The organism is Mesorhizobium sp. M1E.F.Ca.ET.045.02.1.1 (genome assembly GCF_003952485.1).
GTDB lineage: Bacteria > Pseudomonadota > Alphaproteobacteria > Rhizobiales > Rhizobiaceae > Mesorhizobium.
This window is the reverse complement of sequence record NZ_CP034447.1, coordinates 3426078-3481913: the sequence shown is the minus strand read 5'-3', so window position 1 is coordinate 3481913 and position 55836 is coordinate 3426078. Positions and strand designations below refer to the sequence as shown.

Annotated in this window: 55 protein-coding genes (2 of these 55 running past the window's edge); 26 read left to right on the top strand and 29 right to left on the bottom strand. The window is 64.1% G+C overall.

The features are described from left to right. From EJ070_RS16830 to EJ070_RS16810, 5 genes are all read right to left on the bottom strand, one after another. On the bottom strand, positions 1 to 417 hold the 5' end (the start) of the coding sequence (locus EJ070_RS16830) for an ABC transporter substrate-binding protein (RefSeq protein ID WP_126092374.1). Its footprint begins 582 nt before the window's first position; 417 of the gene's 999 nt are visible here — the first part of the coding sequence; it begins with the start codon at positions 415 to 417; its stop codon lies beyond the left edge, outside the window. 48 nt (positions 418 to 465) lie between these two features. Further along, entirely contained in the window at positions 466 to 1314 is an 849-nt protein-coding gene (locus tag EJ070_RS16825; protein ID WP_126092373.1) for an ABC transporter permease, read from the bottom strand. 25 nt (positions 1315 to 1339) lie between these two features. Next, entirely contained in the window at positions 1340 to 2704 is a 1365-nt protein-coding gene (locus tag EJ070_RS16820) for an LLM class flavin-dependent oxidoreductase (protein ID WP_126092372.1), read from the bottom strand. 34 nt (positions 2705 to 2738) lie between these two features. Beyond that, positions 2739 to 3296, bottom strand: coding sequence for an FMN reductase (gene msuE / locus EJ070_RS16815; RefSeq protein WP_126092371.1), 558 nt, complete (start codon positions 3294 to 3296; stop codon positions 2739 to 2741). Positions 3297 to 3436: 140 nt separating this feature from the next. Next, positions 3437 to 4081 carry a glutathione S-transferase family protein gene (locus EJ070_RS16810; RefSeq protein ID WP_126092370.1) on the bottom strand — a complete coding sequence of 215 codons (645 nt, stop codon included), beginning with the start codon at positions 4079 to 4081 and terminating at the stop codon, positions 3437 to 3439. Between the two features lie 388 nt (positions 4082 to 4469). On the opposite strand from EJ070_RS16810, the gene EJ070_RS16805 reads away from it, so the two are divergent. The 6 genes from EJ070_RS16805 to EJ070_RS16780 all read left to right on the top strand — a co-directional run bounded on the left by EJ070_RS16805 (position 4470) and on the right by EJ070_RS16780 (position 9271). Further along, positions 4470 to 5114, top strand: a complete 645-nt coding sequence (locus EJ070_RS16805; protein ID WP_126092369.1) for a 50S ribosomal protein L25/general stress protein Ctc — start codon at positions 4470 to 4472, stop codon at positions 5112 to 5114. A 24-nt stretch (positions 5115 to 5138) separates the two neighbouring features. Continuing rightward, the gene (gene pth, locus EJ070_RS16800; protein WP_126092368.1) at positions 5139 to 5861 is read left to right on the top strand and encodes an aminoacyl-tRNA hydrolase; all 723 of its coding nucleotides are present in this window, start codon (positions 5139 to 5141) and stop codon (positions 5859 to 5861) included. 93 nt (positions 5862 to 5954) lie between these two features. Continuing rightward, entirely contained in the window at positions 5955 to 7058 is a 1104-nt protein-coding gene (gene ychF, locus EJ070_RS16795; RefSeq protein ID WP_126092367.1) for a redox-regulated ATPase YchF, read from the top strand. 178 nt (positions 7059 to 7236) lie between these two features. After that, a complete protein-coding gene (corA, locus tag EJ070_RS16790; RefSeq protein ID WP_126092366.1) occupies positions 7237 to 8211 on the top strand; it encodes a magnesium/cobalt transporter CorA in 975 nt (324 codons plus the stop codon). Between the two features lie 122 nt (positions 8212 to 8333). Then, positions 8334 to 8804 (top strand): MaoC family dehydratase, encoded by a 471-nt coding sequence (locus tag EJ070_RS16785; protein WP_126092365.1) that lies wholly within the window; start codon positions 8334 to 8336, stop codon positions 8802 to 8804. Continuing rightward, entirely contained in the window at positions 8801 to 9271 is a 471-nt protein-coding gene (locus tag EJ070_RS16780) for a MaoC family dehydratase (protein ID WP_126092364.1), read from the top strand. The genes EJ070_RS16785 and EJ070_RS16780 overlap by 4 nt, the downstream gene beginning before the upstream one ends. Before the next feature lie 93 nt (positions 9272 to 9364). Here EJ070_RS16780 and EJ070_RS16775 read toward each other — a convergent pair whose 3' ends face one another. The 4 genes from EJ070_RS16775 to petA all read right to left on the bottom strand — a co-directional run bounded on the left by EJ070_RS16775 (position 9365) and on the right by petA (position 12769). Next, the gene (locus EJ070_RS16775) at positions 9365 to 9910 is read right to left on the bottom strand and encodes an adenine phosphoribosyltransferase (protein WP_126092363.1); all 546 of its coding nucleotides are present in this window, start codon (positions 9908 to 9910) and stop codon (positions 9365 to 9367) included. A gap of 99 nt (positions 9911 to 10009) precedes the next feature. After that, positions 10010 to 10867: a cytochrome c1 gene (locus tag EJ070_RS16770; RefSeq protein WP_126092362.1), complete on the bottom strand. Its 858-nt coding sequence runs from the start codon at positions 10865 to 10867 to the stop codon at positions 10010 to 10012. A 19-nt stretch (positions 10868 to 10886) separates the two neighbouring features. Continuing rightward, complete coding sequence (locus tag EJ070_RS16765; RefSeq protein ID WP_126092361.1) at positions 10887 to 12191, bottom strand: cytochrome b N-terminal domain-containing protein; 1305 nt, start codon at positions 12189 to 12191, stop codon at positions 10887 to 10889. 17 nt (positions 12192 to 12208) lie between these two features. Next, the gene (gene petA / locus EJ070_RS16760; protein WP_126092360.1) at positions 12209 to 12769 is read right to left on the bottom strand and encodes a ubiquinol-cytochrome c reductase iron-sulfur subunit; all 561 of its coding nucleotides are present in this window, start codon (positions 12767 to 12769) and stop codon (positions 12209 to 12211) included. Positions 12770 to 13082: 313 nt separating this feature from the next. Between petA and EJ070_RS16755 the strand changes: the two genes are divergently transcribed. Next, positions 13083 to 13427 (top strand): cupin domain-containing protein, encoded by a 345-nt coding sequence (locus EJ070_RS16755; RefSeq protein WP_126092359.1) that lies wholly within the window; start codon positions 13083 to 13085, stop codon positions 13425 to 13427. Between the two features lie 108 nt (positions 13428 to 13535). Here EJ070_RS16755 and EJ070_RS16745 read toward each other — a convergent pair whose 3' ends face one another. From EJ070_RS16745 to EJ070_RS16730, 4 genes are read right to left on the bottom strand one after another with little or no spacing between them, the layout of a single operon-like run. Beyond that, a complete protein-coding gene (locus tag EJ070_RS16745; protein WP_126092358.1) occupies positions 13536 to 13847 on the bottom strand; it encodes a DUF6665 family protein in 312 nt (103 codons plus the stop codon). 9 nt (positions 13848 to 13856) lie between these two features. Continuing rightward, entirely contained in the window at positions 13857 to 15740 is a 1884-nt protein-coding gene (locus EJ070_RS16740) for an ABC transporter ATP-binding protein (RefSeq protein WP_126092357.1), read from the bottom strand. Continuing rightward, positions 15737 to 17632 carry an ABC transporter ATP-binding protein gene (locus EJ070_RS16735; protein WP_126092356.1) on the bottom strand — a complete coding sequence of 632 codons (1896 nt, stop codon included), beginning with the start codon at positions 17630 to 17632 and terminating at the stop codon, positions 15737 to 15739. The genes EJ070_RS16740 and EJ070_RS16735 overlap by 4 nt, the downstream gene beginning before the upstream one ends. 26 nt (positions 17633 to 17658) lie before the next feature. After that, entirely contained in the window at positions 17659 to 18075 is a 417-nt protein-coding gene (locus EJ070_RS16730; RefSeq protein ID WP_245464903.1) for a hypothetical protein, read from the bottom strand. 484 nt (positions 18076 to 18559) lie between these two features. Here EJ070_RS16730 and EJ070_RS16725 point away from each other — a divergent pair, with 484 nt between their 5' ends. Both EJ070_RS16725 and soxR read left to right on the top strand, forming a co-directional pair. Continuing rightward, positions 18560 to 19018 (top strand): tRNA (cytidine(34)-2'-O)-methyltransferase, encoded by a 459-nt coding sequence (locus EJ070_RS16725; protein WP_126092355.1) that lies wholly within the window; start codon positions 18560 to 18562, stop codon positions 19016 to 19018. Between the two features lie 247 nt (positions 19019 to 19265). Next, positions 19266 to 19709, top strand: coding sequence for a redox-sensitive transcriptional activator SoxR (gene soxR, locus EJ070_RS16720; protein WP_126092354.1), 444 nt, complete (start codon positions 19266 to 19268; stop codon positions 19707 to 19709). Between the two features lie 5 nt (positions 19710 to 19714). Here soxR and EJ070_RS16715 read toward each other — a convergent pair whose 3' ends face one another. Further along, positions 19715 to 19972 carry a hypothetical protein gene (locus EJ070_RS16715; protein WP_126092353.1) on the bottom strand — a complete coding sequence of 86 codons (258 nt, stop codon included), beginning with the start codon at positions 19970 to 19972 and terminating at the stop codon, positions 19715 to 19717. A 121-nt stretch (positions 19973 to 20093) separates the two neighbouring features. Here EJ070_RS16715 and hemF point away from each other — a divergent pair, with 121 nt between their 5' ends. From hemF to EJ070_RS16690, 5 genes are all read left to right on the top strand, one after another. Continuing rightward, positions 20094 to 21008 carry an oxygen-dependent coproporphyrinogen oxidase gene (gene hemF, locus EJ070_RS16710; RefSeq protein WP_126092352.1) on the top strand — a complete coding sequence of 305 codons (915 nt, stop codon included), beginning with the start codon at positions 20094 to 20096 and terminating at the stop codon, positions 21006 to 21008. Positions 21009 to 21273: 265 nt separating this feature from the next. Continuing rightward, positions 21274 to 21534: a DUF1344 domain-containing protein gene (locus tag EJ070_RS16705; protein ID WP_126092351.1), complete on the top strand. Its 261-nt coding sequence runs from the start codon at positions 21274 to 21276 to the stop codon at positions 21532 to 21534. 308 nt (positions 21535 to 21842) lie between these two features. Further along, entirely contained in the window at positions 21843 to 22028 is a 186-nt protein-coding gene (locus EJ070_RS16700; RefSeq protein ID WP_040970995.1) for a DUF1059 domain-containing protein, read from the top strand. 292 nt (positions 22029 to 22320) lie between these two features. Beyond that, positions 22321 to 22899 carry a hypothetical protein gene (locus EJ070_RS16695; protein ID WP_126092350.1) on the top strand — a complete coding sequence of 193 codons (579 nt, stop codon included), beginning with the start codon at positions 22321 to 22323 and terminating at the stop codon, positions 22897 to 22899. A gap of 87 nt (positions 22900 to 22986) precedes the next feature. Beyond that, positions 22987 to 23970, top strand: a complete 984-nt coding sequence (locus tag EJ070_RS16690; RefSeq protein WP_126092349.1) for a S8/S53 family peptidase — start codon at positions 22987 to 22989, stop codon at positions 23968 to 23970. Positions 23971 to 23997: 27 nt separating this feature from the next. Here the strand turns inward: EJ070_RS16690 and EJ070_RS16685 are convergent, their stop codons facing one another. From EJ070_RS16685 to EJ070_RS16675, 3 genes are read right to left on the bottom strand one after another with little or no spacing between them, the layout of a single operon-like run. Continuing rightward, positions 23998 to 25266 carry a CCA tRNA nucleotidyltransferase gene (locus EJ070_RS16685; RefSeq protein WP_126092348.1) on the bottom strand — a complete coding sequence of 423 codons (1269 nt, stop codon included), beginning with the start codon at positions 25264 to 25266 and terminating at the stop codon, positions 23998 to 24000. After that, positions 25263 to 25895 (bottom strand): CoA pyrophosphatase, encoded by a 633-nt coding sequence (locus EJ070_RS16680; protein WP_126092347.1) that lies wholly within the window; start codon positions 25893 to 25895, stop codon positions 25263 to 25265. The genes EJ070_RS16685 and EJ070_RS16680 overlap by 4 nt, the downstream gene beginning before the upstream one ends. After that, on the bottom strand, positions 25895 to 26524 hold the full coding sequence (locus EJ070_RS16675) for a DUF1285 domain-containing protein (RefSeq protein WP_126095793.1): 630 nt from the start codon (positions 26522 to 26524) through the stop codon (positions 25895 to 25897). Before EJ070_RS16675 ends, EJ070_RS16680 begins: the two co-directional genes overlap by 1 nt. A 154-nt stretch (positions 26525 to 26678) precedes the next feature. Between EJ070_RS16675 and EJ070_RS16670 the strand changes: the two genes are divergently transcribed. The 5 genes from EJ070_RS16670 to EJ070_RS16650 all read left to right on the top strand — a co-directional run bounded on the left by EJ070_RS16670 (position 26679) and on the right by EJ070_RS16650 (position 34830). Continuing rightward, positions 26679 to 27683 (top strand): MoxR family ATPase, encoded by a 1005-nt coding sequence (locus tag EJ070_RS16670; RefSeq protein WP_126092346.1) that lies wholly within the window; start codon positions 26679 to 26681, stop codon positions 27681 to 27683. Beyond that, a complete protein-coding gene (locus EJ070_RS16665) occupies positions 27683 to 28693 on the top strand; it encodes a DUF58 domain-containing protein (protein ID WP_126092345.1) in 1011 nt (336 codons plus the stop codon). Before EJ070_RS16670 ends, EJ070_RS16665 begins: the two co-directional genes overlap by 1 nt. After that, positions 28690 to 31506 carry a DUF4159 domain-containing protein gene (locus EJ070_RS16660; protein WP_126092344.1) on the top strand — a complete coding sequence of 939 codons (2817 nt, stop codon included), beginning with the start codon at positions 28690 to 28692 and terminating at the stop codon, positions 31504 to 31506. Before EJ070_RS16665 ends, EJ070_RS16660 begins: the two co-directional genes overlap by 4 nt. Positions 31507 to 31509: 3 nt before the next feature. After that, complete coding sequence (locus EJ070_RS16655; protein ID WP_126092343.1) at positions 31510 to 33597, top strand: hypothetical protein; 2088 nt, start codon at positions 31510 to 31512, stop codon at positions 33595 to 33597. 102 nt (positions 33598 to 33699) lie between these two features. Next, positions 33700 to 34830 carry an IS481 family transposase gene (locus tag EJ070_RS16650; protein ID WP_126091168.1) on the top strand — a complete coding sequence of 377 codons (1131 nt, stop codon included), beginning with the start codon at positions 33700 to 33702 and terminating at the stop codon, positions 34828 to 34830. Between the two features lie 214 nt (positions 34831 to 35044). Here the strand turns inward: EJ070_RS16650 and clpS are convergent, their stop codons facing one another. From clpS to EJ070_RS16630, 4 genes are all read right to left on the bottom strand, one after another. Continuing rightward, entirely contained in the window at positions 35045 to 35350 is a 306-nt protein-coding gene (clpS, locus tag EJ070_RS16645) for an ATP-dependent Clp protease adapter ClpS (protein WP_126092342.1), read from the bottom strand. 187 nt (positions 35351 to 35537) lie between these two features. After that, positions 35538 to 35879 carry a hypothetical protein gene (locus EJ070_RS16640; protein ID WP_189350550.1) on the bottom strand — a complete coding sequence of 114 codons (342 nt, stop codon included), beginning with the start codon at positions 35877 to 35879 and terminating at the stop codon, positions 35538 to 35540. Positions 35880 to 36030: 151 nt separating this feature from the next. Beyond that, on the bottom strand, positions 36031 to 36270 hold the full coding sequence (locus EJ070_RS16635) for a hypothetical protein (RefSeq protein ID WP_126092341.1): 240 nt from the start codon (positions 36268 to 36270) through the stop codon (positions 36031 to 36033). Positions 36271 to 36310: 40 nt separating this feature from the next. After that, positions 36311 to 36613, bottom strand: coding sequence for a hypothetical protein (locus tag EJ070_RS16630; protein ID WP_126092340.1), 303 nt, complete (start codon positions 36611 to 36613; stop codon positions 36311 to 36313). Positions 36614 to 36850: 237 nt separating this feature from the next. Here EJ070_RS16630 and EJ070_RS16625 point away from each other — a divergent pair, with 237 nt between their 5' ends. The 3 genes from EJ070_RS16625 to EJ070_RS16615 all read left to right on the top strand — a co-directional run bounded on the left by EJ070_RS16625 (position 36851) and on the right by EJ070_RS16615 (position 39549). Next, positions 36851 to 37567, top strand: coding sequence for a response regulator transcription factor (locus EJ070_RS16625; protein WP_126092339.1), 717 nt, complete (start codon positions 36851 to 36853; stop codon positions 37565 to 37567). Next, positions 37564 to 38973 carry an ATP-binding protein gene (locus tag EJ070_RS16620; RefSeq protein ID WP_126092338.1) on the top strand — a complete coding sequence of 470 codons (1410 nt, stop codon included), beginning with the start codon at positions 37564 to 37566 and terminating at the stop codon, positions 38971 to 38973. The genes EJ070_RS16625 and EJ070_RS16620 overlap by 4 nt, the downstream gene beginning before the upstream one ends. A gap of 207 nt (positions 38974 to 39180) precedes the next feature. Beyond that, a complete protein-coding gene (locus EJ070_RS16615) occupies positions 39181 to 39549 on the top strand; it encodes a YciI family protein (RefSeq protein WP_126092337.1) in 369 nt (122 codons plus the stop codon). 19 nt (positions 39550 to 39568) lie between these two features. Here EJ070_RS16615 and EJ070_RS16610 read toward each other — a convergent pair whose 3' ends face one another. Continuing rightward, on the bottom strand, positions 39569 to 39793 hold the full coding sequence (locus EJ070_RS16610; RefSeq protein WP_126092336.1) for a hypothetical protein: 225 nt from the start codon (positions 39791 to 39793) through the stop codon (positions 39569 to 39571). Between the two features lie 137 nt (positions 39794 to 39930). On the opposite strand from EJ070_RS16610, the gene EJ070_RS16605 reads away from it, so the two are divergent. Beyond that, complete coding sequence (locus tag EJ070_RS16605; protein WP_245464902.1) at positions 39931 to 41958, top strand: BTAD domain-containing putative transcriptional regulator; 2028 nt, start codon at positions 39931 to 39933, stop codon at positions 41956 to 41958. Between the two features lie 21 nt (positions 41959 to 41979). On the opposite strand, the gene EJ070_RS16600 is transcribed toward EJ070_RS16605, so the two are convergent. Next, the gene (locus EJ070_RS16600) at positions 41980 to 43461 is read right to left on the bottom strand and encodes a pyridoxal-dependent decarboxylase (RefSeq protein ID WP_126092335.1); all 1482 of its coding nucleotides are present in this window, start codon (positions 43459 to 43461) and stop codon (positions 41980 to 41982) included. An 89-nt stretch (positions 43462 to 43550) separates the two neighbouring features. After that, positions 43551 to 44636, bottom strand: coding sequence for a pyridoxal-phosphate dependent enzyme (locus EJ070_RS16595; protein WP_126092334.1), 1086 nt, complete (start codon positions 44634 to 44636; stop codon positions 43551 to 43553). Between the two features lie 171 nt (positions 44637 to 44807). On the opposite strand from EJ070_RS16595, the gene EJ070_RS16590 reads away from it, so the two are divergent. Then, positions 44808 to 46877 carry a BTAD domain-containing putative transcriptional regulator gene (locus EJ070_RS16590; protein ID WP_126092333.1) on the top strand — a complete coding sequence of 690 codons (2070 nt, stop codon included), beginning with the start codon at positions 44808 to 44810 and terminating at the stop codon, positions 46875 to 46877. Between the two features lie 12 nt (positions 46878 to 46889). On the opposite strand, the gene EJ070_RS16585 is transcribed toward EJ070_RS16590, so the two are convergent. The 5 genes from EJ070_RS16585 to EJ070_RS16565 all read right to left on the bottom strand — a co-directional run bounded on the left by EJ070_RS16585 (position 46890) and on the right by EJ070_RS16565 (position 53346). Next, positions 46890 to 47927, bottom strand: coding sequence for an MBL fold metallo-hydrolase (locus tag EJ070_RS16585; RefSeq protein ID WP_126092332.1), 1038 nt, complete (start codon positions 47925 to 47927; stop codon positions 46890 to 46892). Between the two features lie 191 nt (positions 47928 to 48118). Then, positions 48119 to 50110 (bottom strand): autotransporter outer membrane beta-barrel domain-containing protein, encoded by a 1992-nt coding sequence (locus EJ070_RS16580; RefSeq protein WP_126092331.1) that lies wholly within the window; start codon positions 50108 to 50110, stop codon positions 48119 to 48121. A gap of 150 nt (positions 50111 to 50260) precedes the next feature. Beyond that, positions 50261 to 51442, bottom strand: a complete 1182-nt coding sequence (gene choV / locus EJ070_RS16575; RefSeq protein ID WP_126092330.1) for a choline ABC transporter ATP-binding protein — start codon at positions 51440 to 51442, stop codon at positions 50261 to 50263. Then, on the bottom strand, positions 51439 to 52293 hold the full coding sequence (gene choW, locus EJ070_RS16570; protein WP_126092329.1) for a choline ABC transporter permease subunit: 855 nt from the start codon (positions 52291 to 52293) through the stop codon (positions 51439 to 51441). The genes choV and choW overlap by 4 nt, the downstream gene beginning before the upstream one ends. A 117-nt stretch (positions 52294 to 52410) precedes the next feature. Then, positions 52411 to 53346 (bottom strand): choline ABC transporter substrate-binding protein, encoded by a 936-nt coding sequence (locus tag EJ070_RS16565; protein WP_126092328.1) that lies wholly within the window; start codon positions 53344 to 53346, stop codon positions 52411 to 52413. A 500-nt stretch (positions 53347 to 53846) separates the two neighbouring features. Between EJ070_RS16565 and EJ070_RS16560 the strand changes: the two genes are divergently transcribed. Together EJ070_RS16560 and EJ070_RS16555 are read left to right on the top strand one after the other, a co-directional pair. Further along, positions 53847 to 54935: a hypothetical protein gene (locus EJ070_RS16560; protein ID WP_126092327.1), complete on the top strand. Its 1089-nt coding sequence runs from the start codon at positions 53847 to 53849 to the stop codon at positions 54933 to 54935. Between the two features lie 34 nt (positions 54936 to 54969). Beyond that, positions 54970 to 55836, top strand: partial view of a hypothetical protein gene (locus tag EJ070_RS16555; RefSeq protein ID WP_126092326.1) — the 5' portion only. Its footprint extends 279 nt past the window's final position; 867 of the gene's 1146 nt are visible here — the first part of the coding sequence; the start codon lies at positions 54970 to 54972; the stop codon falls past the right edge of the window.

Genomic DNA, 55836 nt, shown 5'->3' with positions numbered 1-55836 from the left:
CTTGCCGGCGATGTCGGCGATCGACTTGATCGGGCTGTCCTCCAGCACATAGAAGACGCTCTTCACGTCCTTGTTGATGCCGTTGCTCGGATAGGCGGCGACGAAGTCGTTGCCGCCGGCGATCGAGTTGATCACGGCAGGCGTGGCGACCGAACCCAAATCGACGCTGCCGGAGGCGAGCGCGAACAGCGATTCCGGGCCGCCCGCGGCATAGCCGACATTCTCGAGCTCGATGCCGAGGCCTTTGAAATAGCCGAGTTCGCCGGCAAGCTCGTGCGGGGAGATGCCGCCGCGGCTGGCAAGGTAGCGTATCTTGACGGCGGCGGCCTGCGAGCGTGCGATCGAAGGCAGGCCGGCGGCGATGATGCCGGCGGCAAGCGGGGCACGCAGGAGAAGCGAACGGCGTGTGATGGTCATGGTCCGGCCTTTCATGGTTTCAGGAATGATTGGTGATGGATTGACGGCTCAGCCGACGGTGCTGCTCCAGCGGCAGAGCCGCCGTTGCAGGCTGACCAGCGCCTGGTTGGCGATCAGGCCAAGTGCGGCAAGGATGACGATCGCCGCGAACATCAGCGGGATCTGGAAGTTGTACTGCGCGTTCATCACCTGGAAGCCGATGCCCTTGTTGGCGCCGATCATTTCCGAGGCGATCAGCAGCAGCAGCGCGGTGGTGGCGCCGAGCCTCAGGCCCACGAAGATCGAGGGCACGGCGCCGGGCAGCACGACGCGGCGGAATATGGTGAGCCGCCGGCCGCCGTAGACGCGCGCCATCTCGAGCAGCTTCGGATCGACCTCCTTGACGCCGCTGATGGTGTTGAGGAGCAGCGGGAACAGCGTCGCCCAGAAGATGACGAACACCTTGGAGGCTTCGCCCAATCCCAAGAGCAGGATGAACACCGGATAGAGCGCCAGCGCCGAGGTCTGACGGAACAACTGCACGATCGGATCGAGCGCGGTTTCCACGGCTCGCACCTGGCCCATGACCAGTCCGAGTGGGATAGCGACGATGACGGCCGCCGCGAAGGCAAGGCCGGCGCGCTGCAGGCTGATGGCGATATCGCCGAGCAGGCTGCCGCCGGCGAGGCCCTTCCAGAGCGCCGCGACGATGGCGTCGATCGGCGGCAGCACGGCCGCGTTGACCCAGCCGCTGCTCGCCGCAATTTGCCAAAGCGAGAGGAAGCCGAGCAGCACGCCATAACGCGACAGGATCCGCGTCGATGTCCGGCCGGCCAGCCGCAAGGCCGCCGTCCCGAAGCCATTGCCGCCGTCATGGCCGCCGATGCCGACCGACCGTTCGATGTGCTGCAAAGTCATCGTCTTGCCTTTCCTTTTCAGAGGATCATTCGGCGGCGAGCACGGTCGAGCGGGCGACTGTCCATGGATTCTCCGGTCGCCTGAGGCCGAGATTCTCGCGCAGCGTCCTGCCTTCGTATGCGGTGCGGAAAAGGCCGCGCCGCTGCAATTCGGGGATGACCAGGTCGACGAAATCGTCGAGCGCGCCGGGCAGCCAGGGCGGCAGGATGTTGAAGCCGTCGGCGGCTTCGCTGGTGAACCATTCCTCCAGTTGATCGGCGACCTGCGTGGCGCTGCCGACCACCGTGTAATGACCACGTGCCGTCGCCACCCACTGATAAAGCTGGCGGATCGTGAAATTGTGCTCATCGGCGATCTGGCGGATCAGCGCCTGCCGGCTCTTCATGCCTTCGGTTTCCCGGCTAGGCGGCAACGGGCCATCGAGCGGATAGTCCCTGAGGTCGAGCGTCTGGCCGGCAAGTGCGTTGAGCAGCGCCACGCCGTCCTCGGGCAGGATCAGGTCGTTCAGTTGCTGGTATTTGGCGCGGGCTTCCTCTTCGCTGCGCCCGACGAAAGGCGCCACGCCCGGCATGATCAGCACTTGTGCCGGATCGCGGCCGGCCGCCGCCACGCGCGCCTTGATGTCGCGATAGAATTCCTGCGCCGACGCCAGGCTCTGATGCGCGGTGAAGATCACCTCGGCCGAGGCCGCCGCGAGTCCGCGCCCATCCTCGGACTGGCCCGCCTGCACCACCACCGGATGGCCCTGCACCGGACGCGGTACGTTGAGCGGCCCCTTGACGCTGAAATGTTCGCCCTTGTGGTTGATGTCGTGCAGCCTGTCCTTGTCGTAGAAGCGGCCGGTCTTCTTGTCGCGGATGAAAGCGTCGTCTTCCCAACTGTCCCACAGCGCCTTCACCGTCTCGACATGCTCATGCGCCCGTTCGTAGCGCTCGGCGTGGTTGGGCTGGACGTCGCGGTTGAAGTTACGCGCCGTGTCGTCGCCCGCCGACGTCACGACGTTCCAGCCGGCGCGACCGTTCGACAGAAGATCGAGCGAAGCGAATTTGCGGGCGAGCGTGTAAGGCTCCTCATAGGTGGTCGAAGCGGTGGCGATGAAGCCGAGATGGGTGGTCAGCGGCGCCAGCGCCGCAAACAGTGTCACCGGCTCGAAACCGGCAATCTTGGCATTGCCGCCCTCGCGGGCGCCGAGGCCGACCGTCAGATTGTCGGCAAGGAAATAGGCATCGAACAGGCCGCGCTCGGCGGTCAGCGCGAGCTTTCTGTGGAACTCGAAATTGGTCGCGCCATCGGCCGGCGAGTCCGGATGGCGCCAGGCCGCGACGTGTTGGCCGCCGCCGGGCAGGAAGGCGCCGAGCTTGATCTGTCTGGACTCGCTGGGGCTGGTCATGGCTGATCCTTCGGTTCGAACGATTGCTTCGAAGTCAGGCGGCGAGGCCGACGCTGCGGGTGGCGCCGACAACGTTGACGACCTCGACGACGGCCTGCCGGGCGCGGGCATGGATCGCTTCCGATACGAGCATGCCGTCGGCAAAATCCTTGTCGGAGGCATAGATTGCTGTCGGCATGGTCAGCGCTTCGAAGAAGCCGAACAGCGGCCGCAGCTGGTGCTCGACGATCAGCGAGTGACGCTCGCCACCGCCGGTCGCGGCGAGAATGACTGGTTTGCCGCGCAGCGAAGAAGGATCAAGCAGATCGAACAAATGCTTGAAAAGCCCAGTGTAACTGCCTTTGAAGGTCGGCGATCCCGCCACCAGAACATCGGCATTGACCAGCTGTTCGACAATACCGCGGGCGGTCGGGTCGAGATCGCCGAGGCGCCGGGCCCGAGGAAAGGATGAACCGAGGTCCTCAATGTCGAAGACCGCCTGCGTCGCAGCGATCCGGCCACCGACCTCGCCAGCAATATGGCTGATGAATGCCTTGGTTTTCGACGGGCGGGTCAGGTTGCCGGATATCCCCACCACCAGCTTCTTCGTCATTTTCAGGCTCTCCTCGCGGCACTTCTTCATTAAGACTACCGATTTTATAGAATTAAATGAGCGAGAAGATTTCAAAACGGGCTTGGCAGAGGGATTGAGTTTGCGTTCTTTCGCCGTTGATTGGTTCAGCGGATGCGGGCTCAGGCTTCAATCCTGACCGGCGGCAGTTGCGGCGCCTCCAGTCCCTGGAAGGGGTCGCGCCAGGCGTCGATCGCCTCCAGCCGGCCATACCAGCGGCGAATAGATGGGTAGTCGTCAAGCGGCAATCTGGCGACATCGTTGAAAGCGAGGAACGTCGCCATGCGAAAGTCGGCATAGGAAACCGATTTGCCCACCAGCCACTCCCGCGGGGAAAGCTCGGCTTCAAGGATAGCTGCGGCCATGTGGAACTGCCTCAGCCCCTCCTCGACCAGTGCCTTGTCGATTGGCCCCAGCCCCCAACGCTGCTTGCTGCCGCGCTCGAAATGCACCATGTCGCAGGCTCTGACGAAGTTCTCCTTGCCCCAGCTCAGCCAGCGGATCATCTCGGGCTCGTTGTCGCCGGTGTGCCAGAAATCGGAATGCATGTCGCGCGAGAGCCAGCAGGCGATGGCGTCGGCCTCCCAGAGGCTCCATCCCGGGCCGACCAATATGGGCAAGGTCAAATTGGGGTTCAGCGCGCGATATCGTTCGGCCTGCCCCCGCGCCGTCGGCGAGGCGAATTCGAATGCGATCTCCGCCTTGAGGTAGCGCGCCGCCGCGACTGCGAGGCGAGGATTGGGATTGCGGCTGAACAGAAGTTTCATGTCGATCTCCAAAGGTCCTTGCCTGCCAAGGACGATTGAAACCCGCCCGATGCTACATTACGGGCGCAGACAAGACTCGGCGCAACCCGCCAGATCTGATTTTGCGTCAGGCGGAAGCGTTGACTATGTTCTGCCGACCAGGCCGGCTCCGGCCAAGGCTTGCCGTTCAACGGCTTGCGCCGCTCCCCGCCTTCCGATATAGAGCCGCCACCCGCGTAGACACCCTTGGAGGCAACGCGGAGGAAGGCTGGCCAGGCCTGCATGATCCCCGGAAGCGTTTGGATAGCCAAAAGCGTTTGGATCGACCATGCGAGGCCGCGACGGCTTTCGACGTTTACGGATGGGATTGCCCGCCGCGAACGCTCCATAAAACGCGAAAGGAAATGCCATGAGCCACGATACTTACGAGCTCAAGGCCGAAGCGCGCGAACAGGTCGGTAAGGGGTCCGCCCGTACGGTTCGACGCAACGGTAAAGTGCCTGCAGTTATTTACGGCGACAAGCAGCCCCCCCTGGCGATTGCGCTCAACTACAAGGACATCTTCTACAAGATCCACGGTGGCGGGTTCCTGACCACGATCGCCACGATCGATGTCGACGGCAAGAAGATCCAAGTCCTGCCGAAGGACTTCCAGCTCGATCCGGTCAAGGACTTCCCGGTCCATGTCGACTTCCTGCGCATCGGCAAGGACACCGAGGTCAATGTCGACGTGCCCGTCCACTTCATCAACGAAGAGAAGTCGCCCGGCATCAAGCGTGGCGGCGTGCTCAACATCGTTCGCCACGAAGTCGAGTTCCACTGCCCGGCCAATGCGATCCCGGATTTCATCACCGTCGATCTCACCGGCGCCGAAATCGGCGATTCGATCCACATTTCGGCGGTGGCCCTGCCGGCCGGTGTGAAGCCAGTGATCTCCGATCGCGATTTCACCATCGCGACCATCGCCGGCTCCGCGGCGATGAAGCCGGAGACGGAAGAGACCACCGAGGCGGAGGCGCCGGAAGCGGCGGCCCCTGCCGCCGAAGAGAAGTAATCTCTTCCGCGTCCGGAGGCGACGATGCTTGTCTTTGCAGGCCTCGGCAATCCGGGCGCAAAATATCAGAACAACCGGCACAATGTCGGCTTCATGGCGGCGGACGCGATTGCCCGCCGCCATTCCTTTTCGCCCTGGTCGAAGAAGTTCCAGGGGCTGATCTCCGAAGGCACGCTCGGCGGCGAGAAGATCCTTTTGATCAAGCCGCAGACCTTCATGAACCTGTCCGGCCAGTCGGTCGGCGAAGCGCTGCGCTTCTACAAGCTCGAAGCCGCCGCCCTCACCGTCTTCTACGACGAGATCGACCTTGCCGCCGGCAAGGTCAGGGTCAAGGTGGGTGGCGGTTCCGGCGGCCATAACGGCATCCGTTCGCTCGACCGGCATGTCGGCAATGCCTATCGCCGCGTGCGCATCGGTGTCGGCCATCCCGGCGTCAAGGAGATGGTGCACGGCCATGTGCTCGGCGACTTCGCCAAGGCCGACCGTGAATGGCTCGACGTGTTGCTCGACGCGATCGCCGATGACGCAGGGCTGTTGGCCAAGGGCGACGACAATTCCTTCATGAACCGCATCACGCTGACGCTGCGCGACAAGCTCGTGCCGACCGGCGATGACGATCGGCCGCCACCCAAGGCGCCGAAACAGCAGAGCCACATCCGCCAGGCGCGCCCGCAGCAGCCGGCGGCAAAAGTCCCCGAAAGCGGCCCGATGGCCGCGATGCTGAAAAAGCTGTTCGGCAAGGATTGAACGCCGAAACGATTGCCCGCAGGGCTTGACGATCGTCGGCGCTTTCGCCCATAGCCCTCACCAAATTTCGAATTCCCGATAGGACCGGAAAAAATGGGTTTCAAATGTGGCATCGTTGGCTTGCCCAACGTCGGCAAGTCGACGCTGTTCAATGCGTTGACAAGGACGGCCGCCGCGCAGGCCGCCAACTATCCTTTCTGCACCATCGAGCCGAACACCGGCGAGGTGGCGGTGCCCGATCCGCGCCTGCAGAAGATTGCGACAATCGGCAAGTCGAAGGAGATCATCCCGACCCGCATCTCCTTTGTCGACATCGCCGGCCTGGTGCGCGGCGCCTCCAAGGGCGAAGGCCTGGGCAACCAGTTCCTCGCCAACATCCGCGAGGTCGACGCCATCGTTCACGTGCTGCGCTGCTTCGAGGATGACGACATCACGCATGTCGAAGGCCGCATCGATCCGGTCGCCGACGCCGAGACCGTCGAGACCGAACTGATGCTCGCCGATCTCGAAAGCCTGGAGCGCCGCATCGTCCAGTTCCGCAAGCGCGCCGCCGGCAAGGACAAGGAGGCAATGGCCGTGCTGCCGATGATGGAGGCGGCGCTCGAGCTGCTGCAGGCCGGCAAGCCGACACGCTTCCTGCTCAACGGCATCGCGCCGGAGGACCTGCGCATTCTTCAGGGGCTGAACCTGTTGACGTCGCATCCCGTTCTCTATGTCTGCAACGTCGCCGAGGCCGACGCTGCCACCGGCAACGAGCACACAAAAGCGGTTGAGAAAATGGCCGCCGCGCAGGGCGCCGGCACGGTGGTGATCTCGGCGGCGATCGAGGCGGAAGTCGCTCAGCTTTCCGACGAGGAGGAAATGGAATTCCTTGCCTCGATCGGCCTCGATGAGCCGGGCCTCAACAAGGTGATCCGCGCCGGCTACGAGCTCTTGCAGCTCATCACCTATTTCACCGTCGGGCCGAAAGAGACGCGCGCCTGGACGATCCACAAAGGCGATAAGGCGCCGCAGGCGGCCGGCGTCATCCACACCGATTTCGAACGCGGCTTCATCCGCGCCCAGACGATTTCCTACAACGATTTTATCACGCTGGGCGGCGAAGTGGCCGCCAAGGAAGCCGGCAAGGCGCGCGACGAAGGCAAGGAATATGTCGTCCAGGACGGCGACATCATGCTGTTCAAGTTCAACACGTAAGTCGTCGCGGCGGCTCGATTCCGCCAGTGGGCCTGCCCTCCGGCGGGGCGCCCCGCCGTCTGTCTTGACCTGGCAAGGTCGCGGGTCTAATCCGCTGGTGCCCACGGGCTGCCACAGCCCATGCGATCCTGACGGCGCTCGAACGAAATCTCTTTGGTCCAGCAAGGGAGACCCGGCGATGATCAAGGCCTTCGTCGTGGACAATGATCGCCTGCGCGTCACCGATGACCTCGTGCGAGACGGCGACAGGGTCGTCTGGGCCGACCTGTTCAACCCGAGCAAGGACGAAGAGGCCGTCATCGAGGGCTGGCTGGGCATCGCCATTCCGACGCGCGAGGAGATGGAGGAGATCGAGATTTCGAGCCGCCTCTACGTCGAGGATGGCGGCTACTTCATGACCGCCGTGCTGCCGGCCCAGACCGAGGGCGACGACCCCTTGATGTCGCCGGTGACCTTCGCGCTTGCTGGCAACAAGCTGATCACCATCCGCTACCACGAGCCCAAGGCCTTCAAGACCTTCCCGTTGCGCGCCGAGAAAGTCGCGACCGGCTGCACCACCGGTGACACCATCCTGATCGGTCTGCTGGAAGCGATCGTCGATCGGCTGGCCGACATCCTCGAGCGCGCCGGCCGCGATGTGGAAGCGATCTCGCGCGACATCTTCGAGGCGCGCTCGACCAAGGCCTCGAAGCGCAACCGCGATTTCCAGGAGCTCCTGAAAGGCATCGGCCGCAAGGAGGATCTCGCTTCCTCCATCCGCGACAGCCTGATCTCGCTGCAGCGCCTTGCCGGCTTCCTCACCCATGTCGCGGCCCAGACCAAGATGAGCAAGGATGTGCGGGCCCGCGTCAAGACACTGTCGCGCGACGTGCTATCGCTTGCCGACCACGCCACCTTCCTGTCGCAGAAGATCTCCTTCCTGCTCGACGCCACGCTCGGCATGATCTCGATCGAACAGAACGCCATCATCAAGATTTTCTCAGTCGCCGCCGTCATCTTCCTGCCGCCGACGCTGGTCGCCTCGATCTACGGCATGAACTTCGACCTGATTCCCGAGCTGAAATGGGAGTACGGCTACCCATTCGCCATTGCCTTGATGGTGATCTCGGCGATCCTGCCCTTCTGGTATTTCCGCCGGCGCGGCTGGCTCTGATTGCGTTATCGGCCGGCCGGCAATCGGCTGGCTTACCAGAAAGGACTTGACCAAATTGCCTTGGGCCTGCATCCGGGTTGCCCGACCTTAGGGATCACGCGTTCTTCAACCGGATTGCCGACATGACCGCAAAGACATGGGCCTTTGAGGATTTCGTCGAGGGCGCCTCGCTCAACCTCGGCAGCAAGGATGTGAGCGCTGCCGAGATCATCGAGTTCGCCAGCGAATTCGATGCCCAGCCGATGCATCTCGACGAGGACGCCGGCAAGGCAAGCATCCTGGGCGGCCTTTCGGCCTCGGGATGGCACACCTGCGCGATGTTCATGCGCATGCTGTGCGACGCCTTCCTGCTCGATTCGACCTCGCAGGGCTCGCCGGGCATTGACCTTGTGAAATGGAAGAAGCCGGTTCTGGCCGGCGACCGGCTGACCGGCAAGGTCACCGTGCTTTCCAAGCGCCCGTCCAAATCCCGGCCTCAGCTCGGCCTCGTCAGCATGCGCAGCGAGTTGTTCAACCAGCGCGGCGAATGCGTCTTCGAGCTCGAGAACACCGGCATGTTCCTCGCGCGTGATGCCGCACGGGGCCAATCATGATTTTGGACGAGTACTTCTTGATCGGCGAAACCGTCACGCTTGGCTCGCACAAATTCGAAGCGGACGAGATCAAGGCCTTCGCCCGCAAATACGATCCGCAGGTCTTCCATGTCGACGAAGAGGCGGCGAGGAAGAGCGTGCTTGGCGGGCTCTGCGCCTCCGGCTGGCACACCGCCTCCACCTGGATGAAATACAACCTCGAAAAGCGCATGGAGACCGAGGGTGTGCGCTGGACCGGCCCCGGTCCGCAGCCCGAATTCGGCCCCTCGCCAGGCTTCCGCAACCTGAAATGGCTGAAGCCGGTCTACGCCGGCGAGACGGTGACTTTCACCCGCACCGCGCTTGCCCACCGCCCCCTTGCCGGCCGCCCCGGCTGGAGCCTGCTCACGCTGCGTTCGGAAGGGTTCGATTCGACCGGCGACAAGGTCATCGAGTTCGACAGCGCCGTGCTGGTGAAGGTGGAGTAGTGAATGGTGAATGGTGAATGGTGAATGGCGATGGAGAGTAGTGAGTAGTGAGTAGTGAGTAGTGAGTAGTCACTATTCATTATTCACTACTCACTAATGTCCCTCGAACCCGATCAGCGTCCTCACCGGCACGCCGAGCGCCTCCAGCTTCCGGCGCCCGCCGAGATCCGGCAGGTCGATGACGAAGCATGCGGCGACGATATCGGCGCCGATCTGCCTGAGCAGCCTCACCGCCGCTTCAGCCGTGCCGCCGGTGGCGATCAGGTCGTCGACCAGGATCACCTTCTCGCCCTCTAAAACGCCGTCCTTGTGCATCTCCATCTCGTCCAGCCCGTATTCGAGGCTGTAGGCGACGCGCACCGTTTCGTAAGGCAGCTTGCCCTTCTTGCGGATCGGCACGAAGCCGGCCGAAAGCTGGTGCGCGACGGCGCCGCCCAGGATGAAGCCGCGCGCCTCGATGCCGGCGATCTTGTCGATCTTCAGCCCGGCATAGGGATGCACCAGCTCGTCGATGGAGCGGCGGAAGGCGCGAGCGTCACCCAGCAGCGTGGTGATGTCGCGGAACAGGATGCCGGGTTTGGGATAATCCGGAATGGTGCGGATGGCCGCGAGCAGCGTGTCTTCGAGGGAGGATTTCATGGGCGGTTGATCCGTTGCCGTACAGTTTTGCCGGCAAGCAGCCGAAAAGAAAAGGGCGCCCGTTCGGCGCCCTCGCATTTTTCTGAAATGCCAGACGGGTCAGTGCGCCACGTCGGCCCACACCTTGCGCTTGGTCATGTAGACCAAGGCGCCGAACAGCACCAGGAACACCAGCACGCGGAAGCCGGTCTTCTTGCGGTCCTCGAGATGCGGCTCCGCCGCCCACATCAGGAAGGCTGCGATGTCGCGCGAATACTGGTCGACCGTCTGCGGCGAGCCGTCGTCATAGGTCACCTGGCCGTCCGAGAGCGGCTTCGGCATCTTCAGTGACACGCCGGACAGGAAGTACGGATTGTAGTGCGTGCCTTCCGGGATCACCATGCCGGCCGGCGGCGTCTGGTCGTAGCCGGTCAACAGCGAGTGGATGTAATCCGGGCCGCCCTGGGCGTACTGGGTGAAGATGTCGAAGACGAAGCGCGGGAAGCCGCGCTCGACGCCGCGCGCCTTAGCAAGCAGCGACATGTCCGGCGGAGCGGCGCCGCCATTGGCTGCAGCGGCGGCCTGCTCGTTCGGGAATGGCGCCGGGAAGTGATCCGACGGCTTGCCCGGGCGGTCGAACATGTCGCCGGCATCGTTCGGGCCGTCATGGATGGTGTATTCGGCGGCGAGCGTCTTGATCTGGCCTTCAGAATAGCCAAGCCCTTCCAAGGTGCGGAACGCCACCAGGTTCATCGAGTGGCAGGCCGAGCAGACTTCCTTGTAGACCTTGAGGCCGCGCTGCAGCTGGCCCTTGTCATAGGTGCCAAACGGGCCGGCGAAGCTCCAGCTCATTTCCTTCGGCTCGTTGATCGGGAAATGCGTCGGCGCTGCCTCTTGATGCCCTTCCTGGGCAGCGGCGACCATTGTGCCCGCGGCCACCAGGCCAAGCAGCGCCAGCGAGGTGAGAATCTTCTTCATGCCAAATCCCCTCAGATTCTCAGCCTTTGGTTTCCGGCGCGCTCACCGCGCCTGCCGGATGCCCGCCGGCCCCCTTGTTCTTCTTTTCCAGCACCGCTTCGGTGATCGAGTTCGGCAGCCTGCGCGGCGTCTCGATCAGGCCGAGCACCGGCAAGACGACCAGGAAGAAGGCGAAGTAGAACAGCGTCGCCATCTGCGCCATGAACACGTAGCTGCCTTCCGCCGGCTGCGAGCCCAGCCATCCCAGCAGGACGGCGTCGGCCACGAACAGCCAGAAGAACAGCTTGTACCAGGGCCGGTAGACCGCCGAGCGCACCTTGGAGGTGTCGAGCCACGGCACCAGGAACAGCATGGCGATGGCGCCGAACATGCACAGCACGCCGCCGAGCTTGGAGTTGATCGGCCCGATATTGAAGGTGATGGCGCGCAGGATCGCGTAGAACGGCAGGAAATACCATTCCGGAACGATGTGGGCCGGCGTCTTCAGCGGGTTGGCGACCGTGTAGTTGTCCGGGTGGCCGAGATAGTTCGGCAGATAGAAGACGAAATAGGCGAAGAAGAACAGGAACACGATCATGCCGAACGCGTCCTTGATGGTGGCGTAGGGCGTGAAAGCGACCGTATCGGTCTTCGACTTGACTTCGATGCCGGTCGGGTTCGACTGGCCGACGACGTGCAGCGCCCAGATGTGCAGCACGACGACGCCGGCGATCATGAACGGCAGAAGGTAGTGGAGTGAAAAGAAGCGGTTCAGCGTCGGATTGTCGACGGCGAAGCCGCCGAGCAGCAGTTCCTGGATCCAGTTGCCGACCAGCGGAATGGCGCTGAAGAAGCCGGTGATGACGGTGGCGCCCCAGAAGCTCATCTGGCCCCAAGGCAGCACGTAGCCCATGAAGCCGGTAGCCATCATCAGCAGGTAGATGATGCAGCCGAGAATCCAGAGCAGCTCGCGCGGCGCCTTGTAGGAACCGTAGAAGAGACCGCGGAAGATGTGGATGTAGACGGCGACGAAGAAGAACGAGGCGCCGTTGGAATGGAGGTAGCGCAAGAGCCATCCCGAATTCACGTCGCGCATGATCTTCTCGACCGAATCGAAGGCGAGATTTGTGTCGGACGTGTAATGCATGGCCAGCACGATGCCGGTCAGGATCTGCGCCACCAGCATGATCGACAGGATGCCGCCGAACGTCCACATGTAGTTGAGGTTGCGCGGCACCGGATAGGCGATGAAGCTGTCATAGACCAGCCTGGGCAGCGGCATGCGCGCATCGACCCAGCGTCCGATGCCGGTCTTCGGCGTGTAGGTGGAGTGTCCCTCGCTCATCGAAATATCCCCCTGCCTCAGCCGATAAGAATCTTGGTATCGGAAATGAATTTGAATACCGGGATCGCCATGTTCTCGGGCGCCGGGCCTTTGCGGATGCGGCCGGCTGTGTCGTACTGCGAGCCGTGGCACGGGCAGAACCAGCCGCCGAAATCGCCTTCCTGGCCGAGCGGGATACAGCCGAGATGGGTGCAGACCTGCACCATCACCATCCAGGCTTCCTTGCCGGGGGTGGTGCGGTTGGCGTCGGTCGCCGGCGCGTCGGAGGGCAGGTTGGCGTTGCGCGCGATCGGATCCTTGAGGTCGTTGAGGCTGACAGCCTCGCCGTCCTTCATCTCCTTCTCGGTGCGGTTGCGCACCACGACCGGCTTGCCGCGCCACTTGACGATCAGCGAACTGCCGGGCTGGAGCGAAGAGACATCGACCTCGACCGAAGCCAGCGCCAGCGTCGAGGCATCCGGCTGCATCTGGTCGATGAACGGCCATGCGACGGCGCCTGCGCCGACCACGCCGGCCATGCCGGTGGCGATATAGAGAAAATCGCGACGGTTGGGATCGTGGATGTCGGTTGCGCTCACGGGTGCCTGATCCTTTCGCCTCTTTCCGTGCCGGCGGCCGAGCCTTGTCCCCGCTCAATCGCGCCGGCCCGACAGCGCATGGCGAACAGGCTAGCGAATTCCTCCGGCATTTGGAGGTTCGGTTTATGCGTGAAGCCCGTTTTTGTCCAGACGGGTGAAGGCACAAGGGCAGATTGTCGCGGGGATGTGCCGCAGCCTGGGTTGCCGCTCCGCCTGCGCAGCGTCAGACACCGTGAAACAGAGGGAAATCTTGGGCGAAATCGGGGCCTTGTCAACCTCGACAGGAACCGCTGGCCCGGTCTAATCTCCGGCCATGGCGCATGTCATCGACCGCGACAAATGGGCGAAAGCCCCGGACCGCTGGCAAGGCGAGCTGCAATGCGGCGCCTTCGGCTCCAGAAGCTGCCTGATCTTCAACTATATGCCGGGAATCGGCGGCGGCCCGCGCCTGCACAAGCATCCCTATGCGGAGATCTTCATCATCCGGCAAGGGAAGGCCCTCTTTACCGTCGGCGACCAGCGGATCGAGGCGTCCGCCGGCCAGATCCTGATCGTGCCACCCGACACGCCGCACAAATTCAGCAATCTCGGCCCCGGCCCGCTCGAGACCACCGACATCCACGAGAATGGCAGCTTCATTACCGAATGGCTTGAATAGGTTTCCTAAAGCGCGTCGCGCTGAAACGGATTCAGGCGACGCGCTTTAAGTCCTTGTCTTGATGCATGTCGTTGCCCCAGAACCGTGTACACTTCTGGGCGACATGCATTAGCTGGCGCCGAGCCTGACCAGCACCGCCCTCGGGATGTTGTATTCGCGGATCACGGCGTCGTGCCGGCGAAAGCCGCAGAGTTCGCGTTGGATGAAATAGCCGTGGACGGCGTCCGCCGCCTCCTTGAGCAGCCGGTTGCGATGCTCGCCATCGCCGTTCTCACGCAGCTTCGCCAGCGTCTCCTCGACGCGCTGGCCGGCGCGGCCAAGGGCCGCCGCCTTCTCGGCGAGGATCTCGTGACCGAGCAGGTCGAGCGCGCTTTCCTGCACGCCTGAGCGTCCGAAATTCGAAGGCATCCGTACCGACATGACCGTTTTCTACTCCGCCGGCCGCGTCTCTTCCAGCACGCTTTCCTCATTGAACAGGAAGCCGCCGGACTGCCGTTTCCACAGCCGCGCATAGAGCCCGTCGAGCGCCACCAGCTCGTCATGCGTACCCTGTTCGACGATTTGCCCGCCATCGAGCACCACCAGCCGGTCGAGCGCGGCGATGGTGGACAGCCGGTGCGCGATGGCGATCACGGTCTTGTCCTCCATCAGCCGTGCCAGATTCTCCTGGATCGCCGCCTCGATGTCGGAATCGAGCGCCGAGGTCGCCTCGTCGAGGATAAGGATAGGCGCATCCTTGAGGAAAAGGCGGGCGATCGCGACGCGCTGCCGCTGGCCGCCGGACAGCTTCACGCCGCGCTCGCCGACATAGGCCTCGTAGCCGACGCGCCCGCGATTGTCGCGCAGGCCCATGATGAAGTCATGCGCCTCGGCTTTCCGCGCCGCGGCGATCACTTGGCTGTCGGTCGCGCCCGGCATGCCGAGCTTGATGTTGTCGCGCAGCGAGCGATGAAAGAGCGCGGTGTCCTGGCTGACCACGCCGATATTGGCGCGCAGAGAATTCTGCGTCACCTCGGCGATATCCTGGCCGTCGATCAGGATCTTGCCGCCCTCGAGATCGTAGAGGCGCAGGATGAGATTGGCCAGCGTCGTCTTGCCGGCGCCCGACGGGCCGACCAGTCCGACCTTCTCGCCCGGCCGCACGACGAGGTCGATGCCGTCCAGCACCCCTGCCCCTTTGCCGTAGTGGAAGGTGACGTTCTTGAGGTCGATGCGGCCGCCGCCAACCACCAGCTCCTTCGCGCCCGGCGCATCGGTCAGGCCGAGCGGCTGCGTGATCAGCGCCTTGGAATTCTCGAGCACGCCGAGATTCCTCAGGATACTGTTGAGCTGCATCATCAGCCGACCCAGCAGCATGTTGAGTCTCAGCACCAGGGAAAGCGTGAAGGCGACGGCGCCGACCGTGATCGAACCTTCCACCCACAAGTAGATGGCGAAGGCGGCAATCGCAGTGATCATGGTGCCGGAAAGTGTCGTCAGCGCCATGCGCACGCCGGTCAGCCTGCGCGTGAACGGCCGCAGCGCATCGAGATAGATATCGAAGCCGCTGCGGATGTAGCGGTCGTCGCCGTCGGCGGCGAAGAGCTTCAGCGTCTGCACGTTCGAATAGGAATCGACGATGCGGCCGTTGATCATCGAGCCGGCCTCGGCGGTCGCCTCGGCATGTTTGCGGACCGCCGGCAGATGGAGCCTGGCCACACAGCCGAAGGCGACGATCCACACCACCACCAGCGCCGCCAGCCTGAGATCGAGGCCGGCAACCAGCGCCAGCGTCGTCACCGTGTAGACGACCATGAACCAGACGACCTCGATGAAGCTTTCCATCAGATCGCCGGTTGCCTGCCCCGCCTGCCAGACTTTCGTGGCGATGCGGCCGGCGAAATCGTTCTGGAAGAAGGCATAGGACTGTCGCGAAACATGCCGGTGCGCCTGCCAGCGCACCAGATTATAGAAGCCCGGCGTGATCGTCTGTTCGTCGACCAACGCGGCCAGTCCGACGACCGCCGTGCGAATGATAAGCACGACCGCGCCCATGAACAGAAGCTCGGGGCCGGCGGCGGCCCACAACGCATGCCAGCTGCGCTCGCCGGGAAGCTGATCGAGGATATCGACCAGCCGTCCGACGAAATAGAACAGCCCGGCTTCGACCAGCGGCGCGATGCCGCCAATGATCAGCATGGCGAAGAAAGCGAGCTTCGCCTGCCCGACATAGTGCCAGAGGAAGCCGCCGACGCTGGCGGGTGGCCGAAGATTCGCCGGCTCGCGGAACGGGTAGACCCAGTGCTCGAACCAGCGATAAACGGCTTTCATCATTCCGCGGCTTCACCCTTGGCATCAAAGTCGTGGGCAATCGCATCGTTGGCGGCCTCGGCCGGCACGTCGTCGAGCAGGAAGCCGCCCGACTGGCGCTGCCAGAGCTGGGCATAGAGCCCGCCTTTGGCGACGAGTTCCTCATGCGAGCCTTCCTCGATGACGCGGCCCTTGTCCAAGACGACGAGCCTGTCCATCGCTGCAATGGTCGACAGCCTGTGCGCGATGGCGATGACGGTCTTGCCCTGCATCAGCTTGTAGAGGTTCTCCTGGATCGCCGCCTCGGCTTCCGAATCGAGCGCCGAGGTCGCCTCGTCGAGGATGAGGATCGGCGCGTCTTTCAGCATGACGCGGGCAATGGCGATGCGCTGCCGCTGGCCGCCGGACAATTTGACGCCCCGATCGCCGACATGGGCATCGAACCCCTTGCGGCCGCCGTGGTCGGAAAGCGCACCGATGAAATCCAGCGCTTCGGCCCGGCCCGCCGCCTCCAGCAGCATCTCGTCGGTCGCGTCGGGGCGGCCATAGAGGATGTTCTCGCGTACGGATCGGTGCAGCAGCGAGGTGTCCTGGGTCACCATGCCGATCTGCGCGCGCAGCGAATCCTGCTTCACCGCCGCGATCTCCTGGCCGTCGATCAGGATCCGGCCGGCCTCGAGGTCGTAGAAGCGCAGCAGAAGATTGACCAGGGTCGACTTGCCGGCGCCGGACCGGCCGACGATGCCGACCTTCTCGCCGGGCCTCACGGTGAGCGACAGGTTCTCGATGACACCCTTCTGCTTGCCGTAGTGGAAGCGGATGTCCTCGAAGCGGATTTCGCCGCGGGTGACGGCAATATCCCTCGCATCCGGCCTGTCCTCGACCAGGCGCGGCAACGAAATCGAAGCGATGCCGTCCTGCACGGTGCCGATATTTTCGAACAGCGCCGACATCTCCCACATGATCCACTGCGACATGCCCCACATTCTGAGCACCAGGCCGATGACCACCGCTACCGCGCCGATCGTGACCGCTTGATCCAACCACAGCCACAGCGAGATGGCGGTGACCGAGAACAAGAGCAATGCATTCAGAATGTAGAGCGAGCCAAAAAGCACGGTCACCAGCCGCATCGACCGGTAGACCGTGTCGAGGAAGCCTGCCATGCCCTCCTTGGCGAAGGCCGCCTCGCGGCGTGCATGCGAAAACAGCTTGACCGTCTGGATGTTGGTGTAGCTGTCGACGACGCGGCCGGTCATGCTCGAACGCGCGTTGGCCTGTTCCTCGCCGACCTTGCCCAGGCGTGGGATGAAGAAGCGCAAAAGCCCGATATAGCCGACCAGCCAGACGGCGAGCGGCGCGGCAAGGCGCAAGTCTGCCGAGCCGACGATGAACAGCATGCCGAGGAAATAGACGATGACGTAGTTGAGGACGTCGAGCACCTTGATGACGCATTCGCGCACGGCGAGCGCCGTCTGCATCAGCTTGGTGGCGATACGGCCGGCGAATTCGTCCTGATAGAAGCTGATCGACTGCTTGAGCAGGTAACGATGCACCTGCCAGCGGATGCGCATCGGATAATTGCCCATTAGCGTCTGCTGATTGAGCAGCGAATGCAGCCAGACCGTTCCCGGCAGCGCGAACAGCACGATGAAGGCCATGCCGGCGAGCTTCCAGCTCTCGGTCTCGAGGAAGGTTTCGCGGTTCTGCCCCGACAGCCAGTCGACGATGCGGCCAAGGAAGCCGAACATCCACACTTCCGCGATGGCAATCGCCGCCACCAGCACCGCATCGCCAAGGATGTAGGGCCAGGCGCCGCGCGTGTAATGCAGGCAGAATGCTATCAGCGTCTTCGGCGGCTCGACCGGCTCCGCGGCGGGAAATGGATCGAGCCTGTTTTCAAACCAGCGGAACATTCCGGGGCACTCGACTGTCTATGCGCTCAGGCAGCGCGGGATTGATGGACAAGCTTTCTCGGCCGCGCTGCGCCGCGGGCCGGCGATACGGAATCAACTGCATCGCCGGCCCTGCTTCGCGCAATATAGGGTGTCGCGGGCTTTTCGCCGACAGGCTCGCCAGAGGATGCTGACGGCTCCGAACCTCCTGACGAAAGGCTGTCGCCAGCCCGTGCTTTTTCGCCCGGTCGGAACAGCCTCGCGACACGGCGCACCAGCGAAGGCCGGCTGTGGTCGGGCACGGCGCGCGAGAAGTCGACATCCGGCAGCATGCCGCGATGCGGACGCCGGCGCTCCTGCGCATGTACCGCCGACGAATAGGTCTCGCCGATCAGCAACGCCCAGGTCGCCATCTTGCGCTCGTGCAGGCTTCTCGAGCCGGGTATTCTGAATGGATCGAACATCGGTCCGTCCTCCATGTGCAAATGCGTTAAAAAGGGTGATGCGAGTTCGACCTCCGGCATTCGGCCGGAGGGTCGAATTGCATCGGTCAGGACATGACGACGAGCGTCAGTCCCGACATGACGACGAGCGTCGGTCCCGACACGTTCAGGTGGGGCGTGGCGCCCCTTTGGCAGTTTGAAAAACATCGCAAGATTCCTTCGAAAGCCGAAAACTGGGTTCGGCGGGAATCGGTGCGATAGGTCTTAAAGTGTCAGAAGAATCGTCGTACCGAAACCGCCGTTGGGCGTACTGGAGCCCCGGAGAGGAGCTGCCCGGAAAGGAACTGGTTGTGCATGGTCATCATGTGGTCCCCCTCCTTCGGTTCGGGTTGACGATGAGCGGCATATACTCGACTTCGCAGAAAATGGCCACCCGCCAGTCCAGAAATCGCCGAAAGCTGGAGACGCCTGTGGCCGATCTGCCACTTATTAGAAGGATGCGGAAATGAACGGCCGTCTCCGCATCGCGCTCTACCAGCCTGATATCGCCGGCAACACCGGGACAATCCTGCGCTTCGCCGCCTGCCTCGATCTCGGTGTCGACATCATCGAGCCGGCCGGCTTTCCGCTCTCCGACCGGGCCCTGAAACGGGCCGGCATGGATTACCTCGAAATGGCGGCGCTTTCCCGCCATGCCGACTGGCGCGCCTTCGAGGAGTGGCGCCGAACGAGCGCGCGCCGTTTGGTGTTGGTCACCACCAAGGGGACGACCGCGTACACCGACTTCGCTTTCGCCAATGGTGACATCCTTCTGTTCGGCCGCGAATCCGCCGGCGTGCCGGAAGAGGTTCACCAGGCGGCGGATGCGCGATTGACCATCCCGATGCGGCCGGGCGCGCGCAGCATCAACGTCGCCTTGTCCGTCGCGATGGTCGCGGGCGAAGCGCTCCGCCAGCTCGGATAGGATCCCTACCCTCTCCCTTGTGGGGAGGGTGGCAAGCGAAGCTTGCCGGGTGGGGGTCGAAGGCCACAAAGTACCCCCACCCCGTTCCGCGGCGTCGCTGCGCGATGCCGCTCCACGACCCTCCCCGCAAGGGGGAGGGTAATCAGCGATTCTCACCCAGGCGCACATCGCCTTCTCCTGCATTTGCCTCGTCAGGATTTCCTCGCTACAAGCTCAACCTAACTTGAGGTCAAGCGGAAACTGCGAAATGGTTGCGGTGAAGGAATTGACGGTCGGTCAGGTGGCGATGCGCAGCGGCGTTGCGGTATCGGCGCTCCATTTCTACGAGGCGCGCGGTCTGATCCGCAGCCATCGCACGGCGGGCAACCAGCGCCGCTATGGCCGCGATGTGCTGCGGCGGGTGGCGATCATCCGCGTCGCCCAGGAGGTCGGCATCTCGCTGGCTGAGATCGCAGCGGCATTCCACTCGCTGCCCGAGGGACGCACGCCGACGCGCGAAGACTGGAATCTGCTTTCAACGGCTTGGCGCGATGGGCTCGATCACAAGATCAGCCAGTTGAAGAAGCTGCGCGACGGGCTGAGCGACTGCATCGGCTGCGGCTGCATGTCGATCGACAAGTGTCCGCTCCGGAACAAGGACGATAGGCTGGCCAGGGAAGGAACGGGAGCGAGGCGTTTGCTGGCGCCTTGACCGGTCTAGTCGGCCGCCGGCAGCCGCCGCATGGTGAATTCGATGACGTCGCCCGGCCGTTCGAACCAGCTTTCGATCTCGGTCCAGTAGGCCTGCTTGGGGAAGCGCTCGAACCATTCCTTCGCCTTGAGGCGCGCGGCCGGGCGCGGCAGCACGAAGGTCTCGCGCAGGAATCCGTCGCGCGGCTGCTTCTCGCGTTCGGCCCGCGAGCGTTCCAGCCTCTTTTTCAAACCATCCAGCGGCGGTCTTGCCGGGGTGCGCACGAAGGAACTCCTTTGCGCCTTGGTCAGACAGGACTTGACCCTTGCCTTTAAGAGATTAGGGATCGCGCCCTGAAAAGACGAGTCATTTGTCGGGCAAGCAAGCCCGTAACTGGAGACGGAATTGGAAAGACCTGACCTTCCCGTGGGGCTGCCGGCCGACATCGAGCAGAAGAAGATGAAGGCCCGTCTCTGGTTCGAGGCGCTGCGCGAGCGCATCTGCACCACGTTCGAGCAGATCGAGCGGGAGCTTCAGGGACCTCTATCCTCATGGTCGCCCGGCCACTTCGAGAAGACCCCCTGGGAGCGCGACGAGGGCAAAGGCGGCGGCGGCACCATGTCGATGATGCGCGGCCGGGTCTTCGAAAAAGTCGGTGTGCACACGTCGACGGTCCACGGCGAATTCTCGCCTGAATTCAGAAAGCAGATCCCCGGCGCCGAGGAGGATCCACGCTTCTGGGCAAGCGGCATTTCGTTGATCGCCCATCCCTGGAATCCCAACGTTCCGGCCGTGCATATGAACACCCGCATGGTCGTGACCACGCGCCACTGGTTCGGCGGCGGCGCCGACCTGACGCCGGTGCTTGACCGGCGCCGCACCCAGGAGGATCCTGACACGCTGGCCTTCCACCGCGCCATGCAGTTCGCCTGCGAGAAGAACGCAGCCGTGGCCGACTACCCGAAATTCAAGGCCTGGTGCGACGAGTATTTCTTCCTGCCGCACCGCAACGAGCCGCGCGGTATCGGTGGCATCTTTTTCGATTGGCTGCATTCGGGCGAGGACAAGGGCGGCTGGGACGCCGACTTCAGTTTCGTCCAGGACGTCGGCCGTTCTTTCCTCGTCGTCTATTCCCATCTGGTCCGGGGCAATTTCAACCAGAACTGGACCGACGGCGACCGCGACGAACAGCTCATCCGGCGCGGCCGCTACGTCGAATTCAATTTGCTTCACGATCGCGGCACCATCTTTGGCCTGAAGACCGGCGGCAATGTCGCCTCGATCCTTTCCAGCATGCCGCCCGAGGTAAAGTGGCCGTAAAAATCCGGTGAACGCAAGGTTGGCCGCATTGATGTCCCATACGCCGAATCTTGGCGGCCAATGTGGCAGGCGCGATTTCTTTTTCGTCTAATATCCTTTTGAAAAAATTGAGTTATTTAAGGTTGCCGGGTCGGGAAGCGCCGGCCGTTCATCTCCCCATGGGCCGCGACCCGACGCGACCGGACGGCCCTGATCGAGAGGGGTGCCTTCCTGGAGCGAGATTTCATCTCGCTCTCACGGTGCCCGCATTCCAGGAGAGCATGCCATGCGCAAGCTTATTGTGACGGCAGCAGCCGCTGCCTTTCTCGCCTCCGGTGGCGCCGCGTTCGCCGCGGTCAAACACACCACGGGCACGGTCAAGAGCTTTGATGGAACGGCCATGAGCCTTGTTCTGGACAACGGATCGACCTTCACCCTGTCCAAGGCCTTCAAGGATCCGGGCATCAAGTCGGGCGAGAAAGTTCGCGTTTCCTGGGACATGAGCGGCAAGAACAAGATTGCCGAGGCGGTCAAGATCATGAAGTGACGGCCCGCCCGATGCACATCGCCCAAAAGTGCTCAGAGGTTTTGGGGAGACGGTATGCAATCTAAAGCGGGCATCAGGCAGCAAGGAAGGCGGGGCAAGGTTGCTCCGCCTTTTGTTTCCAATGAAGATCGTGACGAGCCAACAGCCTCCCGGCTTCGATGCAACCGAAACCGGAAGTGTGTGTTATGGTAGTCCAACTGAGCAATTCCAGGAACGTGCTCAGCGGTTTCCCATACGGAATTGCTTAGAAAACAAGCACATGGAACGGAAGTCCAAACCGAGCCGCGCCAAAGAGGAAAGGAACGACCATGAAGGAATTCCAATGCGGAACACTCGTCCCGGGCTGTGACTGGCACACGCGCGCAGAAGAAGAAGCGGAGGTCATGCGCCGCGCGGTCGAGCATCTGCGTGAAACGCATGGCGAAACCATCATCCGCGAGACGATGATCGAGGCGATCCGCTCGCGCATCCAGAAGGTCCGCGACGCGGCCTGAGGCGTTGGCCGGCTGCAATCGCCGATTCTGCGCGACACCACCGACAAGGACAGCGAGCGGGATGCAGCATCCGGGCGCATCCCGCTTTGCGCGCGGCGATCTGCCCCGATCGCCGACAACCGGCTTCAATCCCAAAGATTTCAAGCAAAAACTTATATTCGTGCCGGCTGGGATAACCCCGCGGTAACGGTCTCCATGCGAACGTCAGGTGCATGATCCGGCCACGGCGGCTGCCCGAGGAGCCGTTTGCCACAAGGCGCGTCCGGATCCGACGGGACGAGGTGCTGCGCGCATGCGCGAAAAGTCCGACAATCGAAGTGGTTTCGGTGCAGCGGCACTCCTGCTGTGCGCATTCCTCGGTGTCTCGCCGGCGATGGCGCAGGAAATGACCACGTCGCTCGTCGATATCCACCAGGGGTCTTGGCTCAGCGACCGCGCGAGGGGCCTCGGCAATGGCGGCTACGAGTTGCAGGACGGAAGCTGGGTCTCGTTCAATCGGTGGTACCACAGCAATTGGGTCGACATGCATGTCGATTTTCTCACGCAGCTCACCGAAAACAGCGGCGTCCTGTGGGGATTTGGGACCGGGGAACAAGCCGAGAAATACCGCATTGCGCCGAGCTTCAAGCTCGGTTTTCTCACCCAGACTCATCCGAGCCTGAACAGCACCCTATCCCTTTCGGTTACCTCGACCTTCGGCGGCAACCTGACCGAAAAGCCCTGCGTGGCCGACTACGGGGATCTGGGCACCTATAGCGTCAACTGCCGGCTCGCGGCCGGCGAGACGGCGCCTGAGGAAACGCTGAAATATCTGGTTAACGCTACACCCGAAAGGCTGCGCCTGTGGCTCAACTACCGTGTTACTTTCTGATCGCCGGGAGGTCGCGCATGAGAAGTCTTCTTGCTCCCGAAGTCTACGATCGTCCGTCCTCGTTCCTGTTTGACTGGGAGTAAGAGCATGTCTGGTAATTTCTGGAAGTTCGGCATTGCCGCGGCGCTCGTCCTTTTGCCGGCGTCCATCGCCTCGGCGCAGGAAGCCCTCGACGCGGACGAGGCGGCCGCGTTGTGCCACGGCGGTGGATCCATATGCGTGAGCGCGAGGATCCCGGTCGCAAAGGCAACGACCCAGGCAGTACAGAGCTGGATGAGCCCCGACGTCGGCGCCGCATGGGCAGCCGGCTACAAGGGCAAGGGCGTCACCATCACCATCGTCGACGACTTCAGCAGTTCATCGCGCTTCTCCGGCAATTTCGGGCTCGGCGTGCAGACCCAGCGGCATGGCGAATGGACGCGCGAGGAGGCAAGCATGATCGCTCCCGCGGCGACCATTCGCTCCAAGGATTTCTCGACGAGTTCGGCCGTTCCGCTGGCACGCGGCCGTAACGTGCTCAACCTCAGCTACGGCATGTACACCACCGCGGGCTACAGCGTGAGCCAGATCTGGTGGGCCCCGGAGGAGTCCTCGATCATTTCCTACGCCACCAAGGGATCGGCCATCGTCTCGAAGGCGGCAGGCAACGACTCGGTCGCCGTCGGCGGGGTGACCGGCGGCCAGCAGGACTATCTCGACCTCGCCCTGATCGGCAAACCGACGGCGATCTTCGTCGGCGCGCTGTCGACAAACGGCACTGCGTCCAGCAAGGCTCAGCTTGCCTGGTATTCCAACTATGCCGGCTCCGACCCGGCCGTGCAGGGCCACTTCCTGGTGGTCGGCGTCGAAGGCGACAAGACTGGCCTTTACGGCACGTCCTTCGCCGCGCCGATCATCTCCGGATACGCCGCGATCATCGGCAGCAAATTCACCAAGGCGACGCCGGTTCAGATCACCAACGACCTGCTCAACACGGCCCGTACCGACACACTGGTCAATTACGACCCGTCCATCTACGGCAAGGGCGAGGCAAGCCTTTCGCGCGCGTTGGCCCCCGTGTCGATACGTTGAGCCGCGGCGATCCTACGGCTTGCCGCGCTAGGCCTCGAGTGCCTTCGCGGCGCGCTTGAGCAGCGCACCGCGATCCATGGCGAATCCGGAATCCACCCATTCCTTCTCGAGGTTCTTCAGCGTCGCGCCAAGCTTCGGGCCGGGTGACGCGCCGAGTTCGGTCAGGTCGGCGCCCTTGATTGGAAAGGTCGGCTTTTCCCATTTCAAGGCGAAGCCTAGCAAGCGGGAGTAACCACCGGCTTCCAGCATGGCCTGATTGTCCTCGACGGCACGTGTCCGCGCGGCGGCGAGAGCGAGCCGAAGCCGATCGAGGAAACCGTCGCGGTTTCCGAAATAGAGCCTCTTCGCAAGTTCCGTCTCGGTTGTCTTGGATTCCGGCGAAGCCGTCAGCGCCCATTGCTTGAGCCGTTCGCCCTCGCTGGTCGAAAATCTCAGCCTTTCGGCAAGCACCTTCATGCGCGCGGCATCCGGCGGCACCATTGCCTCCAGCCTGAACAGCGGATCGGCATTCCAGCCGAGATCCTTTTCGGTCCTGACCAGCCCATGGATGGCGTCAATGCCCCACTTCTCGCTCTCCGGCAGCACGGCGGTGAGAACGCCGGCCTGGCGCATCCACAGCAGTGCGCGCGACGGATCGGACGCCGAAAGCAGCTTCTTCAACTCGGACCAGACGCGTTCGGCCGAAAGCCGGCTGAGCCCGTCCTTCAGCCTGGCGCAGGCCTTCAACCCCTCGGCATCGGGGCGGCCGTCGCCATACCAGGCGAAAAAGCGGAAGAAGCGCAGGATGCGCAGGTAGTCCTCGCGGATGCGCGCTTCCGGCTCGCCGATGAAGCGCAAACGCCGCGCCTCGATGTCGGCGACGCCGCCGACGAGGTCGACGACCGTCCCGTCGGCGTCGGCATAGAGCGCGTTGATGGTGAAGTCGCGGCGCTCGGCGTCGAGCTTCCAGTCGCGTCCGTAGATCACTTTCGCCCGCCGGCCGTCGGTCTCGATATCGGCTCTGAGCGTCGTGACCTCGTAGGCCTTGCCGCCGCCGATCGCCGTGATCGTGCCGTGCTCGATACCGGTCGGCACCGTCTTGAAGCCGGCGGCCTCGGCGCGCCGGATGGTCTCCTCGGGCACGGTCGTGGCGGCGATGTCGATGTCGGCGACCGGCTGGCCGATCAGCGCATTGCGCACCGCGCCGCCGGCCACGCGCGCCTCCTCGCCGCCCTCCTTCAGCGCGGCGAGCAGCCGCTGCAGATGCTTTTCACCGAGCCAGTCCGCCCTGCCCGAAAGAGACACCTCGGCACTCACGCATAGAGCCTTTCATAGAGCGTGCGGATGATACCCGCGGTGACGCCCCAGATGCGCTGGCCGCCATAGGGCATCTCGTAGAAGAACCATTCGAGGTCGTTCCACATGCGGCTGTCGCGCGCATGGTTGGCCGGGTCCATCAGGAAGCGCAGCGGCACTTCGAAGGCGGCGTCGACCTCGTCGGCATTGAGCGTCAGCGAAAAGCCGGGCCGCACCACGGAAAGCACCGGCACGATGCGGTAGCCGCTGCCGGAAACATAATCGGGCATCCGGCCGATGATTTCGATGTGGCCGCGGTCGAGGCCGATCTCCTCGAAAGTCTCGCGCAGAGCCGCGGCATCGGGGCCGGGATCCGTCGGATCGATCGTGCCGCCGGGGAAGGCCACCTGCCCGGAATGGCTGCGCAGCTTCTCGGCGCGCTTGGTGAGCAGCACGGTCGCGCCATCGGTGTGATCGATGACCGGGATCAGCACCGCGGCGTCGCGCAGCGGCTTTATGTGCTTCAGCCTGGGGTGGCCGGGATTGAAGCGATGATCGCCGAACTCGTCGCCGGCTTGCACCTCGGCCTGCGCCGCGGCGCGCGCGCGAAAATCCGCGATCGAGAACGGCACCGGCGCCACCTGGTCCATCACCCGCTTAGCCGCTCGAGTTTTTCGGCCGGCATGATCGGATAGACCTCGCCGCCGGAGCGGACGGCGAACATTGCCTTGCCGTCGATATCGATCTCCTCGCCATGTTCGACAAGCTCATACATCACGGGCCGCGCCACCAGCGCCTCCAGCCGACCGCGCACCAGCACATAGGGCTTGAGCCCGCCCGTCGCGTCCTCGTCGACGAAGCGCAGCGGATGGCCGGCTCCGGCCGTGACCACGTCGCCGACATTGGTGCGGAAGGTGATGACCTGACCCTCGCCGGTCCCCGACACGTTCATCTCGACGGCGATGAAGGGCGCGTCGGCGACGCGGATGCCCACGCGCTCCACCGGCGTCACCAGGTAGGTTCTGCCGTCGGCATCCTTGCGCAAGACGCTGGAAAAGAGCTGCACCAGCGGCATGCGCCCGATCGGCGTGCCGAGATAGAACCAGGTGCCATCGGCCCTGATCTCCATGTCGAGATCGCCGCAGAAGTCCGGATTCCAGCGCTCCACCGGGGCCGGTCCCTTGCCGGCGCGCGCCGCGCGCGAGATCAGCGCTTCCAGCCCACGCGCCTCGGTGGCGCCGGTCAAACTCTGTTCGCGATGCTCGACACGTTCGGTCATGGTCACGAAATAGTCACTGTTGTCCCGATTGTCAGCCTTGTCGGCCCAAGTCTGTGATTTAAGTTCGAATGCAGACGCCAGGAGAGGCCGAATCGCGGCATTCTGCGACTTTGAGAATGCAGGCCGGTATTTCCAACCACAAGGATCGAACGGCATGAGCGTGATGATCAAGGAAAGCCCGTTGAGCGACAAGGCGATGATCGAGGAGGCCGAGAAGGCGCTGGCCGACATCTCGAAGGCCCGCGACGCCGTCGGGAGGGTGATCTTCGGCCAGGAAGCCGTCGTCGAACGCACGCTGGTGGCGTTGCTTGCCGGCGGTCACGCGCTGCTCGTCGGCGTGCCGGGTCTCGCCAAGACCAAGCTGGTCGAGACGCTTGGCATCGTTCTCGGTCTCGATTCCCGCCGCGTCCAGTTCACGCCCGATCTGATGCCTTCCGACATCCTCGGCTCCGAGGTGATGGAGCAGGACGAATTCGGCAAGCGCTCCTTCCGCTTCATTTCCGGGCCGATCTTCACGCAGCTTTTGATGGCGGACGAGATCAATCGCGCTTCGCCGCGCACGCAGTCGGCGCTGCTGCAGTCGATGCAGGAGTATCACGTCACCATCGCCGGCGCCCGATACGACCTGCCTTCGCCCTTCCATGTGCTGGCGACACAGAACCCGCTGGAGCAGGAAGGCACCTATCCGCTGCCCGAGGCGCAGCTCGACCGCTTCCTGATGCAGGTCGACATCCTTTACCCGGATATCGAGGCCGAGCGCCGCATCCTGCTCGAAACCACCGGCGTCGAGGAGGCCAAGGCCGACAATGTGCTGCAGCCGGCTCGGCTCAAGGAAATCCAGACGCTGATCCGCGGCATGCCGGTGCCCGAGAGCGTCGTCGAGGCCATTCTGAAGCTGGTGCGCTCGGCCCGTCCGGGTCAGGGCAATGCCGACACCGACAAGCACGTCGCCTGGGGTCCGGGTCCACGCGCCAGCCAGGCGTTGACCCTGTGCGCCCGGGCTCGCGCACTATATGATGGCAGGTTGGCACCGTCGGTCGACGACATCCGTGCCTTGGCCGAGCCGGTGCTGCAGCATCGTATGGCGCTGACTTTCGCTGCCCGCGCCGAAGGCACTTCCGTGCGCGACGTGGTGGCGAAGCTGGCAAAAGGCATCTGATGGGTCGAATAGGCGAGGTCCAGGCACCGGTTGCGACGCGCGACGCGCTCGCCCGTGGTCGGTTGCGGGCCTCTTTGGTGCCGGATCTGCTGGTCGAGGCCCGCCGCATCGTCAACACGGTGATCGCCGGCTGGCATGGCCGCCGCAAGCGCGGCATCGGCGAGAATTTCTGGCAGTTCAGGCCCTATGTCGAAGGCGATTCCTCGCGCATCGACTGGCGCCGCTCTGCCCGCGACGATCATACCTATGTGCGCGACCGTGAGTGGGAGGCTGCCCACACGGTGTGGCTGTGGGCGGACCCCTCCCCCTCCATGCTTTACAAATCCGCGGGAGCCAGCGTTTCCAAGGAATCGCGCGCGTTGGTGCTGGCGCTCGCAATGGCCGAGCTTCTGTCGCGCAGCGGCGAGCGCATCGCCTGGCCGGGCCTCACCGACCCGTTCACGGCCCGCAACGGCGCCGAACGCATCGCCGCCCAGCTCAGCCACGCCGGCGCGCTGCCGGCCAAGCCCGACCTGTCAGCCATCCGCCGCTTCTGCGATATCGTCATCGTCAGCGATTTCCTCGATCCGGTCGAGGAAACCATGGGCTGGCTCGACGTGCTCGCCCGCCATGGCGTGCGCGCGCATCTGATCGAGGTCGCGGACCCGGCCGAGGAGACCTTCCCCTATGCCGGCCGCACCGAATTCACCGATCCGGAAACCGGCGACAAGCTGACCGCCGGCCGCGCCGAGATGCTGGGTGAGGAATACCGCCTGCTCTATACCGCCCGCCGCCAGGAACTGGCCGGCTGGTGCAGGCGTCTCGGCTGGAGCTTCACCGTCAACCATACCGACCGCCTCGCCTCCGAAGCGCTGGTGCGTATCCACATGGCGATGACCGCCGACAGCACCCGTCCAGGGCTGACCTCCAGTCATGCCGGGTTGACCTCCGGTCATGCAGGGCTGGCTGCCGGCGCCAGTCATGCGAGGCTGACCGCCAGTGGCGGTCTCGCCGGAAAGGCGGTCGCATGAGCTGGCTGCCGCTTTCCTTCGGCGCGCCGATGGTGCTGTGGGGCCTGCTGGCCCTGCCGGTGATCTGGTGGCTGCTGAGGCTCACGCCGCCCAGGCCGCAGACCGAGGTCTTTCCGCCGCTGAGAATCCTTGCCCGGGTCCTCAGGCGCGAAGAGACGCCGCATCAAAGCCCTTGGTGGCTGACGCTGCTTCGCCTGCTGATGGCTGCCCTCGTCATCGCAGCGCTTGCGGAACCGGTCTTCAATCCGCGCGAAAAGCTGCCGGCGGAGGGCTCTGCGCTGGCGTTGGTCATCGACAATGACTGGGCAAGTGCGGCCGATTGGGGCAAGCGCGTCGCCACCGCCGAGCGGCTGATTGCCGATGCCGGCTCGAACGGCGTGCCGGTCGTCATCGCCTTCACCGCCGAGAAACCCAATGCCGAGATCGGCCCTTTCGATGCGTCGGCCGCGCTTGATCGGCTGCGCGCGGCAAAGCCGCGTCCGATCCCGACCGACCGCCCCGCCGTCTATGCCCGTGTCGCCGCCACATTGGAGCGCCTGCCGGGTGCCAGCGTCGCCGTGCTTGCCGATGGCCTGGCGGCCAACGGCGACGAAGCGGCGTTCAAGATGCTTCTGGAAAAAAATGCCGCGCGGCTGGTCTGGGCCACCTCCGACCGGATCTCGCTCACCGGCCTGACCGATGCCGACAACCAGGTCGACGGCTTTGCGCTGACCGCCATCCGCGCGCCGGGCGATCCGGCGCCGGCGCAGGTCACCGCGGGCGCCTTCGACGACAAGGGCCGCCGTATCGCCGACGCGACGCTGACCTTCGCGCCGGGCGAAACCACCGCCACCGGAACGATGGCCGTGCCGTTCGAATTGCGCAACGACTTCGCTTCGATCGCGCTCGACGGCGAGCACCAGGCCGGCGGCGTGCGCGTGCTCGACGAAAGCTCCAAGCGCCGCCGCGTCGGGCTCTTGTCGCAGGCCGAGGCCGACCAGGCGCAGCCGCTCTTGTCGCCGCTCTACTACATTCGCCGCGCCCTGCAGCCCTTCGCCGATCTGGTCGAGCCGTCGAGCGCCGACCTGGCCGACGCCATTCCGCAGCTTCTCGACCAGAAGCCGGCGATGATCATCATGGCCGATGTCGGCACCATTCCCGAGCAGGTCCGGCAACGGCTGGTCGACTGGGTGAACAATGGCGGCACGCTGGTGCGCTTTGCCGGCTCCCGGCTGGCCGCCGCCGGCAATGACGACGACCTCTTGCCGGTCAGGTTGCGCAGCGGCGAGCGTGCGCTGGGTGGCGCGCTGTCCTGGACGACGCCGCAGCAGGTCACCGAATTCCCGAAGAACGGCCCGTTCGCCGATCTCGCGCCGCCAACCGAGGTGACGGTCAGCCGGCAGGTGCTCGCCGAACCCACGCCCGACATCGTCGAGCGCACCTGGGCGACGCTGGCCGACGGCACGCCGCTGGTGACAGGTATGAAGAAGGGCAAGGGCACGCTCGTGCTCTTCCACGTTACACCCGAAGCGACCTGGTCGAACCTGCCGATCTCCGGCAGCTTCGTCGAGATGCTGAGGCGCATCGTGCAACTGTCGCGCAACCAGGGCGCGGCGGTCGCCAATGCCGAGGCCACGGCCGCATCGCTGGCGCCCTATCGCATGATCGGCGCCGACGGCGCGCTGGTGCCGCCGACGCCCGATGCGCGGCCGCTCGTGCCGGGCGCCGGGCCGTTGCCGGTGACCCTGGAAAACCCGCCCGGCCTCTACGGCTCGGAGACAGGCGTCTTCGCCCATAACCTGCTCAATGCCTCCAGCACGTTCACACCGCTTGCCCGGCCGCAGATCTCGCTGCCGGTGACCGCCATCCCCTACGCCTTCGACGAATCGGAGAATCTGAAAGGTCCGCTGGTCACGCTGGCCCTCCTGCTGATGCTGCTCGACACGCTTGCCGTCTTGTGGATGGGCGGGCTGTTGTCGCGCCGGCCGCGACGCGCCGCGGCGACCGCTGCTGCCGTGCTGATCGTGCTTGGCGGGCTCTTCGGCCATACCGATCTTGCCCGCGCGGACGATTCGAAGCCCGGCGACTCCCAGGCTATCGAGGATATTTCGAAAACCCGCATCGCCTATGTGATCACCGGCGAGCCCGGCGTCGATTCGATCAGCCGCGCCGGACTCGAGGGCCTGACCCGCTTCCTGGTCGAGAAGACGGCGCTGGAGCCCGGCCCGCCGGCCGGCGTCGACATCGCCAAGGATGAGTTGACCTTCTATCCGCTGATCTATTGGCCGATCGACGCCACCGCGCCGATGCCGAGCGAAGCGGCGATCGCCCGCATCGACGCCTACATGCAGCAGGGCGGAACGGTTCTCTTCGACACGCGCGACCAGTTCTCCAACGGCATCGACGCGGGCTCGGCAAGCCCCGCCACCGAACGGCTGCGCGACATCCTCGCCAATCTCAACGTGCCGCCGCTGGAGCCCGTGCCGTCGGACCATGTGCTGACGAAATCCTTCTTCATCCTTCCGGAGTTTCCGGGCCGGTTCAACGGCAGCCCGCTCTGGGTTGAGGCCTCGCTCGACGCCAGTAATACCGAGAACCGTCCGGTGCGCACCGGCGACGGCGTTTCGCCGATCATGATCACCGCCAACGATTTCGCCGGCGCCTGGGCCGTCGACGAGAACGGCGACCCGATGCTGCCGACCGTGCCGCCGGATCCGATGCAGCGCGTCTACGCGCTGCGCGCCGGCGTCAACATCATGATGTACATGCTGACCGGCAACTACAAATCCGACCAGGTCCATGTGCCCATCCTGCTCGAACGGCTGGGGCAGTAGTTCATGAACTGGTCGATCTCCTTCGAACCGCTCGTCTCCTGGCCGCTGTTCGGCCTTGTCATCGCGCCGCTGCTGTTGCTTGCGCTGGCCGGCCTGTGGTTCCGCCGGCGAGGCTCGTTCCTGCGCTTCATCGCCCTCGTCGCGCTCGGCGCGGCCCTCCTCAACCCGGTTTTCCTCGATGAAGAACGCGAAGCGCTGAAGAGCGTCGTTGCGGTCATCGTCGACCGCAGCCAGAGCCAGGACATCGGCGACCGCACCAAGCAGACCGACGAGGCGCTGGCCGGTCTTCAGCAGCGTCTCGGCCGCTTCAAGCAGTTTGACGTGCGCATCGTCGACGCCGGCAAGTCGGAAGTCGCCGACGAGCGCACCGAAACCAGGCTGTTCAGCGCGCTGGAGGGCGCTTTCCGCGACGTTCCGCCCTCACGCATCGGCGGCGCGGTCATGATCACCGACGGCGAGGTGCATGACGCGCCGGCCGGCGCTCCGGACTTCAACGCGCCGCTGCATGCGCTGATCACCGGCAACGAGCATGAGAAGGACCGCCGCATCCGCTTCGAGAACGCGCCGCGCTTCGGCCTCGTCGGCAAGCCGCTCGACATGAGCTACCGCGTCATCGCGAGCGACGGCCAGACCGGCCCCGTCGATGTGCGGGTTTCGGTCAATGGCGAGCAGGTTTCGGTCGAGCATGCGACCATCGGCCAGCCGATGAAGCTTGAGGTCACCATCCCCAATGCCGGCCGCAACATCGTCCAGCTCGGCATCGACCATGAGCCGGGCGAACTGACCGACGCCAACAACCGCGCCATCGCGCTCGTCGACGGCATTCGCGAGAACCTGCGCGTGCTCCTGGTCTCCGGCGAGCCGCATGCCGGCGAGCGCACATGGCGCAATCTGTTGAAATCCGACGCGTCGGTCGACCTTGTCCATTTCACGATTCTGCGTCCGCCGGAAAAACAGGACGGCACGCCGATCAACGAACTGTCGCTGATCGCCTTTCCGACGCGCGAACTGTTCGTCGAGAAGATCAAGGATTTCGATCTGATCATCTTCGACCGCTATCAGCACCGCGACGTGCTGCCGATCCTCTATTACGACTACATCTCCGAATATGTCGAAAAAGGCGGCGCGTTGCTGATCGCCGCCGGCCCCGAATATGCCGGAGAGAGCTCGATTGCCCGCACGCCGCTGATGTCGGCCCTGCCGGCGATGCCCAGCGGCGAGGTCGTCGACAAGGCCTTCTATCCGCGTCTCACCGATCTCGGCCAGCGTCACCCCGTCACGCGCGGGCTCGACGGCTCGGCCACCGAGCCGCCGCGCTGGAGCCGCTGGTTCCGCACCATCGGCGTCAAGAATCCCGAGGGCGAGGTGGTGATGAAAGGGGCCGAAGACCGCCCGCTGCTTGTGCTCGACCGCAAGGGCGAAGGCCGGGTCGGCATGCTGCTTTCCGACCAGGGCTGGTTGTGGGCGCGGGGCTTCGAAGGCGGCGGGCCGCATGTGCAGCTCTATCGCCGCATCGCCCATTGGCTGATGAAGGAGCCCGAACTGGAAGAGGAACGGCTGACCGCCGATGGTCGCGGCATGGTGCTGGAGATCCGCCGCCAGACGATGAGCGACGATCCTGGTCCCGCCCAGGTGATCACGCCTTCCGGCAAGGCGATGACGGTCAGGCTGCAGAAGTCCGAGCCCGGCATTTTCACGGGCAGCCTGCAGACCAGCGAGATCGGCCTCTATCAGGTGGGCAATGGCGATCTCACCGCTCTTGCCCATGTTGGTCCGATCAACGCGCCGGAATTCTCCGACGTCGTCTCTACGGAAGACAAGTTGAAAGCATCGGCTGAGGCGACCGGAGGCAGCGTGCGCAGGCTGGCGCCGTCGTCCATGCTCGGCAACCTTTCCGGCGGCGTGGCCCTGCCTTCCATCGTGCCGGTCCGCTCCTCGGGCGCGGCGTCGGGCGATGACTGGATCGGCCTTCGCACCACCGACGACAGCACGCTGAAGGCCGTCTCGCGCGTGCCGCTGTTCGGCGGCTTCCTCGGTCTCGGCCTGCTGCTGCTGGCGATCGGCTCGATGTGGTATCGCGAAGGAAGGTAGCGGCACCTCTCCTTCTCCCCTTTGTTTGGACCGGGGACATCGCGAACAGGTGTGCGAAGACATCGCGAACAGTTTTGCGCGTTTTGCGCGAGGGGGTTCGGGATGCCATTCGAGGCCAGAAGCGTGATGAGCCAGAAAGAAGAGTTCGTGAGATTGGCGCTGGCGCCTGGCGCCAATGTGAGCGCGTTGTGCCGGCGCTTCGGCATTGGCCGGACCTGTGGCCACAAGTTGCTTTCGCGCTATCGGATGGAAGGGGCGGCCGGCCTGGCGGAGCAGTCTCGGCGACCACTGTCGAGCCCGGCACGCAGCGCGCCGGAGGTGGAGGCGGCAGCCGTTTCGGTGCGTGTGGCGCATCCAGCCTGGGGTGGGCGCAAGATCGCGCGAGTGCTTGCCCGCGAAGGCATCGGCACGCCGGCGGCCTCGACGGTCACCGGCATCCTGCGCCGCAACGGTATCGAGCTGGGGGCTTTGGGCGGCGGAGCCCAGCCTTTCATTCGCTTCGAGCATGCCGCCCCCAACCACCTGTGGCAGATGGACTTCAAGGGCCACGTTGCCTTGCGCGCCGGCCGGCTGCATCCGCTTACCGTGCTCGACGACCATTCGCGCTTCTCGATCGCGCTGTCGGCCTGCGCCGACCAGACCACCGAAACCGTAAAAGCCCGGCTGATCGCCGCCTTCCGTCGCTATGGCCTGCCGTGGCGCATCGCCACAGACAATGGTCCGCCTTGGGGCGATGGCGGCCGCAACGACTTCACCTTGCTCACCGTCTGGCTGATCGAGATTGGCATCGCCGTCAGCCACTCCAGGCCTTGCCATCCGCAGACGCTCGGCAAGGACGAGCGCTTCCATCGTTCGCTCAAGGCCGAGGCATTGCAGGGACCGCCCTTCGCCAATCTCGCCGAGGCTCAGGATGCATTCGACCAGTGGCGCCACGTCTACAACGCCCAGCGTCCCCACGATGCCTTGGGCGGCGGCGTGCCGCTCGATCGCTACCAGGCCTCGCCGCGCCAGTATCGCGAAACAGTCGAGCCGTTCGAATATGCCAAGGACGATCTCATCCGCCGCGTTCAGCAGCACGGCTTCGTCTCCATTCTCGGCCGAACCATACGCTTGTGCCGGGCCTTCGCCGGAAAGTCCGTCGCTTTCCGCCCCACCGCCACCGACGGCGTCTTCGACGCCTGGTTCAGACATCAGAAAATAGAAACCATCGACCTCAATGCCCTCGCCCGATAGCATGCAAAACTGTTCGCGATGTCTTCGCACACCTGTTCGCGATGTCCCCGGTCCAAACACCCTTGTGGGAGAAGGTGGATCGGCGCGCAGCGCCGAGACGGTTGAGGGGTGCTGGAAGGAATGAGACGTTGGCGTTCCCTGGAGCACCCCTCATCCGGCCGAGCTTCGCTCGGCCACCTTCTCCCACAAGGGGAGAAGGGAAAAGGGTACCGCCCTACTCTTCCGGTTCGGTCGTGAACAGCAGCGGATAGCCCTTGGCCTTGCCGGCATCGGTTGCTCGCGTGGCCTTGGTTTCGGCGACGTCGCGCGTGAAGACGGCGACCACGCAGACGCCGCGCGTGTGCGCCGTGATCATCACCCGATGCGCCTGATCCTCGCTGAGCTTGAACTCACCCTTCAGCACTGTCACCACGAACTCGCGCGGTGTGAAGTCGTCATTGACCAGGATGACCTTGTAGAGCTTTGGCCGCTCGGTTTTCAGCTGCGTCTTGGTACGGGGTTTGAGGACAGTTTCAGGCATTGGAATCCGCCGGTTGTGAACTCAGCAATTCCAGGAAAAGTGCTCAGCGGTTTTCCGTCCGGAATTGCGCGAAAATAGCTGTGATTGTTGCTTCCACTTTAGTCATGCAGGGAAGCATTCGCCCATTTGCCCGCCGTAGCGGCGCGGGCAAACATCCGACCTTATGTGGGAAAGCACTGTTTGCGGTTCAACGGCCCTGCCGGCCGATCGTGCGGCGCATCGTTTTATCGAACCTGCCGGAGCCGCCATCGTCCATGTCGGAACCACGCTCCATGAACGCGGTGACTATCCAGGCGGCGAAGCCGACCAGCGTTGCGCCGGTGAGCACGATCAGGATCCAGCTCTGTGCCGGCGTGATGTAGTCGAAGCTCGACGAGATTACCGGCGCGAAAAGCTCCGGCTCGGTCCTGCCGCTGGCGGGATCCGGCACCGGGCTGGCTGTGAAGATGATAAGCGCTCTTGCCGCCGCGGTGGCAACCAGGCCGCCGAGCGTCAGCGAACGCATCAGGGACGAAAACCGCTTCCTCATGCGGATTGTCCTACGACACCGGCATTGCGATCGGGTTAAGGATCAAGCTTTCGCGGCGGAAGCTGCCGGGGGTGTCGGCTTCGGTCGCCAGAAACCGCCCCAGCCGAAACCGGCTGGAGCGGTTTTGTAAGGTAAGGTGCCGAGACCCGGATCAGGTCTTCGGAGCATCCTTCTTGTCGGTCTTCTTGACGACCTTCTTCTTCGAAGCCTTCTTGTGCTTCTTCGCGGCGACTTTCTTCACGGGCGGCTTTGCCGTGCTGTCAGCCGGAGCGGTGGTCGTGGTCGAAGCAGCCGGAGCAGCGGTCGTCGTGGCGGCGGCGTTGCCGAGAGACGGCATCGCGAAGGCGAGAGCGACGGCGAGACCGGTGGCGGAGAGAATGGACTTCTTCATGGCTTCATTTCCTTTTCATGCGGGTCGAGGAAGGTGAGCGTCACTGAACCGGGTCGATCGGTGTCACTCCAAGCAGCTTCAAAGCATTTGCGAGCATCCGGATGCCCTGTGCCTGTTTCTTGGCGGCGCAGAACCGGTTTCCCTTTCTTTGAAGTGCCTTCGCCGCGGTGACCTGCGTTGCCGCGGCATGGGTTTCGAGGGCTTCGTCAACTTGACGGCTGAGGTTGGTGCAGCGCTCGGCCCGGGTCAGCGACGTCACCTTTGCGTTGGAGGCTCCGACCGCGGCTGTGATGAGCGACATGCTGAGCAAAGCACCCATCAAGCTGATCCAGAACCTCTGCATTGGTCTTGCCCGTTACTCCGGAAACTTGCGTCGCAGCCGATGACCTGACCGCCACGACACCGGTTATGCCCTTGATTTTTTTCACGAGTTTTTCCCAACTGTAGAATTTTGTTTCTGAATTGTTTCTGGGGAAGCCAGCTCTTCCCAAATCGTCGCCGCTGGCCAACATGTGGCCCGAATTCTATCGTGTGGGTGATCACCGAAGGACGGCTTGACTACAGCAATCGCGGGGTTCTCGTGAAATCCGACGCGCACATACTGATCGTCGATGACGACAAGGGCATACGGGACCTGCTTCAGGAATTCTTCCAGAAGCGGGGACTGCGCACGACGGTGGCCGCCGACGGCGCCGAGATGGAGGCGATCCTGCGCCGCGTGCAGGTCGACCTCATCGTGCTGGACGTGATGCTGCCGGGAAAAAGCGGGCTGGAGCTTTGCCGCGAGATCCGCGCCAATTACACCACACCGATCATCATGCTGACCGCGGTGACCGAGACGACGGACCGCGTCGTCGGCCTCGAGATGGGCGCGGATGACTATGTGCCGAAACCCTTCGATCCGCGCGAGTTGCTCGCCCGCATCCGCGCTGTTCTGAGGCGCAACGGCACCGCCGAGCCGCGCCGGCCCGCCGCCAAGCAGATCTACCGGTTCGCCGGCTGGACCATGGATTGCTCGCGCCGCCGCCTGACGGCGCCCGACGACGTGCGGGTGGAGCTGACGATGGCCGAGTTCAATCTGCTGCAGACCTTCGTCAAGAGCGCGCAGCGCGTGCTCACCCGCGAACAGCTCATCGAGCTTTCGGGTGGCGACACCGGCTACAGCTTCGACCGCAGCGTCGATATCCTGGTGAGCCGCCTGCGCCGCAAGATGGAAGACGACCCGAAGACGCCGAAGCTGATTCTGACCGTGCGCAGCGGCGGCTATCAGTTTCTGCCCGAAACGACCTCCGAATGAGACGCTTCCTGCCGCAAACCCTGCCGGTCTGGGTGCTGCTCATCGTCATCGCCAGCCTGATGATCAGCCAGGTCGCGACGCTCTATATCGTGGCGCGCGACCGCGCTGCCGCCAACGATGTGGTTGATCTCTACCGGCTGAACGACCGCGCCTATTCGCTGGTGCAGCTGATGCATGACGCCACGCCCGAGGAGCGCAAGGCGACCGCATCCGGCCTGTTCAATGCCACCTATGCGCTGACCGTTTCGGACACTCCTGCCGTCACCTCCTCGATTGCCGGCGACGACCAGCTTGCCGAGCTGGAGGACATTCTGGTCGGCCGCCTGTCCAAGTTCGGCATCACCGACGCGCGCGTGCGGCGCGATCCGGCAACGCAGGAAGCCGATGTCCCGGACGGCCAGGTGATGAACAGGGATGTCGGCCAGGTCGAGCGCGATCTTCTGGTGCTGGCCGCGGACTTTGCGCAGAGCGACAAGCTGACGGCGTCGCTGCGCTTTTCCGACGGCCAATGGCTGAACTTCACCGAGCCGATCACGCCGGCGGGGCCGATCCTGAGTTGGGACAGCCTGCCGCTCTATTCGCTGATAGCGGGATTGATCGTGGTCATGTCGATCTGGTCGCTGCGCCGGCTGACGGCGCCTTACCGCATGATGGAGACCGCGGTGAACCGCATCGGCAACGACCTGAAAAGCCCGCCGATCGCCGAGAGCGGCAGCCGCGAGATCCGTGCCGCGGCGAAAGCGGTCAACGCCATGCAGATGCGCCTGCGCGACTATGTCGAGGACCGCGAACACCTGGCGGCAGCACTTGCGCATGATCTGCGCACGCCGCTGACCAGGATGCGGCTGCGTCTCGAGTTGCTGCGCAAATCAGCCGCTCGCGAAGCCCTTGCGCATGACCTCGCCGACATCGAAAGCATCGCCAGTTCGGTGATCGACTTCGCCAAATTCGAGGTCACGGAGGAAAAGGCCGAGCGGATCGATTTCTGGTCGCTGGTGGAATCCGTCGCCGACATGTTCGAGGATGCTTCCTTCGACGAAGACGCCACACCTTCGCGCGGCCTGATCTGCATCGCGCGGCCGGTGGCGCTGCGCCGCTGCATCACCAATCTCGTCCAGAACGCGGTCACCTATGGCAAGAAGGCGCATATCGGCGTGCGACGGTCGGGTGATACGATTTTGCTCACCATCCGCGACGAGGGGCCGGGCATCCCGCAGGCAAAGCTGGATCAGGTGTTCGCTTCCTTCGTGCGCCTCGAACAGTCGCGCAACCGCGAGACCGGCGGCCTGGGTCTCGGCCTCACCATAGCCCGCAACATCGCTCGCGGCGCCGGCGGCGAGATCAGCCTTTCCAACCATCCCGCCGGTGGCCTGCTGACGGAGCTGTGCCTGCCGCTGGCAGCTTGAGTCAGGAGGCGTTTTCCCGACTGCCGTCGGGACTGGATCGGCCTCGCCATCCTTGTGATAGTGCGGCCGCTCTCTACAGCGCCGCGCGTCCTCTTGCGCAAAGGACGCTGCAGCACTTCAATTTGGTGGATGATCCTTTCCGAACCGAAGGTCAGCAAAGCAAAAATCGATTCCGATTTTCGGGGTCATGCACGAGGAAACCGCTCCATGTTCTATGCGATCCTTGCCTATCACGTCGAAGAGACCGTCCAGTCCTGGACGCCCGACGAGGATGCAGCCCTCATGAAAGACCTGCTCGAGATCAACGACAGGCTGACGCGCGCCGGCAAGCTGGGGCCGGCGGCAAGGCTGGGCGAGACCGCTAAAGCGGTCACGCTGCGCGGTCCGGGCGACGGCATGGTGATCGACGGTCCCTTTACCGAGACAAAGGAGCAGTTGCTCGGCCTCTATGTGCTGGATTGCGCGGACCAGGACGAGGCGATCGCGGCGGCGCGCGATCTCAAGCGCGTCAATCCCACCGCGGTCTACGAGATACGGCCGATCGCCCTTTATCTACCCGGCGCGCCGCTGGCCTGATTCCAGGAAAAGTGACGGTTCACCGCAGCGGGCGGCGGCCGCGAGCCGCGACATCGGCGGGAGCTTCATCGGCCGGATACCCGAAATCCTTCAGTTCCGACATCGACAAGCCGGCCAAAGCCCTGCGCTGCATGGCATCCTGGTACCGGCGCCGGAGCCCGACGAAGATCGTCGCGATATTGGCCGCGAGCGTGCCGGCACGGCGGGTGGTCGGCTGGAAGGTCCTGAGGCTGATGTAGGTCATTGTCATTCTCCCTCGTTCGAACTCACGAGGGCAATGTCCCACCGGCGCGCTTTGCCAATGTTCATCCAAGCGTGAAACCGTAGGAAAAACCGCGCTAAATCGTCGTTAAGTCGGTGGCGGGACGTGATATTCTGCCCATGGCTTTTTTCACGGGGGCAGGAGTGCGCATCCGATTGCTTGGCGGCATCGAGGTTGTCTTCGCAGGCGGGCAACCTCTGCACTTCGCGACGCGCAAGACGTCGCTGCTCTTTGCCGCGCTCGTTCTGGCCGGGCCCAAGGGCCTTCGCCGCGAGAGGGTGGCGGCGATGCTGTGGGCCGGCAGCGGCGAGCAGCAGGCGCGAAACAGCCTGCGCCAGGCTCTGGTCGACATCAGGCGGCTGTTTCCGTCCACCGGCGACGAAGCCATTCGCATCGAAGGCAGTGCCGACACCATCTGGCTGGCGGCGAATGCCGACGAGGCCGACATCTGGATTTTCGACCGGAACTGTCAGGCCGATGAAGGCACAAGCCTCGCGGCAGCGGCCGACCTCTATCGGGGCGACCTGCTCGACGGGCTGTCGTTCGCAGGCGAGATCGACGAGTGGCTCGCGCCGCTTCGGGCCAACTACGCCCGCAAGGCGCTGGAACTGGCCGAGCGGCTGAGCCTCTTGCCGGAGTTGGGTTCGCGCGAGGAATTGGCCTGCGAAGCACTGGCCGAACGGCTGGTGACGCTCGACCCATGCGCCGAGCAGGCCCACCGTGCACTGATCCGCATCTTCCGCCGCCGCGGCAAGACCAACGATGCCTTCCGTCAGTTCCTGGTCTGCAAGGAAGCGCTGAAGCGCGAGCTCGGCGTCGATCCCGAAGAAGCGACGCGGGCGCTGGTCGAACGCATCGAAGCGGAACCGACAGCCAAAGGCAGACCGCCCGAGGTCGAACCGTCCGGCCTGGAAGTGAAGGCGGAGCCGCCGCGTCCGGCCGTCTCGGTGCCGGAAAAGCCATCGATCGCTGTCCTGCCGTTCCAGAACATGAGCGATGACGCCGAGCAGGAATATTTCACCGACGGCGTTGTCGAGGAGATCACGACGGCGCTGTCGCATGTGAGCTGGCTGTTCGTGATCGCGCGGAATTCCGCCTTCGCCTACAAGGGCCAGGCGGTCGACGTCACCCGCGTGGCACGCGAGCTCGGGGTGCGCTACGTCCTGGAGGGCAGCGTCCGCAGGGCCGGCAGCCGGCTGCGCGTGGCAGGGCAACTGGTCGAGGCGGCGGCGGGGGTGACTCTGTGGGCCGACCGGTTCGAAGGCGACGTCTCGGAGGTGTTTGAACTGCAGGATCTCGTCGCCTCCAGCGTTGTCGGCGCGATTTCGCCGAGGCTCGAGCAGGCTGAGATGGCGCGCGCCAAGCGCAAGCCCACCGAAAGCCTCGACGCCTACGACCACTATCTGCGCGGCATGGCGAGCCTTTACCGCTGGACGAGGGAAGGGCTGGAGGAAGCGCTGCCGCAATTCTACAAGGCCATCGAGCTCGACCCCGATTTTGCCTCAGCGGAGGGCGCTGCCGCCTGGTGCTATTTCTGGCGGATGGCGAATCGCTGGATGACTGATCGGCAGAAGGAGACCGCCGAGGTTTCCCGGTTGGTCGGCAACGTCGCGATCTCCGGCCAGGACGACGCGGTAGCGCTGGCCTTCAGCGGCCTGGCGCTGGGCTATGTCACCGGCGACTACGAGGCCGCCTTGGCACTGGCCGACCGGGCGCTCGTGCTGAACCCGAACTGCGCCACCGCCTGGAGCGCCAGCGGCTACCTCAAGGCCTGCTACGACGATCCCGACATCGCCATCGAGCACCTGTCGCGGGCAAGACGGCTGAGCCCGCTCGATCCGCTGACCTTCTTCATGCAGACCTGCACCGCCTTCGCCCATTTCGTGGCCGGCCGCTACGACGTCGCCTGGCCGCTCGCAGAGGCGGCATCGCGCACGCAGCCATATTATCTCACCGGCCTGCGCGTCGCGGCCGCCTGCAATGCCATGGCCGGCAGGCTGGATGCCGCGAGCAAGCATATCGCGCGCTCGCTGGCGCTCGACCCCGAACTGACGCTTGCCAACCTCACACACGTGGCGGGCCATATCAGGCCGGCCTATTTCGCCAAATATTTCGAGGCGCTGCGGCTGGCCGGCCTGCCCGAATAGACACGTCTTGGTGCATCGTCTTCAATCCGCCAGCGCCGCGGCCTCGACTTCCTTTCCAAGGCGAAGCGTTTCGCGCACGAGCAGGTCGAGATCGTCACGCCGCGTGCGGTGGTTGGTGATCGCCACCCTCAGGCAATGCCGGCCGTGCACGGTGGTGTCGGACAAGGCGGCGATGCCTTCTTCCTGCAGCCTGAGCATGATCTCGGTGTTGAACGCCTTGAGCCGTTCCTCGGACGCACCGTCCAGGCGATGGCGGAAGCAGACGATGTTGATGGTGGTCGGCGCCATCGGTTCCAGCGCCGGCTCCGCCTCGATCAGAGCGGTGAGATGACGAGCCTGGGCGATGTTCTGGTCGATGAGGCGCCCGAACTTCTCCACCCCGTGCTCCTTGAGCGCCATCCAAATCTTTAGCGCGCGAAAGCCGCGCGATGTCTGCAGGCCGTAGTCGTGCAGCCATTGCCCGGAGGCGAGCCCACGCGGTGTCGATTCCAGGTATTCCGGGGTGACGGCGAAGGTGTTGCGGTGGGCAGAAGCATCGCGAACCAGCGCACAGCCCGCCTCGAACGGCGCGTGCAGCCATTTGTGCGGATCGAGGGCGATGGAATGCGCCTGCTCGATGCCGGCGACGAGCGATCTGTTTTCAGGCGCGATGGCAATCAGTGCGCCGATGCAGCCGTCGACATGGAACCAGAGGTCTTCTTCCGCCGCCAGCGCGGCCAGCGCCTTGAGGTCGTCGATCGCGCCGGTGTTGACGGTGCCGGCGGTGCCGATCACGCAGGCTGGCTTGAACCCTGCCGCGCGATCCTCCGCGATGGCCGCCCTGAGAGCGTCGACGTCGATGCGCAAACCGGCATCGGTCGGAATCCGTCGCAGCGCCCGGTTGCCGAGGCCGAGCGCTTCCATCGCCTTGCGGTGGCAGGAATGGACCTGGTCCGACGCGTAGAAGCGCAACGGTTTTGGTATCGCGCCTACGCCCCTTTCGCGAACATCGACGCCCGCCTTGACGTTGCGCGCCACGGTCAGTCCGATAATGTTGGCCATGGAGCCGCCGCTGACCAGCGTGCCGCCGGCCGAGACCGGGAATCCGACCATCTCCTTGCACCAGCCGACCACCTGGCTGTCCATCAGCCCGGCGGCGTGGTTGCCGCCGCCGAGGTTCGAGCCCTGGATCGCCGCCAGGAAATCGCCGAGCGCGCCGGTGAAATTGCTGGACCCCATGTACCAGGACCAGAAGCGCGGATGGATGTTGCCCATCGGATAGGCCATCACGTTGCGGGCGACCTCGCCATACACATCGGCAATCGGCGCCGGTTCGTGCGGCAGCGGTGCCGAAAAGAAACTGCGGACCTCGGGCGGCATCTCGCGCCACACCGGACGATCTCGGACATCCTTGAGATAAGCGACGGCCTCCTCGACGATCCGATGCGACAGGGCCTGCATTTCGGCCCAATCCGGCGGATCGAGCGTTTCATCCATCACCGCTGTTTCCTGCAAGGTATCCATCCGCTCCTCCCCCCAAAAGGCATGCGATCATTTCCTGGATTGTCATGCGGCGCCGCCAGCCGAATGGGCAGCGGCGCCGCGAATTGTCTTCAGGCGTCGAATTGGCAGCTCGGCGTCGAGCGTGACAGCGCCGTCTCCTCGGCGTCCATCTCCGCCTCGATGCCGTCGAACAGCGGCGTCGACATGTAGCGCTCGCCGGTGTCGGGCAGCATGCACAGGATCACCGAACCGGCCGGGGCCGTCCCGGCGATCTGGCGCGCCACGGCGAAGGTGGCGCCGCCGGAGATGCCGGTGAATATGCCTTCCTGCCGTGCCAGCGCCTTCGCCCATTTGATGCCTTCCGGACCGGGGATCGGCACCACCTCGTCATAATAGTGCTTGTCGATCGCCTCCTGCAGCACGTTGGGGATGAAATCCGGCGTCCAGCCCTGGATCGGATGCGGCTCGAACGCCGGATGGCTGGCAGCGGGTGCGCCGCCTGCGCCGCGTTCCTGCGCTTGGCCGCTGCCGATAAGCTGCGCATTGGCTGGCTCGGCAAGCACGATCCGGACATTCGGCCGCTCGCGGCGCAGCACTCGTCCGACGCCGGCGATCGTGCCGCCGGTTCCATAGCCGGTGACAAGCACATCGAGCCTCGATCCCGCGAAATCGTTGATGATCTCGCGCGCCGTGGTCGCCTCGTGGATGGCGGCATTGGCTTCCGTCTCGAACTGACGGGCCAGGAACCAGCCATTGGCCCCGGCAAGTTCGACAGCCTTCTGATACATGCCGGAACCCTTCTTGGCGCGCGGCGTCAGCACCACCTTGGCGCCCAGCATGCGCATCAGCTTGCGGCGCTCGATGGAGAAGCTGTCGGCCATCGTCACCACCAGCGGGTAGCCCTTCTGCGCGCACACCATGGCCAACCCGATGCCTGTGTTGCCGCTGGTCGCCTCGACCACGGTCTGGCCCGGCTTCAACTTGCCGCTGCGCTCGCCTTCCTCGATGATGTTGAGCGCCAGCCGGTCCTTCACCGAGGCCGCCGGATTGAAGAACTCGGCCTTCACATAGATCGTCGCGTGACCCGGGCCGAGATTGTTGATGCGGATGACCGGCGTGTCGCCGACCGTGTCGAGAATGCTGCCGAACAGCCGGCCGCGGCCGGCTGTTGTCCTGATTTTCAATTGCTGCAACATGGCTTTTCTCCTCGATGTCTCACGCGCCGGTTACAAACCGGCGGCTTCGGCGGCGCGGTTTCGACACCTTGCCGCGGTAGGGTTGCGGGACCTGCCGCAGATGCGGCAACGGCGGCGTTCCGATACGGAATAGGGCTGTCGGATGCTTCCTGTCGTCTTTGGTGATAGAACATGGACCAACTGGTCAGCGTGGGAGCGAGCGTGGAAACGCACGTGGAATCCGCCCGATCGGGCCTGAACAGCGAGGCGGCCGGCCTGTCCCTGCGGCTGTTCGGACCGCTTGCGATTGTGCGCGACAGTGTTCCGGTCGTGCTGCCGGCGTCCCGCAAGCTGCGCGCGCTGCTCGCCTATCTGACGCTCGCGCCACACCCCGTCAGCCGCAGCCGGCTGTGCGAGCTTCTCTGGGATGTTCCCAACGATCCGCGCGGCGAGCTTCGCTGGTGCCTGAGCAAGCTTCGCGCCGCGCTCGACGAGCCGGACCTGCGCAGGGTCGAGACCGAGGGCGACGCGGTCGCGCTTCGCCTCGCCGATACCCGCGTCGATGCCCTGGAGACAGCCGGGGCGGCGGCGGAAGGTATCGATACGCTCAGCCTCGAGCGGTTGCGGAGTCTCTTGCAGCTTTTCGCCGGCGATTTCCTTGACGGTCTCGAGCTCGACCGCAGTCCGCATTTCGCCAGTTGGCTGACCGCGCAGCGGCGCCGCTTCAGCTCATGCCACGTCGCCGTTCTCGAGCACATCATCGGCCTTCTCCCGCCGGAAGCCGACGAGGCGGCCGCCTGTATCGACAAATGGCTGGAACTGGCGCCCTTCGACGGGCGCGCGCATACCGCGCTGCTGGAAAACCTCGCCCGGCGCGGGCAGATCGGCGCAGCCGAAGAGCATCTTGCCACCGCGGCGGAGCTCTTTCACTCCGAGGAGCTGGATATCGCTCCCTTGCGCGAGGCATGGCAGGCGATAAGAGCCCGCCACTCCATCGCGACGCCATGCGCCCGGCCCGTGCCGTTCGCGGCGACCCAGCCATTGATCGCCCAGAGCGAACCCGAAACAGCCGCGACGCGCCGGGCTTCGCTGGCGGTCATGCCTTTTGCCGAACATGCCGGCGCCGCCGGCTTTCGCGGCGGGCTGGCCGACGGCCTGACCCACGACATCATCACGCGCCTCGCCAAGCTCCGCGATTTCTTCGTCATCGCCCGCGGCTCGGTCTTTGCGCTCGCTGAAAAGAACATTGCGCCGGAGGATGCCGGACGTCGGCTCAACGTGGACTACGTGGCGACTGGCTCGGTCAGGAATCTTCTGGGCAGGGTCATAGTCGAGGTCGAGCTGTCCGAAGTGCGCACGGCCAGGATCGTCTGGGCAGAGACCTTCGAGCACAAGCCCGATGACGTCTTCATCGTCCTCGACGATATCGGCAACAGCATCGTCTCCTCGATCGCCGCCGAAATCGCGGCGGTCGAGCGCGACCGTGCGCTGCTTAAGGCACCGAATTCGCTCAATGCCTGGGAGGCCTATCACCGCGGCCTCTGGCATATGTATCGCTTCACTCGCCAGGAAAACGAGCTGGCGCAACAGTTTTTCCACGAGGCACTGAAACTCGATCCCACTTTCGCCCGCGCCTATGCCGGGCTCTCCTTCACCCATTGGCAAAACGCCTTCCAGCGCTGGGGCGATCGCGACCGCGAGACGGCGTTGGCTTTCGATAGCGCTGGCCACAGCCTTCTGGTCGACGACCGCAATCCGGCCGCGCACTGGGCGATGGGCCGCGCCTTGTGGCTGCGCGGCGACCAGGACGCCTCGGTGATCGAATTGGCGAAGGCCGTCGACCTCAGCCCGAACTTCGCACTGGGCCACTATTCCCTGTCCTTCGTCCATTCGCAGTCGGGCGATCCGCAATCGGCGATCGGCTCCTCCGATCACTCGCGCCATCTCAGTCCCTTCGACCCGCTGTTGTTTGGCATGATGAGCGCGCGCGCCATGGCGCATGCGCGGCTGGGCGAATTCAACGAAGCCGCCGAATGGGCGCTCAAGGCGGCAGCAAGGCCCAACGCCCATGTCATCATCCTGGCGATCGCCGCGCATTGCCTGGCATTGGCCGGCCGCCAGGACGAGGCGCGAAACTTCGCGGCCGCGATCCGCAAGACATTGCCGGACTACCGCGCCGACGATTTCATCGCCACCTTCCGCTTCGACCGGGACGCGGAAGCCATGTTCCGGAAGGGCGCGAAGCTGATCGGATTGAACTGAGCCTGCTCTGCGTCAGTGCACGAGCGGGCCGCTGGCCTTCCGCCACGCAACGATGCCGCCCTGTATGTGGCGGGCACTCGAGATTCCGACGTCTTGCGCCGCTTGCACGGCCATCGCCGAGCGCTCGCCGAACGCGCAGTAGAACAGGATCTGCCTGGCAGTCGATTTCGCCAGTTCATGCAGCATGCCGCCGGCGGCGATGTTTTCCTGCAACCGTGCATAGGGCAGATGGATCGCACCGGGAATGACGCCATTGCGCTCCCGCTCGGATTGCTCGCGCAGGTCGATCAGCGCCACATCGGGCCGACCGACCAGCGCCAGCGCCTGCTCGGCGGTCACCGACCAGCCGCGGCTGGCGATATCGTCCTGGTGCAGCCCGACCCTCATGTTGGCGGGCACCGCGACGTCCATCATCTTCGGGTTGGCCAACTTCAGATTGTTCATGATGTCGACGTATTCGTCGACCGACTTCACCTGCAGGCGCGGATTGAAGGCCTTCTCCTCGCCGATCGTCGACACCGTCTCGCCCTTGTAGTCGTGCGCCGGGAAGACCATCGTCTCGTCGGGAAGCTTGAGCAGGCGGCCGAAGATCGATTCATATTGCTGGCGTGGATCGCCGTTCTGGAAGTCGGTGCGGCCGGTGCCGCGGATGAGCAGCGTGTCGCCGGTGAAGACCCGGTCGGGCAGGATGAAGCTGTAGGAATCGTCGGTGTGGCCGGGCGTGTAGATGACGTCGAGCGCCAGCCCCTCGATGGCAAGCTTGTCGCCGTCGGCAAGCCGCATCGAAACGACGTCGGCCTTGGTCTGCTCGCCCATCACGGTCACGCAATGCGTCCTGTCGCGCAGCGCGCCGAGGCCGGTAATGTGATCTGCATGGAGATGCGTGTCGACCGCCTTGACCAGCCTGAGGTCGAGCTCGTTGACAAGTTGCAGGTAGCGCTCGACCTTCTCCAGCACCGGATCGATGATCAGTGCCTCGCCGCCGTGGCGGCTGGCGAGCAGATAGGAATAGGTGCCGGAGACGGCATCGAAGAGCTGACGGAAGATCATTTGCGACGTACCCCGCTGCATTCTCGCGCCACCGGGCAACCATCCGTGCGGCCGTGGCAATATCTTACCGCACGGACCCGCGGAATCGGAATGGATTTCGAAAAATATCTGCCAGGAGCCGGCGTTGCCTGCTGCCATGGAGTGGCAGCCTCCGAACCCATACGCTGGCGCCGAAGTTTGTCGGGCACCCCTCAAAAGGCCTTGCTGAGGCGAGCTTGGCCCCGGACAGTGAAGGCATTGTCGCTCCCATACCCGGCCTCAAAGCCGGCATTCAGGGTCATGCCGGCGCCCACCTCCGCCGCAACGTCCGCGCCGGCAAAGCCGCGCAACACCACCTTTCTGCCGCCGGCGGCAAAAGAAATGTCCTGGCCAAGGAGCGTCGCCGATAGGTCGTCGCTGTTTTGCGCGATCGCGTCGATCCCTGCACGAAGGGTGGTTTGCCAGGTCTGGCTCCGCGTGCCGACGGGCGCCAAGGCCAGCGCGAGCTGGCCACGCGCCTCGAAGACGTTGACGTCGCGCCGCGAGACCGCGAGATCGCTTCCCGAGCCGGCCTCCGCGTAATCGTCGATGAAGAGCCCGACGTAACGCAGTCGCACGCTGGGTATCAACATACCGGCCGCGACCGGTAGCCGCGTGCCGAGTGTGACGGACGGGCTGACGAAGATGCCGTTGAAATCGGCCCGCGCTGTCTCGACGCCACCCAGCACCAGATTGTTCGCGACACGGCGGCGGCTCCGCTCCTGGAGCACGCCGGTAACAAATGTCGCTTCGGCAAAATGCGCTCCTGCGTCATAGCCCAGATAACCGCCCGCAAATACGCTGCGATGGACGATCTCCTGCGCGTCGTCGTCGACCTCGGTCGATCCGGCGGCGCCCCCCAGCAGCACGCCACCCAGGAAGCCGTCGCCCGAGCGCCTTTCCGCGCCGGCGACCACGCCGCCCAGCGTCTCGCTGAACCCAGCTGATGCACCAGAGCCGCCCTGGGAGCGTATCCCGCCAAATGTGGAGATCCAGGCGCCTGGACCGTGATGCGGCGCAAGCACGTCGTCGCCTGGGGCGGGCATGCGCGCTTCGGCGACGCCAGCGATGCCGTCGACAAGGTCTTCGATTAGCGGACCACTGCTCGCAAACCCGGTGGTGTCGATCACCGCCGCGCTGTTGCCGCTCGTCACAAACGGCCTGCCGCCGGTCAGGATGGCTTGCGGCAGGCCGCTTCCGGCGAAGCTGATGACAGCGTTCAGCGCGGAGCGGAAGGTCACCGTGTTGCCGCCGCCGGAAAAGACGACCGGTCCCTGGATGACCGTCCCGCCCAAAAGGTTCAGCGTGGCGCCGGGCGCGCCGAAATAGATGGCGGCGCTCTGGTTGCTGAAGACGCGACCTGAGTTGGTAATGATAGAGCTGCTGCCCAGCGCGGCGATGCCCACGGCGCTCGCGCCGTCCACGACAACCGAACCGGAATTGGTGATCGTCGCATTGCCGAACAAGGTGCCGATACCTGTCGCGCCCGTGCCGGAAACGCTGACGGTGCCGCTGTTGGCGATTGCAACGTCGCTGCCGCCAGCGCCGATGCCAATGGAAGCCAACCCCGACACGGTAATCGACCCGGAGTTGTCCAGCCGCAGGCCGTTGTTCTGCCAGATGATGCCGGTAGCGGCGATGCCATAAGCCTCGATCGAACCGCTGTTGGAAATCCTGAGGTCTGGTCCGGCACCGATGATGCCCGAGGCCGCGACACCTGAAACACCGATGAAGCCGTGGTTATCCACGCGCCCGCCGGACGCATCACTGATGATGCCGTATGTTGCGACACCCAGCGCTTCTATCGAGCCGTTGTTGACGATGTGCGCGTTGTCGCCCTCGGACAATATCCCTATGGAAGCGTCGCCTATCGACAGGATGGTCCCGCCGTTAAGGATCGTCGCATCCAAGCCCTGTGAGTTCACATTGATGGCGCCGCCGCCCAACGTTTCAACCAGGCCGCGGTTGGTGAACCTCTGGGTCGGGCCGAACATCCGCACGGCATCTACGCCGGCGCCAAATGTCTCTATCGCTCCCCCGGGGTCCACGGCCCCGGTATCGCCGGCACCGTTCATCGTCTGCTGGCCGGCAGTCGCGTCATTGCCTATGACAAAACTTTGGGAAAACGCCGCGCCGCTTCCAAGCGAGACTACGGCGAGAACCAACGGCGCAACCGCGCCGGAAAGCCCTTTATGCGACGTCGGTAACCCCCCTGGCGCATGGGCACGCAACAAAGCGGACTCTGCGCCCGAAGGAGGCGAAAGACAAGGCGGAGACGGCGTTGCGACCCCCGGTCTTTCCGCGTGCGGAAGCGCCTACCGCCTCAGCACCGCGCTCAGCACGTCCCGGATGCCGATCGCGCCGACGAAGCGCGAGCCTTCATCGAATAGCGCCACCGGCGCGGTTTGCGAGCGGTGCATGGCGAGCATCACCGTCTTCAGCGGCGTGCCGGGATTGGCCCAGAACACTTGCGTCCTCTCCTCCGGCTGGCGCTCGACATCGGCGCAGGACACCCAGACAGCGGGCTTGCCGTCGCGTTCGGCCGCCGCCACCAGGCCATGCTCGTCGATCTTGAAGCGCGTCGTCTTGCGCCGGTCGAGCCATACCCAGCCATTCTCGCCCTGCTCGAGATCGCGGCGGTCGCGCATGACGTTCCAGGCCGTCAGCACCGAAAGCGGATTCACATTGGCGATGAAGTCGCGGACATAGTCATTGGCGGGGCGAAGGACGATGTCTTCCGGCGCGCCTGTCTGCACGATGTGTCCACCCTCCATGATGGTGATATGGGTGCCGATCTTCAGCGCCTCCTCGAGGTCGTGGCTGACGAAGATGATTGTCTTCTTCAACTCGGCCTGGAGTTGCAGAAGCTCGTCCTGCAGCTTGGTGCGGATCAGCGGATCGAGCGCCGAGAACGGCTCGTCCATCAACAGGATCGGCGCCTCGGTGGCGAAGGCGCGCGCCAGGCCGACACGCTGCTGCATGCCGCCCGAGAGCTCATGCGCGTATTTCTTCGACCATTGGTCGAGATGAACGAGCTGAAGCTGTTTCTGCACCCGCGCCTTGCGCTCGGCCTCCGGCACGCCGGCGAGCTCGAGGCCGAAACCGACATTCTCCTCCACGGTGCGCCACGGCAGCAGGCCGAATTGCTGGAACACCATCGCCACCTGCTTCTGCCGCAGGCGCCTGAGCGTTGCCTCGTCGCAGGTGACGACATCGACCGTGCGGTCGCCGTCCTTGACCAGCACCTGGCCGCGCGACACGACGTTCAGCCGGTTGACGGCCCTGAGCAGCGTCGACTTCCCGGAGCCCGAAAGGCCCATCAGCACCGAGATCTCGCCCTCATGCACGGTGAGATTGGCCCCGGCGCAGCCCAGCACATTGCCGGTCTTTTCGAGGATATCGGCGCGCGTGGCGCCTTTGTCGATCATTGCAAGCGAACCCGCCTGATCGGCGCCGAAGACGATATCGACATTTTTGAAATCAACCGCGACGCTCATTTCTTGCCTCCAACGCCGATACGCGTCATCCGGTCGAGCACGATGGCCAGCACGACGATGCCAAGGCCGGCCTCGAGCCCGAGGTCGATCCGGCGCGAGCCGAGCGCGCGGTTGATTTCAGTGCCGAGGCCGCCGGCACCGATCAGGGCCGCGAACACCACCATCGACAGCGACAGCATGATCGACTGCGTCAGGCCCGCCATAATGGTGGGCAAGGCCGAGGGTAGCTCGACCTTCCAGAGAAGTTGTCTTTTGGTGGCGCCGAACGCCTCGCCTGCCTCGACAATCGATTTCGGCACCGAAGTGACGCCGAGATGCGTGAGACGAACCGGGGTCGGAATGACGAAGATGATGGTGACGATGAGGCCGGGGGCGTTGCCAAGCCCGAACAGGGTCAGCACCGGGATCAGATAGACGAAGGTGGGCAGCGTCTGCATCAGGTCGAGCACCGGCAGCATGAAGCGGTAGACCTTCGGCTTGTGCGCGGCCCAGATACCGAGCGGAACGCCGATGGCCATCGAGGCGGCGGCAGCAGCAACCACCAACACCAGAGTCTCCACGGTCTGCTTCCACAGGTTCTGGTTGATGATGAAGACGAGGCCGATGAAGACGCCGACGGCCAGCGGCCGCGAACGCTGCAGGAACCAGGCGATAACGGCAATTACAAGCGCCAGCAGCACCGACGGCACCATCAGCAGCAGGTCCACCGCCCCGTCGAGGATGAAATTCAGGCCGTTCGAGAACGCCCTGAAAATCGTATCGAAATTGTCGGTGAGGAAACTGAAGAAGGCTTTGCCCCACAAACCTATGGGGATCTTGTAGGCGACCAGAAATTTCGAGATCGGATCCATCTTTCCCCTCGTTGACCCCGCCGCCCTTATCGAGCGATCATCTTCTCAAGCATATGAAAAAGGGCAGCCTTCTCCAGTGGCTGCCCTTTTCAAGGATCATGCCGGACTCAAGCCGGCTCAGCCCCCGAGGGCGGTCTTCACCGCAGCCGCCGCATCGCCGCCGTCGAAGGTGGTCACGCCGGCGATCCACGGCGCTATCGCGTCCGGATGCTTCTTCAGCCAGTCGGTGGCGACCGTCTGGGCGTCGCCGCCCTTGAGGATCGCGTCCATCATCTCGCCTTCCATGTCGAGGTTGAACTTCAGGTTGGCGATGAACTTGCCGGCGTTCGGGCACTCGGTGGTGTAGCCCTTGCGCACATTGGTGTAGACGGTGGCGGCGCCGAAGCCGCTGTCGCCCATACCCTCGAGATAGGTGATCTTCATGGCGCCCATCACCGGATGCGGCGTCCAGCCGAGGAAGGCGATCCATTCATTGTTCTTCATCGACTGTTCGGCCTGCGTCAGCATGCCGGCTTCCGACGACTCGACCAGCTCGAAACCTTCGAGATTGTCCTTCGGGTTCTTGATCATGTCGAGGATGATGCGATTGCCGTCATTGCCGGCCTCGATGCCGTAGATCTTGCCGTTGAACTTGTCCTTGAACTTGCCGAGATCGGTCAGCGTCTTGACGCCGGCATCCGCGACATAGGTCGGCACGACGATGCCATAGCCGGCGCCGGTCAGGTTCGTGCTCACCGTCTCGACCGAGCCGTCGGCGGTGTAGTCCTTGATGTCGTTGGTCATCGACGGCATCCAGTTGCCGAGGAAGACGTCGAGGTCCTTGTTCTTCAGCGACGCATAGGTCACCGGCACCGAAAGCTGGATCACCTGCGGCTCGTAGCCGAGCGCGGTAAGCAGCACCGAGGCCAGCCCCGTGGTCGCCTGGATGTCGGTCCAGCCGACGTCGGACAGACGCACGGCCTTGCAGCTCGCCGGATCGCCGGCATAGGCAGCGGTCGTGGATAGAAGCGCCGCCAGGCCGAGGCCGGCGACAAAAGATTTCATACGCGGCATGAACTTTTCTCCCATTGCAATTCGAGGCGACGCAAAGTCGGTTCTTGTGTCCGCCTTGTTTCGTCAGCCAAACACCATTTTGATGTGGTTTCAAGCGGCGCCACATCACGATCAACGGCGTGCGCTGGCCATTCAGCGACATGCCGGAGGTCTTTGCGGCAAGACGAAGTTTTCATGGACGGCCGGCACTGCCTGATATTCCAGCGATCGGCGGGCTGGCGATCGGTTGATTGCCGCGATCCGGCACAAGAGATTTTGCGGCACTGCCGCTTCGTCGCATCTCGCCGCGCAAAAACAATAGCTTAAGGCATATCAGCTAAAGCTGTTTGAAGGCGACGCGCATGACTCATGCCGTTAGCATGCTTGGCTTGTCTTTCAAGGGCCTAACCAATTCTTTTGTTTTGACGCCTCGCCCTGTCTTCCTTCTTTCAATCGCTTGAGGCCCCACATATATTCGCCGCCACGTGCGACGAAACCGGATGCCGAAGCGGGAGGCCCCAATGGCGACATTGCAGAATTTCGATGCCGAAATTGCCAAGACCAAGCAGGTCGTCGAGGACATGCGCACCAAGATCGAGCAGTCCGGCACCGTGCTCGACACGCTCGCGCAGGCCGACAAGAAGATCGGCGACGCCAATTTCGACATCGAGAACGCCCGTATCGAGGACGTGCTGAAGCAGCAGAAGGTGATGGAAGGCAACATCGCCGACCTGATCATCGGCCTGGAGGACGCGACCAACGTCTTCGGCGCCGAATTCGAGAGCATGAAGAGCTACACCGGCTGGGAAAACTTCGTTGGCGTCTTTTCGGACCAGCGCAAGCAGCGCATGCGCACCGACCGCGTGCGCAACATGTCGCTGGCCGGCAATCTGCAGGAGCTGCTGGCCAAGTCCGACACCATCGTCGGCATCCTGAAAGCGCAGAAGCAGATCCTCGACCAGCGCTACAAGACCTCCGAGACCAGCCTGTCGCAGGTGATCGAGCGCCGCAAGACGACCATGGCCAATCTCGAGGCGGTACAGAAGCGGATCGAGGAGCTTAACCCGATGCTGCTCGACATCGAGAACAAGATCGCCGCCTCCACGACCCAGAAGGAGCGCACCGAGCTCGAAGGCGAGCGTTCGAAGATGGCGACCGAGTACAACGAGAAGCAGGCCAAGGAGCAGGAGCTGCTCGCCGAAAGCCAGACGCTGGAGCGCTACACCTCGATGTTCCAGACTTTCGTGGACTCTCTCAACAACCAGATCGCCGCGCAATCGACGCTGATCAACAAGCTGACCATCGACACCGAGCAGCGCATCGTCCTCTACAAGGCGCTGGAAGATTCGCTGAAGACCGCCGCCCAGCAGGACGTCGCCCACAAGATCAACACGCTGGGCAGCCAGGTCGACAACACCGCGGAAGAGACGATGGCCGGCATCGGCGCCGCCTCGCAGAAGCACATCGGCGATCTCCTGGAGATGCATGAAAAGAACATGGTGGCCAGCGCCGATATCCAGCGCCGCAAGAAGCTTGCGGACGACGCCTTCGCCCGCCGCTTCGACGAGGTGATGAAGAAGCATAACGCCGCCAACTACGTGCAGCAGTAGGCGGCGTGCCGGCATTTTTCTCCAGGGCAGTCCCATGACCCCCGAAAATGAAGCGGCGGCGCGCTACTTCTCCGCCATCACTGCGGCGTTGAGAGGGCTGGAAGTGTTCATGCGCGATGACCGCTCGCCGCTCTACCGGCATGGCATCGTCGCAAAGATCGTCGCCGAGTACATCGCCCGGCTGGACAAATCCTTTTCCTGCTGGCGAAACCGGCTGGGCTTCATGGATGCGTTCCGCATCTCGCGCGCCGACAGCGGCTATCCGGTGTTCCAGAACCTTCTCGAGTTGGAGAACGACCGCCGCCAGGCGGATAACCGGCTCGCCAACATCCCGCAGGCCGGCGAGCTGCGCGAGGAGATGGCCGACTTCATCCTGCGCCACAAGGAATTTCCCGCGGCACTCCAGAAGTCGATGGCCGAGCGGCTCTATCTGGAGGACGTCAAGAGCGAGGCGACCTTCGGCCCCTTCATCCTGGCGCAGACGGCGAAGGTCTCGGTCAACCCGAAGACCTTGCGGCCCTATTACCTCGTCCACTGGGCCTCGTTCGACGGCAGCGCCAACCTGCCGCTGGTCTATATGGTGACGGTCGAGGATTCCTCGGAGAGCATGGTGCGCCAGCTCGTCGACGCCAATGGCAAGCTCAACGAGCGGGTCGACATCCCGCTTCCCGTGGACGGTCTCCTCAATCCCGAGCTCGCCCACCGCTTCGACGATTTCACCGAAAAGAATTCGGCCTACGCGCTGTCGCCGGCGACCATCGCCGTCAATCTCGACAAGGACTTCGAGCCGCTGCATCCGAAGCAGCTTCGGCGCGTCGTGCTCGGCCCCTTCTATTCCGCCGGCATCACCGAAAACAATTCGACGGTGGCTGAGGTGCTGGCCAAGGTGCGCAAGCCGGAA

Excerpts from the sequence above, each read along its gene's own strand:
- EJ070_RS16655 (WP_126092343.1), top strand. The coding sequence starts at position 31,510 with ATGAACTGGTCGATCTCCTTCGAACCGCTCGTCTCCTGGCCGCTGTTC.
- EJ070_RS16770 (WP_126092362.1), bottom strand. The coding sequence starts at position 10,867 with ATGAAGAAGATTCTCACCTCGCTGGCGCTGCTTGGCCTGGTGGCCGCG.
- EJ070_RS16740 (WP_126092357.1), bottom strand. The coding sequence starts at position 15,740 with ATGATGAAAGCCGTTTATCGCTGGTTCGAGCACTGGGTCTACCCGTTC.
- EJ070_RS16765 (WP_126092361.1), bottom strand. The coding sequence starts at position 12,191 with ATGAGCGAGGGACACTCCACCTACACGCCGAAGACCGGCATCGGACGC.
- EJ070_RS16615 (WP_126092337.1), top strand. The coding sequence starts at position 39,181 with ATGTTCTATGCGATCCTTGCCTATCACGTCGAAGAGACCGTCCAGTCC.
- EJ070_RS16585 (WP_126092332.1), bottom strand. The coding sequence starts at position 47,927 with ATGATCTTCCGTCAGCTCTTCGATGCCGTCTCCGGCACCTATTCCTAT.
- EJ070_RS16600 (WP_126092335.1), bottom strand. The coding sequence starts at position 43,461 with ATGGATACCTTGCAGGAAACAGCGGTGATGGATGAAACGCTCGATCCG.
- EJ070_RS16730 (WP_245464903.1), bottom strand. The coding sequence starts at position 18,075 with ATGTTCGATCCATTCAGAATACCCGGCTCGAGAAGCCTGCACGAGCGC.
- EJ070_RS16630 (WP_126092340.1), bottom strand. The coding sequence starts at position 36,613 with ATGCAGAGGTTCTGGATCAGCTTGATGGGTGCTTTGCTCAGCATGTCG.
- EJ070_RS16755 (WP_126092359.1), top strand. The coding sequence starts at position 13,083 with ATGGCGCATGTCATCGACCGCGACAAATGGGCGAAAGCCCCGGACCGC.
- EJ070_RS16805 (WP_126092369.1), top strand. The coding sequence starts at position 4,470 with ATGAGCCACGATACTTACGAGCTCAAGGCCGAAGCGCGCGAACAGGTC.
- EJ070_RS16810 (WP_126092370.1), bottom strand. The coding sequence starts at position 4,081 with ATGAAACTTCTGTTCAGCCGCAATCCCAATCCTCGCCTCGCAGTCGCG.
- pth (WP_126092368.1), top strand. The coding sequence starts at position 5,139 with ATGCTTGTCTTTGCAGGCCTCGGCAATCCGGGCGCAAAATATCAGAAC.
- EJ070_RS16610 (WP_126092336.1), bottom strand. The coding sequence starts at position 39,793 with ATGACCTACATCAGCCTCAGGACCTTCCAGCCGACCACCCGCCGTGCC.
- EJ070_RS16735 (WP_126092356.1), bottom strand. The coding sequence starts at position 17,632 with ATGTTCCGCTGGTTTGAAAACAGGCTCGATCCATTTCCCGCCGCGGAG.
- EJ070_RS16700 (WP_040970995.1), top strand. The coding sequence starts at position 21,843 with ATGAAGGAATTCCAATGCGGAACACTCGTCCCGGGCTGTGACTGGCAC.
- EJ070_RS16660 (WP_126092344.1), top strand. The coding sequence starts at position 28,690 with ATGAGCTGGCTGCCGCTTTCCTTCGGCGCGCCGATGGTGCTGTGGGGC.
- choV (WP_126092330.1), bottom strand. The coding sequence starts at position 51,442 with ATGAGCGTCGCGGTTGATTTCAAAAATGTCGATATCGTCTTCGGCGCC.
- EJ070_RS16640 (WP_189350550.1), bottom strand. The coding sequence starts at position 35,879 with ATGAGGAAGCGGTTTTCGTCCCTGATGCGTTCGCTGACGCTCGGCGGC.
- soxR (WP_126092354.1), top strand. The coding sequence starts at position 19,266 with ATGGTTGCGGTGAAGGAATTGACGGTCGGTCAGGTGGCGATGCGCAGC.
- EJ070_RS16595 (WP_126092334.1), bottom strand. The coding sequence starts at position 44,636 with ATGTTGCAGCAATTGAAAATCAGGACAACAGCCGGCCGCGGCCGGCTG.
- msuE (WP_126092371.1), bottom strand. The coding sequence starts at position 3,296 with ATGACGAAGAAGCTGGTGGTGGGGATATCCGGCAACCTGACCCGCCCG.
- EJ070_RS16675 (WP_126095793.1), bottom strand. The coding sequence starts at position 26,524 with ATGACCGAACGTGTCGAGCATCGCGAACAGAGTTTGACCGGCGCCACC.
- EJ070_RS16680 (WP_126092347.1), bottom strand. The coding sequence starts at position 25,895 with ATGGACCAGGTGGCGCCGGTGCCGTTCTCGATCGCGGATTTTCGCGCG.
- EJ070_RS16785 (WP_126092365.1), top strand. The coding sequence starts at position 8,334 with ATGACCGCAAAGACATGGGCCTTTGAGGATTTCGTCGAGGGCGCCTCG.
- corA (WP_126092366.1), top strand. The coding sequence starts at position 7,237 with ATGATCAAGGCCTTCGTCGTGGACAATGATCGCCTGCGCGTCACCGAT.
- EJ070_RS16635 (WP_126092341.1), bottom strand. The coding sequence starts at position 36,270 with ATGAAGAAGTCCATTCTCTCCGCCACCGGTCTCGCCGTCGCTCTCGCC.
- choW (WP_126092329.1), bottom strand. The coding sequence starts at position 52,293 with ATGGATCCGATCTCGAAATTTCTGGTCGCCTACAAGATCCCCATAGGT.
- EJ070_RS16690 (WP_126092349.1), top strand. The coding sequence starts at position 22,987 with ATGTCTGGTAATTTCTGGAAGTTCGGCATTGCCGCGGCGCTCGTCCTT.
- EJ070_RS16695 (WP_126092350.1), top strand. The coding sequence starts at position 22,321 with ATGCGCGAAAAGTCCGACAATCGAAGTGGTTTCGGTGCAGCGGCACTC.
- EJ070_RS16705 (WP_126092351.1), top strand. The coding sequence starts at position 21,274 with ATGCGCAAGCTTATTGTGACGGCAGCAGCCGCTGCCTTTCTCGCCTCC.
- EJ070_RS16560 (WP_126092327.1), top strand. The coding sequence starts at position 53,847 with ATGGCGACATTGCAGAATTTCGATGCCGAAATTGCCAAGACCAAGCAG.
- EJ070_RS16565 (WP_126092328.1), bottom strand. The coding sequence starts at position 53,346 with ATGCCGCGTATGAAATCTTTTGTCGCCGGCCTCGGCCTGGCGGCGCTT.
- EJ070_RS16825 (WP_126092373.1), bottom strand. The coding sequence starts at position 1,314 with ATGACTTTGCAGCACATCGAACGGTCGGTCGGCATCGGCGGCCATGAC.
- EJ070_RS16780 (WP_126092364.1), top strand. The coding sequence starts at position 8,801 with ATGATTTTGGACGAGTACTTCTTGATCGGCGAAACCGTCACGCTTGGC.
- EJ070_RS16590 (WP_126092333.1), top strand. The coding sequence starts at position 44,808 with ATGGACCAACTGGTCAGCGTGGGAGCGAGCGTGGAAACGCACGTGGAA.
- EJ070_RS16620 (WP_126092338.1), top strand. The coding sequence starts at position 37,564 with ATGAGACGCTTCCTGCCGCAAACCCTGCCGGTCTGGGTGCTGCTCATC.
- EJ070_RS16665 (WP_126092345.1), top strand. The coding sequence starts at position 27,683 with ATGGGTCGAATAGGCGAGGTCCAGGCACCGGTTGCGACGCGCGACGCG.
- EJ070_RS16650 (WP_126091168.1), top strand. The coding sequence starts at position 33,700 with ATGCCATTCGAGGCCAGAAGCGTGATGAGCCAGAAAGAAGAGTTCGTG.
- EJ070_RS16670 (WP_126092346.1), top strand. The coding sequence starts at position 26,679 with ATGAGCGTGATGATCAAGGAAAGCCCGTTGAGCGACAAGGCGATGATC.
- EJ070_RS16725 (WP_126092355.1), top strand. The coding sequence starts at position 18,560 with ATGAACGGCCGTCTCCGCATCGCGCTCTACCAGCCTGATATCGCCGGC.
- EJ070_RS16605 (WP_245464902.1), top strand. The coding sequence starts at position 39,931 with ATGGCTTTTTTCACGGGGGCAGGAGTGCGCATCCGATTGCTTGGCGGC.
- clpS (WP_126092342.1), bottom strand. The coding sequence starts at position 35,350 with ATGCCTGAAACTGTCCTCAAACCCCGTACCAAGACGCAGCTGAAAACC.
- EJ070_RS16745 (WP_126092358.1), bottom strand. The coding sequence starts at position 13,847 with ATGTCGGTACGGATGCCTTCGAATTTCGGACGCTCAGGCGTGCAGGAA.
- ychF (WP_126092367.1), top strand. The coding sequence starts at position 5,955 with ATGGGTTTCAAATGTGGCATCGTTGGCTTGCCCAACGTCGGCAAGTCG.
- EJ070_RS16775 (WP_126092363.1), bottom strand. The coding sequence starts at position 9,910 with ATGAAATCCTCCCTCGAAGACACGCTGCTCGCGGCCATCCGCACCATT.
- EJ070_RS16820 (WP_126092372.1), bottom strand. The coding sequence starts at position 2,704 with ATGACCAGCCCCAGCGAGTCCAGACAGATCAAGCTCGGCGCCTTCCTG.